This is a genomic window from Rhodococcoides fascians NBRC 12155 = LMG 3623 (assembly GCF_001894785.1).
Lineage (GTDB): Bacteria > Actinomycetota > Actinomycetes > Mycobacteriales > Mycobacteriaceae > Rhodococcoides > Rhodococcoides fascians.
The window spans coordinates 1-44,553 of sequence record NZ_BCWW01000015.1; the positions used below are offsets into that span (position 1 = coordinate 1).

The 44,553-nt window shown below is 65.5% G+C and carries 34 protein-coding genes, 2 tRNA genes and 1 rRNA gene; 15 read left to right on the top strand and 22 right to left on the bottom strand.

The genetic code is table 11. The annotated features are described in order from the left end of the window. Positions 1-961: 961 nt before the first annotated feature. Positions 962-1,035: transfer RNA gene (locus RFA01S_RS23850), tRNA-Lys, on the bottom strand. Positions 1,036-1,127: 92 nt separating this feature from the next. Further along, positions 1,128-1,349, bottom strand: a complete 222-nt coding sequence (locus RFA01S_RS23855) for a DUF3618 domain-containing protein (RefSeq protein ID WP_032408333.1) — start codon at positions 1,347-1,349, stop codon at positions 1,128-1,130. Between the two features lie 77 nt (positions 1,350-1,426). On the opposite strand from RFA01S_RS23855, the gene bcp reads away from it, so the two are divergent. Continuing rightward, a complete protein-coding gene (gene bcp, locus RFA01S_RS23860; RefSeq protein WP_032408334.1) occupies positions 1,427-1,900 on the top strand; it encodes a thioredoxin-dependent thiol peroxidase in 474 nt (157 codons plus the stop codon). On the opposite strand, the gene RFA01S_RS23865 is transcribed toward bcp, so the two are convergent. Both RFA01S_RS23865 and RFA01S_RS23870 read right to left on the bottom strand, forming a co-directional pair. Next, positions 1,889-3,253 (bottom strand): dipeptidase, encoded by a 1,365-nt coding sequence (locus RFA01S_RS23865; protein ID WP_032408335.1) that lies wholly within the window; start codon positions 3,251-3,253, stop codon positions 1,889-1,891. The genes bcp and RFA01S_RS23865 overlap by 12 nt on opposite strands. A gap of 73 nt (positions 3,254-3,326) precedes the next feature. Further along, a complete protein-coding gene (locus RFA01S_RS23870; RefSeq protein ID WP_139278535.1) occupies positions 3,327-4,700 on the bottom strand; it encodes a hypothetical protein in 1,374 nt (457 codons plus the stop codon). A 349-nt stretch (positions 4,701-5,049) separates the two neighbouring features. On the opposite strand from RFA01S_RS23870, the gene RFA01S_RS23875 reads away from it, so the two are divergent. Beyond that, positions 5,050-5,688, top strand: a complete 639-nt coding sequence (locus RFA01S_RS23875; RefSeq protein ID WP_080729227.1) for a TetR/AcrR family transcriptional regulator — start codon at positions 5,050-5,052, stop codon at positions 5,686-5,688. Between the two features lie 77 nt (positions 5,689-5,765). On the opposite strand, the gene acpS is transcribed toward RFA01S_RS23875, so the two are convergent. Further along, positions 5,766-6,158: a holo-ACP synthase AcpS gene (acpS, locus tag RFA01S_RS23880; RefSeq protein ID WP_008715184.1), complete on the bottom strand. Its 393-nt coding sequence runs from the start codon at positions 6,156-6,158 to the stop codon at positions 5,766-5,768. After that, complete coding sequence (locus RFA01S_RS23885) at positions 6,158-15,457, bottom strand: type I polyketide synthase (RefSeq protein WP_032408337.1); 9,300 nt, start codon at positions 15,455-15,457, stop codon at positions 6,158-6,160. Before RFA01S_RS23885 ends, acpS begins: the two co-directional genes overlap by 1 nt. Before the next feature lie 433 nt (positions 15,458-15,890). On the opposite strand from RFA01S_RS23885, the gene RFA01S_RS23890 reads away from it, so the two are divergent. Next, a complete protein-coding gene (locus RFA01S_RS23890; RefSeq protein WP_072692232.1) occupies positions 15,891-16,622 on the top strand; it encodes a DUF8548 family protein in 732 nt (243 codons plus the stop codon). A gap of 13 nt (positions 16,623-16,635) precedes the next feature. Here RFA01S_RS23890 and RFA01S_RS23895 read toward each other — a convergent pair whose 3' ends face one another. Further along, on the bottom strand, positions 16,636-17,394 hold the full coding sequence (locus RFA01S_RS23895; RefSeq protein ID WP_032408338.1) for a TetR/AcrR family transcriptional regulator: 759 nt from the start codon (positions 17,392-17,394) through the stop codon (positions 16,636-16,638). Between the two features lie 83 nt (positions 17,395-17,477). On the opposite strand from RFA01S_RS23895, the gene RFA01S_RS23900 reads away from it, so the two are divergent. From RFA01S_RS23900 to RFA01S_RS23915, 4 genes are all read left to right on the top strand, one after another. Further along, positions 17,478-17,559: transfer RNA gene (locus RFA01S_RS23900), tRNA-Leu, on the top strand. 71 nt (positions 17,560-17,630) lie between these two features. After that, positions 17,631-18,290, top strand: coding sequence for a maleylpyruvate isomerase family mycothiol-dependent enzyme (locus RFA01S_RS23905; protein ID WP_032408339.1), 660 nt, complete (start codon positions 17,631-17,633; stop codon positions 18,288-18,290). A gap of 89 nt (positions 18,291-18,379) precedes the next feature. Then, positions 18,380-18,781: a glucitol operon activator gene (locus RFA01S_RS23910; RefSeq protein ID WP_032374595.1), complete on the top strand. Its 402-nt coding sequence runs from the start codon at positions 18,380-18,382 to the stop codon at positions 18,779-18,781. Next, positions 18,778-19,131: a DUF3817 domain-containing protein gene (locus tag RFA01S_RS23915; protein ID WP_027497662.1), complete on the top strand. Its 354-nt coding sequence runs from the start codon at positions 18,778-18,780 to the stop codon at positions 19,129-19,131. Before RFA01S_RS23910 ends, RFA01S_RS23915 begins: the two co-directional genes overlap by 4 nt. Positions 19,132-19,133: 2 nt before the next feature. Here the strand turns inward: RFA01S_RS23915 and RFA01S_RS23920 are convergent, their stop codons facing one another. From RFA01S_RS23920 to clpS, 8 genes are all read right to left on the bottom strand, one after another. Beyond that, positions 19,134-19,928: an esterase/lipase family protein gene (locus tag RFA01S_RS23920; protein ID WP_032408511.1), complete on the bottom strand. Its 795-nt coding sequence runs from the start codon at positions 19,926-19,928 to the stop codon at positions 19,134-19,136. A gap of 17 nt (positions 19,929-19,945) precedes the next feature. Further along, positions 19,946-20,560 (bottom strand): RdgB/HAM1 family non-canonical purine NTP pyrophosphatase, encoded by a 615-nt coding sequence (rdgB, locus tag RFA01S_RS23925; protein ID WP_032408340.1) that lies wholly within the window; start codon positions 20,558-20,560, stop codon positions 19,946-19,948. Next, complete coding sequence (gene rph, locus RFA01S_RS23930) at positions 20,553-21,338, bottom strand: ribonuclease PH (protein ID WP_032408341.1); 786 nt, start codon at positions 21,336-21,338, stop codon at positions 20,553-20,555. The genes rdgB and rph overlap by 8 nt, the downstream gene beginning before the upstream one ends. A 21-nt stretch (positions 21,339-21,359) precedes the next feature. After that, a complete protein-coding gene (locus tag RFA01S_RS23935) occupies positions 21,360-22,118 on the bottom strand; it encodes a cyclic nucleotide-degrading phosphodiesterase (protein WP_027497666.1) in 759 nt (252 codons plus the stop codon). Positions 22,119-22,230: 112 nt separating this feature from the next. After that, on the bottom strand, positions 22,231-22,812 hold the full coding sequence (locus RFA01S_RS23940) for a rhomboid family intramembrane serine protease (RefSeq protein WP_371828161.1): 582 nt from the start codon (positions 22,810-22,812) through the stop codon (positions 22,231-22,233). Between the two features lie 100 nt (positions 22,813-22,912). Continuing rightward, complete coding sequence (locus tag RFA01S_RS23945) at positions 22,913-23,998, bottom strand: P1 family peptidase (RefSeq protein ID WP_032408342.1); 1,086 nt, start codon at positions 23,996-23,998, stop codon at positions 22,913-22,915. 9 nt (positions 23,999-24,007) lie between these two features. Then, positions 24,008-24,577, bottom strand: a complete 570-nt coding sequence (gene aosR, locus RFA01S_RS23950) for an oxidative stress transcriptional regulator AosR (RefSeq protein ID WP_032408343.1) — start codon at positions 24,575-24,577, stop codon at positions 24,008-24,010. Positions 24,578-24,621: 44 nt separating this feature from the next. Then, a complete protein-coding gene (gene clpS / locus RFA01S_RS23955; protein WP_228139244.1) occupies positions 24,622-24,981 on the bottom strand; it encodes an ATP-dependent Clp protease adapter ClpS in 360 nt (119 codons plus the stop codon). Between the two features lie 150 nt (positions 24,982-25,131). On the opposite strand from clpS, the gene RFA01S_RS23960 reads away from it, so the two are divergent. After that, complete coding sequence (locus RFA01S_RS23960) at positions 25,132-26,388, top strand: nicotinate phosphoribosyltransferase (protein ID WP_238325199.1); 1,257 nt, start codon at positions 25,132-25,134, stop codon at positions 26,386-26,388. A gap of 50 nt (positions 26,389-26,438) precedes the next feature. Next, the gene (locus RFA01S_RS23965) at positions 26,439-28,487 is read left to right on the top strand and encodes an ATP-dependent DNA helicase (protein ID WP_032408344.1); all 2,049 of its coding nucleotides are present in this window, start codon (positions 26,439-26,441) and stop codon (positions 28,485-28,487) included. Between the two features lie 7 nt (positions 28,488-28,494). Here the strand turns inward: RFA01S_RS23965 and glgP are convergent, their stop codons facing one another. Continuing rightward, positions 28,495-31,032: an alpha-glucan family phosphorylase gene (gene glgP, locus RFA01S_RS23970; RefSeq protein ID WP_032408345.1), complete on the bottom strand. Its 2,538-nt coding sequence runs from the start codon at positions 31,030-31,032 to the stop codon at positions 28,495-28,497. A gap of 203 nt (positions 31,033-31,235) precedes the next feature. Here glgP and RFA01S_RS23975 point away from each other — a divergent pair, with 203 nt between their 5' ends. The 3 genes from RFA01S_RS23975 to RFA01S_RS23985 are packed head-to-tail and all read left to right on the top strand — an operon-like array spanning position 31,236 to position 36,904. Beyond that, positions 31,236-33,242 (top strand): maltotransferase domain-containing protein, encoded by a 2,007-nt coding sequence (locus RFA01S_RS23975; protein WP_027497674.1) that lies wholly within the window; start codon positions 31,236-31,238, stop codon positions 33,240-33,242. 11 nt (positions 33,243-33,253) lie between these two features. Continuing rightward, positions 33,254-35,455: a 1,4-alpha-glucan branching protein GlgB gene (gene glgB / locus RFA01S_RS23980; protein ID WP_032408513.1), complete on the top strand. Its 2,202-nt coding sequence runs from the start codon at positions 33,254-33,256 to the stop codon at positions 35,453-35,455. After that, the gene (locus RFA01S_RS23985) at positions 35,456-36,904 is read left to right on the top strand and encodes a neutral zinc metallopeptidase (protein WP_032408346.1); all 1,449 of its coding nucleotides are present in this window, start codon (positions 35,456-35,458) and stop codon (positions 36,902-36,904) included. A gap of 5 nt (positions 36,905-36,909) precedes the next feature. On the opposite strand, the gene RFA01S_RS23990 is transcribed toward RFA01S_RS23985, so the two are convergent. The 3 genes from RFA01S_RS23990 to RFA01S_RS24000 form a co-directional block, all read right to left on the bottom strand. Then, on the bottom strand, positions 36,910-37,857 hold the full coding sequence (locus RFA01S_RS23990) for a tetratricopeptide repeat protein (protein WP_238325185.1): 948 nt from the start codon (positions 37,855-37,857) through the stop codon (positions 36,910-36,912). A 47-nt stretch (positions 37,858-37,904) separates the two neighbouring features. After that, a complete protein-coding gene (locus RFA01S_RS23995) occupies positions 37,905-38,267 on the bottom strand; it encodes a DUF3817 domain-containing protein (protein WP_032399482.1) in 363 nt (120 codons plus the stop codon). 74 nt (positions 38,268-38,341) lie between these two features. Further along, positions 38,342-39,532: an acetyl-CoA C-acetyltransferase gene (locus tag RFA01S_RS24000; protein WP_032408515.1), complete on the bottom strand. Its 1,191-nt coding sequence runs from the start codon at positions 39,530-39,532 to the stop codon at positions 38,342-38,344. A gap of 111 nt (positions 39,533-39,643) precedes the next feature. On the opposite strand from RFA01S_RS24000, the gene mce reads away from it, so the two are divergent. Continuing rightward, the gene (gene mce / locus RFA01S_RS24005; protein ID WP_027497680.1) at positions 39,644-40,120 is read left to right on the top strand and encodes a methylmalonyl-CoA epimerase; all 477 of its coding nucleotides are present in this window, start codon (positions 39,644-39,646) and stop codon (positions 40,118-40,120) included. A gap of 59 nt (positions 40,121-40,179) precedes the next feature. Further along, the gene (locus RFA01S_RS24010; protein ID WP_027497681.1) at positions 40,180-41,142 is read left to right on the top strand and encodes a coiled-coil domain-containing protein; all 963 of its coding nucleotides are present in this window, start codon (positions 40,180-40,182) and stop codon (positions 41,140-41,142) included. Between the two features lie 28 nt (positions 41,143-41,170). Here the strand turns inward: RFA01S_RS24010 and RFA01S_RS24015 are convergent, their stop codons facing one another. Further along, positions 41,171-41,488, bottom strand: coding sequence for an Rv1322 family protein (locus tag RFA01S_RS24015; RefSeq protein WP_072692233.1), 318 nt, complete (start codon positions 41,486-41,488; stop codon positions 41,171-41,173). A gap of 41 nt (positions 41,489-41,529) precedes the next feature. Further along, complete coding sequence (gene nucS / locus RFA01S_RS24020) at positions 41,530-42,201, bottom strand: endonuclease NucS (RefSeq protein WP_027497682.1); 672 nt, start codon at positions 42,199-42,201, stop codon at positions 41,530-41,532. Positions 42,202-42,243: 42 nt separating this feature from the next. Between nucS and RFA01S_RS24025 the strand changes: the two genes are divergently transcribed. Next, positions 42,244-43,833 (top strand): adenylate/guanylate cyclase domain-containing protein, encoded by a 1,590-nt coding sequence (locus RFA01S_RS24025; RefSeq protein WP_032388576.1) that lies wholly within the window; start codon positions 42,244-42,246, stop codon positions 43,831-43,833. A gap of 513 nt (positions 43,834-44,346) precedes the next feature. On the opposite strand, the gene rrf is transcribed toward RFA01S_RS24025, so the two are convergent. Beyond that, positions 44,347-44,463, bottom strand: a 5S ribosomal RNA gene (gene rrf, locus RFA01S_RS24030). Between the last annotated feature and the right edge of the window lie 90 nt (positions 44,464-44,553).

Genomic DNA, 44,553 nt, shown 5'->3' on the forward strand with positions numbered 1-44,553 from the left:
GTTGCCCAAATGTTGTAGCTCACAGTCAAAATGTTAGCGGCCCCACCAAGCCGAGAAGACCAGTCCGACGTATCGGTGTCGGCTGCTCGGTAGGGGCGCTCTGCCGGGACATTGTTCCTCACGGAGCCCTTCGGTGATCGCGCTATTCATTTGTGTTTCCGTCCTGTGATCTCACAGGTACATCGCCGCGGGCAAATGCGCCGGCGACGGAGGCCCGTCCGGCATGGACAACGTGGTCATGGCCTTTTAGGAGGTGACGGGTGAGCGCTTCCTGCTATGAGGTCGTCAGGAATCGGTATTACTCCCGTTGAGGGGAGGTCCGAAGGACCACGGTCATGGCGGCCAGGTGCTGGTCTCATGAGCTGCTTGTGGGCATTGATCAACGCCCTAGCAGGGACTCGGAACTCCCGAGTACGAGTCACAACGAGTGAAGCGGCGCGTGTTGCAGACGGGGAATTGGCGGGTCGGCGCTAGCGGCTCGGTGCACTTCGTTATCCGTCTCGAAAGTGCTTCCCATATTCGCAGTCACAGCGCTCCGGCACGGGCGCGCGATGCCGACGTTTCAGAACCCGCAGAATGCCCGGCTCGTGACGGGGACCGGCAATTGGCTGCCGCCGGCGGACGTTCGGAGATCGTGGCGAGCTGCACGCGGCAGCGACTTCGATTAGGTAACTCGTGGGACTGGCCCCATCATCGGCATTTCCGGCCGGATCTCGCCGCGCGGGAGCGATCACACTCGCCGCAACCTGCTGCCGATCTGTCCATGCACTTTTCGGGACCGTAAACGGACCGCAGACACGAAGACGACCTCCATGGGTCGCGCGGAGCTCCTAGCAGGAACGGAGCGAGCAACTCATCACTTTGCCCTCAAAGTGATGAGTAAGTGATGAGTTGGGGCAAAACCCCGCAAAAGCAAAACACCCCGCCTCCAGCTTTACGCTGGTGACGGGGTGTTTCGGTGTGCGCCATCAGGGATTCGAACCCCGGACCCGCTGATTAAGAGTCAGCTGCTCTAACCAACTGAGCTAATGGCGCCGATCCGCACCGCGTGTTCTCTGCGGTGCGGGAGAAACATTAACAGCAGATGCGGCCAGATGTGAAATCGGCTGGTCGGAGCACCTGTTGCGTCAGTTGAAGATCCTGCGCACCACGAGAACTGCCACCACTGCGCCGATTCCGAGCAGCGTGAACTTCACCGGCGGTTCGTTCAGCTTGGCCACGACGGACTGCTTGGTGTTGGCGACGATGTTCTTGGGGCTGGCACGGACGCTCAGCTCGTCCAGGGTGCTGGCGAGCTGATTGCGAGCGGCCTCGATCTCGCGCTCGATTCGGTCGGTGTCCTTGGCCACGTGTCCTCCAACTTGTTGCAAATAGTCTCGGTCGCAGTCGAGCCTAGAGCACGACGATCTTTCGATACTCTCGTGCGGTGACCGAATACAGCAAGCTCGAACCGGGCGACACCGCTCCGGCGTTCACCCTCCCCGATGCGGACGGCAACGACGTCTCCCTCGCCGACTACGCCGGCAAGAAGGTGATCGTGTACTTCTACCCCGCCGCGAGCACCCCGGGCTGCACCAAGCAGGCCTGCGACTTCCGTGACAGCCTCGCCGAGTTGAACGGCGAAGGCCTCGAGGTCATCGGCATCTCCCCCGACAAGCCCGCCAAACTCGCCAAGTTCCGCGACAAGGAAGAACTGAGGTTCCCGCTCCTCTCCGACGAGGAGAAGACGACCCTGCAGGCGTGGGGCGCATTCGGGGAGAAGAAGAACTACGGCAAGGTCTACGAGGGCGTCATCCGCTCGACGTTCCTCGTCGACGAATCCGGCAAGATCGAGGTGGCGCAGTACAACGTCCGCGCCACCGGCCACGTCGCCAAGCTTCGCCGCGATCTAGCTGTCTGACCCCGCGAGCCGCTGCAGGAACAACGCCTCGGCGACGGCCATCTTCGCGATCTCCGCCGGATCCACGCTCTCGTTGGGGGCGTGGATCCGGCACCGAGGTTCCTCGACACCCATGAGCACGATCTCGGCGTCCGGCAGAATCTGGGCCAACGCGTTGCACAGCGGGATGGAACCGCCTTGCCCAGCCGTCCCCATCGGGTGCCCGAAGGCTTCCTCCAGCGCGTCGGACAGCGCCGAGTAACCCGGTCCGTCCGTTCGTGCCCGGAACGGCGATCCAAGAGCCTCACGCTCGACGGTGAGGCGGGCATTCCACGGCGTCCGCGCCTCGAGGTGAGCCACCAGAGCATCCTGGGCCGTCTGCGGGTCCATTCCCGGCGGCACGCGCAAATTGAGTCGCGCGCTCGCACGCGGCGAGATCGCTGCAGCAGACCCCACCACGGGCGGGCAATCGATACCCACGATCGTCAGAGCGGGCCGCGCCCACACCGCGTCCGCCACAGTGCCCGAGCCCGCCAGTTCGACGCCATCGAGCACCCCGGCATCGGAGCGAAACTGCTCGGTGTCGTACGCGACGCCGTCCCATGTCTGCGCGGCATCGAGGCCGTCGACCACGGTGTCGCCCTGCTCGTTGCGCAGCGTCGACAGCAGCTGCACCAATGCGGCGAGCGCATCGGGCGCGGGACCACCGTACATTCCCGAATGCACTTCGCCCGCAAGCGTTTCCACGTGTACAACCACGTTGGCGATACCACGCAGCGTGGTCGTCACCGTCGGCAGACCCACTCGCGCATTGCCGGTGTCGCCGATGACGACGACGTCGGCTGCGAACAATTCCGGTCGCTGCTCCACCAGTGCTTCGAGCCCGCCCGTACCGGTCTCTTCCGAACCCTCACAGACGATCCGGACGCCGATCCCGATGGACTCCCCCAGCGCCCGCAGCGCCAGCAGATGCATCATCACGTTGCCCTTGCAGTCGGCCGATCCTCGCCCGTACCACCGACCGTCGCGCTCGGTCAGCTCGAAAGGTGCACTGTCCCAGAGCTTCAGCTCTCCTGGAGGCTGAACATCGTAATGCGAGTAGAGCAGCACGGTGGGCGCTCCCGCGGGTGCCGGACGTGAGCCGACCACCGCCAGTGAACCGTCGACCGTCTCGATCAATTGGACGTCGGGAATGCCGGCGTCGACAAAAGCGCGCTGCACCCAGCGCGCCGCACCGATACATTCCTCGACCGGAAACTGCCGAGAATCGTGCACCGACGTGAACCGAACCAGCTCTGACAACTCCGCTTTCGCTCGGGGCATTGCCGCTTCGATGTCGGATCGAATGTCCACGGGCGACAACTTGGCAGGCATGAATCCTCCACACGAGTAGTGACAGACAGGCTCGTGCCAGTCTGCCACTGCTCGTTACACAGAGCGCCTGCTGTCAGCCCCCGGACAACTGCTGATGGATCCACTCATCGGTCTGCTGCCAGTGCCGATCCCATGCTTCCTGCTCGAGCTGTTCCGGCGATTTCCCAGGCTCGGGCACAACTGCGGGAACGGTGAACTGCGGAGGGGCGACCTTCGTCGGAGCAGGCTGAGGAGCGACCACGGTCGGGCGCGGCGCGGCCTGCGTAGCCGCCCACGGCTCCGTCGTCGGTTCGGGCGCAGCGGCCGTCGTCGGATCCACAGTCGGAGGAACCGACTCCGGAGGCGGTGCGATCGCAGGTGCCTGAGCCCCCACGACCGACGGGTCCGTCGCCGTCGTAGGGTCCACGAGACGGGTTGCCCCGACCAGATCGGTACCGGCATCACGCTGTTCGACGCCTTGCTCGGCGGTCGACTCGGAGTCGCCGGGCGACGTCGCGGCAACTGCCACACCTGCCGACAGCACACCGGCCAGCAGCACAGCAGCGAACACGAGCTTGCGGCCGGAACGTCGCGGCCCTGACGGCTTCGCGTCCACGGACTGCGGCGTGGCGGGTGGAGAAGCAACGGTCATCGGACGAAGCGCGACCACTCCCCCTGGATGGGCAGTCTCCTCGAGTTCATTGGTCGCGTCGGACGGCGCTTCGACTACCTCGGACGTGGAGGCTTCGTGTGGTTCGGACTCACCCGATGGCTTCTCGGCAGGCACGACGGACGGTGTCACGGCCGCGTCCCCCGCCGGGGCGGACGCGTTCTCGAGCGCCTGAAGCGCAGCTCCGCGTGCGGCGATCTGGTCTGCATCTCCCACACGCACCACGGGCACGCCGAGTCCGAGAGCCAGAATGTCGATGACATCCCGATTGCTCGAGGAATCGCCGAACAGGGCAACGAACTCGGGCTTCTTGCCCGAGTGATCCACTACGTCCCATGCCAGCGGAATGGTGCTGCCGATGCGTTCGGGTGACATCGAATCCAACTCGGCAGACTTCGTCGGGGTGAACGATGCCTCCGTCGCGTCCGCGAGAGAGATGGAGACGCCTGTCTCGCCCATGTAGTACAGAAGAACTGTCTTCGCGTCGGCGAGCTCCTCCGACTGCGCCAGCCAGGCCAGGAAGGACGCGGACGCCGAACACAACGTCACGGATTCGTCGCCGAGAGCACCGAGAAAGTCGGTGCGTTCGGCCTCGGATCGGTACACCACGCCCACTGCGTCGACGTCAGTGTGGAGACTGGCGGCCTCGGCGCGCATGATGTCGATCGCTTCGGTCAATACGGTGGCTGCGTCGGGGTCGAGCGGCGTCGTCCGATCGGCGATCACCTCGCCCGAGGTCGGCTCGACGAGAACCGTCTGCATCGAGCCAGACTCGATAGCTATGCCAATGGTTGCCATGGCAGTCTCCCTGTGCTCAGGGTGGAGGCACCCGACCATGAACGACGTACGGCGAATCCGAACGACGATCACCCTGCACGGAAATTGATTCTGTTCCTTGAACCATACCTTTTGACGGTTTAATTGGTCCAGAGAAGTCTTAGAGTTCGTCACAGCACGCGCAACTGTTCCTTGTCGTCGGCCCCACGCTTCGTCGAGACTCTGAGCTGTAGACACCGACGGAACCGACCAGGTGTGGCTACCGGGCACGTCCGCCGGATAGCCTGACCGGGTGGAATCCTCTGCTCGTGCTCAGTCCTCGCGCCGACTCGACGCCGCGCTCGAGTCGACGGCACAGACGCAGGAACTGATGCCGCGCCGTCGACCCACCCAGGAACGCAGCCAACGCAAATTCGACGCGCTGCTCCAAGCGTCGCGTGAGCTGCTCAGCGACGTGGGTTTCGAGTCGTTCACCTGCGAGGAAGTCGCGTCGCGCGCCGAACTGCCGATCGGCACGCTCTATCAGTTCTTCGCCAACAAGTACGTCATCGTCTGCGAGCTCAATCGCCAGGATCTCGTCGGAGTTCAACAGGAGCTCGCCGAATTCGACGGCGAAGTGCCGTCACTGGACTGGGTACGCTTCCTCAACAATTTCGTCGACCACATGGCGGGCATGTGGATGACCGACCCGTCGCGCCGCGAGGTGTGGCTCGCGATGCAGTCGACGCCCTCGACGCGGGCAACCGGGGTCATCCACGAGCGAGAGTTCGCCGATCAGGTCTCGCGCATGCTGGGCCCGCTGACTCCGCGGACACCGCGGCACCGCCGGAACCTCATGGCTCAGGTGCTGGTGCACATCGTGTACTCGATGCTGAACTTCTCGGTGCAGGACGGCCAGAGCCACGAGGACGCCGTCGCCGAACTCAAGCGAATCATGATGGCCTACCTGCTCGTCGCCGAGAAGGAGAGCCGGCGTTCCGGCGGGTCGGTCAACACCGACGACGCCTGACCCACTCCGCTGAACGAACACGAAAAGGCCCGCCCGATCTCGCGGATCGGACGGGCCCTGCTTCGTTCAGCCTGAAGTCACTCCTCCAGGATCGCCACCGCGGCGGCTATATCGCCGTCGTGCGTCAGCGACAGATGAATCTTCACCGTCGGCAGGAACTCCTGCGCCATCCCGTGCAGCTTGATGGACGGACGGCCCCACGCATCGTTGACGACCTCGATCAACGGATACGGATTGTCGCCGATCTGCGGAGGACGCGCGAATCGCGATGTGGCCCAGGCCTTCAGCACTGCTTCTTTGGCAGCCCACCGTGCCGCGTAGTGGCGAGTCGGATCGGAACTCTTGGTCGCGGCATGCCGACGCTCACCCGCGGTGAAGCTGTCGCGAATCATCGTCGTGCCGACCTTCTCCATCTGCTCGGCGAAGTCGGACACCGTCACCAGGTCGAAACCCACTCCCAGGATTGCCATCAGATGGCACCCGGCAGACCGGAGGAGTAGACGTCGTCCTCGCCGAGGCGAGCGGACTCGTTGAGCAACACGTTGGCCTCCAGTTCGCGTGACGCCTTGGCCGGCGTCCCGTCATGTCCCAGTCGTCGATCGTCGGGCCGTTCGTAGAGGGAGTCGCCACCCACCATCGCGGAGATCAGCCTGCGCTGACCGGCGATACGACGTTCGTTCGCCTTCGCGATGTACTCCGCACGCCGCTCGGCCGGAACGGCCTCGAGGAATGCCTGAGGGTGCACCAGCGCGATGAGTCCGGACACGTGCCCGAAGCCGAGCGAGGTGAGCAGACCCGCCTTCAGCGGAACCGAGTCACCGAAGCGCAGCGGCTCACGAGCCCACACCAGGTGCTCGAAGCCGGTCATCTTGTCGTCGACGCAGTCGAGGCTGCGGTTCGGCGGGATGACACCGTTGGCCAGCACCTGGCACAGGCCGATGAGCTGCCAGGCAGCCGCTCCGCCCTTCGAGTGCCCGGTGAGGGACTTCTGCGAGACGACGAACAGCGGAGCGCCGTCCGAACGGCCGATGGCCTTGGCCAGGCGGGTGTGCAACTCGGCCTCGTTGGGGTCGTTGGCTGCAGTCGAGGTGTCGTGCTTGGAGATCACGGCCACGTCGTCTGCACTGACGCCGAGTGCGTTGAGCGAGAGCGCCAGTGCCGAATCCCTGCCGCCGCGACCGGCGCTGAGTGCGCCGAGTCCCGGAGCCGGGATCGACGTGTGCACTCCGTCGCCGTACGACTGTGCGTAGGCCACCACTCCGAGGACGGGCAGGCCCATCTCGAGTGCCAGATCGCCGCGAGCGAGCAGAATCGTTCCGCCGCCGTGCGATTCGACGAATCCTCCGCGCCTGCGGTCGTTGGCCCGGGAGAAGCGTCGATCGCTGATTCCCTTGGCGGACATCGCTGCCGAGTCCGCGGTGGCCGACATGTCACCGAAGCCGATGATGCCTTCGGTGCTCAGGTCGTCGAATCCGCCGGCGACCACGAGCTGCGCCTTGCCCAGCTTGATCTTGTCGACGCCCTCCTCGACCGAGACGGCCGCGGTTGCGCAGGCGGCGACGGGGTGAACCATCGCGCCGTAGCTACCGATGTACGACTGAACCACGTGTGCAGCAACGACGTTCGGCAGAGCCTCCTGCAGGATGTCGTTCGCACGAGCATCGCCGAGCAGGGTGTCGATGTACAGCGAGCGCATGGACTCCATGCCGCCCATGCCGGTGCCCTGAGTGTTGGCGACCAGCGTCGGGTGCACCCAGCGCATCAGTTCCGACGGGTTGAAGCCCGAGGAGATGAAGGCGTCGACCGTTGTGACGATGTTCCACAGGGCAACACGATCCACCGAACTCGCCATGTCGGGCGAGATGCCCCACTTGGTGGGATCGAATCCGGTCGGAATCTGACCACCCACGGTACGGGTGAGCTTCATCTTGCGCGGAACGCGAATCTCGGTGCCCGCCTTGCGAGTGACCTGCCAGTCGCTCGAATCGGGAACCGGTGTGATCAGCGTGTGCTCGGGATCGGCAGCCGCGAACGACCGTGCGTCGATCTCGGTTCCGACGACGAACGTGAGGTCGTTGTCGAGGAAGATCGAGGTCATCAGCGGAGCGGTGTTACCGACCATTGCGCCGTCGTCGCCGTACGTGCGGATACCGCACTTCTCGACCACGATGTCGTGGTACTTGTCGGCGATGTCCTCCTCGGGAACGAGGTCACCGGACTCGATGTCGTACCAGCCCGGCTTGGGATCGTTCTCCCAGGCAATCAGGCCGGTGTTCCATGCGAGTTCGAGAACGCCTGCGGCAGAGAGCTGCTCGTCGACCTCCATCTCGAAGCGAGTACGCGCCGAACCGTAAGGTCCGAGCTCACCTGCACCGACGATGACGATCAGGTCCTTCGGATCGACATCGAGGGCGGGCCACGCCGGAGCAGTGGTCGGGGCGAGCCGCGGAGGTGCAGGCAGCGCGGCGATAACCGAACTGTCCACGGCCTCTTCGGTCTTCTCGCCCGCAGCAGCGGCCGCGTCGCGAGCAAGCTCGACGAGGTTGAGCTTGGTCTTGGCCAAGCCACCCGTCAGATCCGCGACGATGGGCTCCTGCGCGGCCCGACGACGTGCGTCGAGGGTGCACAGCCGCAGCAGCTCGGTTGCCATTTCCTCGGTCGACCAGGTACGGACACCTTCGGCTTCGACGGCCTCGACGATGGGATCGTTGCCGCCCATCAAGCCGGTTCCGCGAACCCACCCGATGTGAGCGTGCGCGATGGAGACCCGCTCGGCCCAGTTCTTCTCCGAGCCCCACTTCGCGACGACTGCATCGAGGGCGGCCTTCGACTCACCGTAGGCACCGTCGCCACCGAACATTCCGCGGTTCGGCGATCCGGGGAGCACCACGTGCAGATGAGTGTCGATGTCGTTGTCGTAGCCGACCTTCGACAGTCCGGTGATCAGACGCTCGACCGACCAGAGCAGCACGCGCATTTCCATCTCGGCGCGAGCTCCGGCGTCGGACATCTCGCCCATGACCCGAGGTGCTGCAAACGGGAACAGCATCGTCGGAGTGGCAGCTGCCTTGACCAATGTCTTTGCGCCACCGGCAGTGTCGATGTAGTCACTGCCGATCCACTCGATGAGGGCATCGACGTCGGTGTACGACGCGATGTTGGCCGGAACCACCCACAGCGACGCTCCGTTGCGAGCGTTGTCGCGGTAGAGCGAGCGGTAGAAGCCCAGGCGCTCGTCGTCGAGCCTGGAGGTGGTGACGAAGACCGTCGCTCCCCCGGCCAACAACTGAGCGGTCACGGCCGCGGCGATGGATCCCTTGCTGCCACCGGTGACGACTGCGACGTCGTCGGCCCACTGCCCCTTGTCCTCGGATGCGACCGCGATGTCTGCGATGCGTCCGAAGGTATCGGCGAGTACGGCCTTGTTCTCGTAGTCGGCCTTGGCCTTCCACCACTGAGCCTGTGCTGCAACGGCATTGCCTGCACCGGCGAAGGACTCGACAGCGACATCACCTGCGGTACCGAGCCACAACCGAGCCAGATCCTCACGGGCGGTGGCCCACCGGTCGTCGATCAGCACGGCGCGCTTGGCGTCGAACGCGGGAGCGACCAGGCGAGGCCAGTCGGAGCCGAGCTCGGCCGAAACCAGCTCCACCAGAGCAGCATCGGGGTTCTCGGCCAGCAGCGCGTTGGGTGCGTCCGCCAGGCCGAGCTGTTCGAGCACCAACCGGGCTGCGGAGGCGAGAACGCCGTCGCGACCGGTGATGTGCTCGGTGAACTCACCGAGCGCAGCGGCGTCGACGGTTCCGCCGGCTCCACCGCCTGCCTGCGGCATGGACACTGCGATTCCGCGTCGAGCGGCAACCGAAGCAACCGCGGCGTCGATGACGTTGTCGACGGCAGTGCCGTCGGCGAGAGCGCCGTCGGCCAGGCCACCGAGTGCGCCACCACGAACCGAGGCACCGTCACGGGTACCGAGAGCGACCTCGGCGGTGACGTGGTGCGCCCAGCCGTCGCCCAGTTCCCAGGTCTTCTTGACGCGGTCGGCGATGGACGCCGGGCGTCGTCCCGAGGGGCCGAAGACCTTGCGGAGATGGTCGTTGATCGAGTCGCTGAGCACCGGGCCGAACGGCTTGTAGGTACGAGCCAGCTTGTTCACCGTGCCCGAGAGCGCGCCCATGTCGGCATCGGCTGCGCCGTCGATGGCACCGAGCGAGAGCTCGGAACCGAGGTCGACGAGCAGCTGGTTACGACGCGAGGAGACGCCGTCGCACAGCGCCTCGATGGTGTCGGCGGGCCCGATCTGATCGAGCTGCAGTTTGGTCCACAGTCCGATAAGGATTTTCGTCGCGTCGGCGGCGACGAACGCGATGTCGTCGGGGCGCGGTCCGCCCGACGGAGCCGCTGCCGGAGCGGGTGCTGCAGCCGGAGCAGCCGCGGCTGCAGGAGCAGCGGCCTCGGGAGCGGGAGTCGCCTCGTCCTCGTCGGCCGGAGCCGGGTCGGTATCGGTGCCGTAGACGATCGCGGCTTCGCGCTCGAGGTTCAGCACCTCGACCGGGTGGCCGAAGCGGCCGGGCAGCTTGAGAGTCTGCGACGCGAGGTTGGCCACGGTCGGTGTTGCACCGAGCCCGATCTCGACGAAACGCTCGACGCCCATACCGCCGTCGGACTCGTCTGCGAAGAGCAGATCCTGAGTCTCGATCCACCGGACCGGGCTGGCGAACTGCCATGCGAGCAATTCGGTCAGAATCACGCGGCACAGATCGCTCGGCCGTGCGGCCCACGAATCGAACTCTGCGAGAACGGTGTTCAGCGGCTCGGACGGTACGAGGTCGGCGATCTCCTGAACGAAGGCCCGGTCGAGCGAGAACGGCTTGGGCACCAGGTTCGGAATGTAGCGACCGACCAGGATCGCGGGATCGAGCTGCTCGGGCAGCAGGGTCTCGAGGCGGCTACGGAAATCGTCGACTCCACCGCGCAGAACCGTCGAGTGGAACGGCACGTCGATGCCCGGAACCATGATGTAGGCGGCCTTGCCGCCGAACTCTGCCCGGCGAATGGCGATCTTCTTCTCGAGCTCCCCGAGGCCGGCAACGGTGCCTGCGATGGCGTACTGCGAGCCACGCAAGTTGAGGTTGACGATCTCGAGGAACTCACCGGACTCTTCTGCGACACCGGCGACGAAGCCCTGCACGTCCTCGTCGGCCAGGCCGATCTGGGACGGGCGGATGGCAGCCATACGGAAGTCACTGCGGCCGTTCTCGTCACGGGGAACGAGTGCGTGCATGGCCGAGCCACGCTGGAAGACGACCTCGAGAACGGCCTCGAGCGGGAGCACACCGGCAACGGCGGCCAGAGCGTTGTACTCACCCACCGAGTGGCCGGCGAGAATCGAATTCTCCACGAACGCTCCGGATTCGCGCAGTTCGGCAACCTGTGCGACACCGAGAACGGCCATCGCAACCTGGGTGAACTGCGTCAGGTGCAGCACACCGTCGGGATGCTTGTGCGTGACCCCGCGGGCCTTGAGCGACGTCGGATTGTCGCGCACGACAGCGAGAATGGAGAAGCCGAGCGCGCTGCGGGTGTGCTTGTCGGCTCGCTCCCAGATCTCACGCGCGGCCTTGGAGCGAGCGCGTGCGTCCAGTCCCATACCCGGGCGCTGGATGCCCTGGCCGGGGAACGCGTAGACGGTCTTCGGCGCGGCGGTGCGTGCGGTGGCGACCATGACCAGTTCGCCGCCGACTCGGCAGGACACCTCGACCAGTTCGGCACCCTGGTCGAATCCGGTGCGGTCGACGCGAACGTCGATCTCCGCTCCGGGACGGACCATCCCGAGGAAACGAGCAGTCCAGGCAGTCAGACGACGCGGAGGAGTCTTGGTGTCCTCGTGGTCGACTGCAGTGACGGTTTGCTGCGCCGCAGCCGAAAGCCACATGCCGTGCACGATCGGGCTACCGAGGCCGGCGAGCAACGCCGCGGCATCCGAGGTGTGAATCGGGTTGTGATCGCCCGAGACCTGCGCGAATGCGGCCATGTTGCGCGGGGCCACGATGGTGGCCTGGCGACGGCGACGGCGCGGGGTGTCCTTGGCATCGGCGCTCAGCGAACCGCCGGCGCGAGCCGGATCCACCAACTCGCCCTTGCCGGTGCGTCCACGAATGGCGAAGCGCTCCACCAGAGTTGCAACGGCCGGGGCGTCGAGCCCCTCACCGAGCATGGCACCGATTTCGACGGTGACCTCGACGACGCGACCGAGATCGGTGTCGAGCACCTCTCCTGCAGCGGCCTTGACCACGAGAATCGAAGTGTCGGTGGGCAATTCACCGACGAGGTTGACGCTGTGATCGAGGTGCACCAGGTCGAGCATGCCCTCGATGACGTCGATGCCCTCGGCGTTACGGGTCGCACCGAGGACCGCGAAGACGGCGGGCCAGCAGGCACCGACGAGAACGTCGGGAACGGCCTTGCCGCTGACGGTCAGTGTGTCGGGCAGTCCGGATCCGGTGACGCCGGCGTGGTCGGCGATCAGATCGGGGATCCACGCGATGTTCAGCCGCGCGACACCGTTCTTGACCGTCGGAAGCTCCTGTCCGGCAGCAACTCCGAGCAGCGCCGACATGGCCTGCTGAGCATCCTGTGCGGTGACGACGGGAGCGCCGCCGTCGATGGTGGAGGCGGGCACCGTCAGACGGATGCGTACTTCCTTGCCCGGGGCGAGCGGGACCAGCAGTTCGACGTGCTCGGAGTCGAGCACGGTCAGCGACGAGCCGGTCTGTGGGTGCGTCGCCACGGTGTCGGAGTCGACGGTCCAGTCGGCCGGATCACCCAGGCGTGCAACGGGGTTCTGCGTCATACGCGAGGCCCAGGTGACGTCGGGAGCAGCCAGCACGATGCCCAGCAGTCCCGGTGCAATCTCGGCGTGGCGTCGGCTGGCGATGGCCGCCGGCTCGACACCCTCGGCGAGAAGCTGGTCCGCGGTGGCCTTCTCGAAGCGGTTCAGCAGTTCGCCCACCGGCTCGTCGACGCGAGTGATACCTGCGACGGCAACGGTCCCGGGGATGATGCAGACCTGATCGGCGGAGTAGCGAGCGTCGTGTGCCTGCCACAGCGAGTCACTGCGCCACCAGCGGCGCACGTCACCGTCGACGACGGGGACGAAGTTGACCGGCTTACCCGGCATGCGGCACAGCGAGGTGAAAAAGGTGATGTCGGCCGGGTGCAGAATCACGTCACCGGCGTCGGGGAACTGAGCGAGCAGCGACTTCAGTGCTGCGCGGGGACGCTCGAGTACCTCGGCGTCGGCGAACAGGGTGGGGATGGGGCCACGATCGACCGGGTGCAGACGTGCCTCGGCGCGCTGCAGCATTTCGAGGAAGCGGGTGCGCCAGGTGACATCGAGCCACACCGACTCACGGGCCTCGGACACCGCATCGGTGAACTCGCCACCGCAGTCGAATTCGCTGCGTGAGTCCGTTCCGATGGCCAGATCCAGGTAGCGGCTCAGCCACTGCTGGTAGGTCATCTCGGCGACGTCGCCGAAGAACGGCTTGGCGGTGCCGTCGAGTGCGGCGATGATCTCGTCGCGGCGCTCGGCAACGGCGTCGGCGTTGCCGGCGACCTCGTCGAGCAGCCGACCGCAACGTGATGCCGCATTGTCGATCTCGTGAATGTCGGCACCGAGCTGGCTGCGGCCCGACGCCATTCCGCCGTTGGCGGTTCCGGCACCGACCCAGTCGGGAGTTCCCGGAGTGTCGACGAGAAGCTGCTTGACCTCGGGAGCCGTTGTGGCTTCCAGAGTGGCCATCGCAGCGGTACCGACGAGGATGCCGTCCAGAGGCATCTTCGGGTATCCGTGCACGGCAGACCAGGTTCCGGTGAGGTAGTCAGCGGCCCGCTCGGGTGTTCCGATACCGCCGCCGACGCAGATCACCAGGTTGGGGCGCGAGCGGAGCTCGGCGTAGGTGGTCAGCAGCAGGTCGTCGAGGTCTTCCCACGAGTGGTGCCCGCCTGCGCGGCCACCCTCGATATGGACGTTGACCTGGTAGGACGGAACCTCGTTGGCGATGCGGATCACTGCGCGGATCTGCGCGACGGTACCCGGCTTGAACGAGACGTAGCTGATTCCGGCCTCGGAGAGCTCTTCGATGAGAGCCACTGCCTCGTCCAGTTCGGGGATGCCTGCCGTGACGACGACGCCGTCGATGGCCGCACCCGCTGCACGGGCCCGCTGCACGATGCGGCGACCGCCGAGCTGCAGCTTCCACAGGTACGGGTCGAGGAAGAGCGAGTTGAACTGGATGGCACGGCCGGGCTCGAGCAACGTGGAAAGCTCGGCGACGCGGTCGGTGAAGATGTCCTCGGTGACCTGTCCGCCACCGGCGAGCTCGGCCCAGTGGCCTGCGTTGGCTGCGGCCGCGACGATCTTCGCGTCGACCGTCGTCGGCGTCATGCCGGCGAGCAGGATCGGCGAACGTCCGGTCATCTTGGTGAAGGAGGTTTCCACGACGACACGGCCGTCGGGCAGCGTCACAGGCTTGGGCGCGAATGCCGACCATGCCGGCTGCACCTCGGGAGCGGCACCGGGAGTGAGCAGATTGCGGTGGCCGCCGCGTGAGGATGCCGCGATGATGCCGACGCCCTGTCCACGCAGCGCCGGGGTGGTCATGCGGGTGAGGAGGTCACCGGGTCCGAGGTCGAGGATCCAGTCCGCGCCGGCCTCGACGACACCGTCGATGGCGTCGACCCAGTCCACGGAATCGACGAGGATCTTCTGCGCCAGTTCGCGGGCCAGGGCGGCGTCGAGACCGCACCGCTGCGCCCAGGCGTCGACGAGCTCCACGGCGTCGTTCAATGCGGGGTGATGGAAGCCGATCTCGACCGGGAGCTGCTCGAAGACGGGTGCGAACACCGCGCCGCCGCGCTTCTTGGCATCGCGCTCACGTTCTTCCCGAGCCGCGATCTGCTCGCACTTCTCCTGCACGCGAGCCAACTGAGCCGGCGGGCCGGACAGCACGACGCGGCGACGACCGTTGCGGATGGCCAGAGCAGCGGAGCGTTCGGGTGCTCCCGGTATCTCGAGCTCGTCGACGATCGCCTGAAGACGTTCGGGCTCGACGTTGCCGACCGAGACCATCGGCGCACGGTCACCGGCACCGATGATGCCGCGGCGACGTCCGACGAGTCCGGCAGCGGCGCCGACCAACTGAGCGATGGCCAGGAAATTGGCGTCCTGTGCGCCGTCCGCGGCGACGGACTCGGCGGCAATGAGGCCCTGCGAGTGTCCGACCACCTTGACCGGCGGGGTCTGGGCGGGGTCGAGGCCCTGCAGCTTCAGCGCACGCAACGCGGCGACCTGAGTGAGAAAGACGCCCGGCAGAGACACCGCAGCCGAGGTCAGTGCCGCTTCGGAAGGCCCGTAGGAGCCGGCGGTGTCGTCGTCGGCGAGGTCCTGCTCGAGCATCCAACCGATCGGGTCGAAGCCGACCGAGCGGACGACCAGCAGCTCGTCGGACACGGGCGCCAGCACTGCTGCGGCCTCGTTGACGAGATCGGTCAGTTCGGGCTCGAGTGCGGAATCGCGCGCGAGCTCTTCGAGCGAACTCAGCCAGGGCGCACCCTGACCACCGAACGCCAGGGCGTACGGCTCGCCCGCGGCGAATCGATCTGCCAGAGTCCGAGAGCCGCCACTGCTTCTAGGGGCTTTGCCTGCGTTGCCTGTGCTTCGCGAGCCGCGTCCGTGTGATGGTGTGCTCTCGTTGATCGTCAAGGCTGAAGATTCCTCTCGTGGACGTCTCGGGGGGTCGAGGCGTTCGCTGTGATGACTGCCGTGGTGCGTCGTGGGCAACAGGGCAAAGCGTGAGCCTGTCTTCGTCGACAGGTCTCCTTCGCGCTGCTCCAGGTTGACACAAAATCATGAGGAAATCCTCAGGTTTGCTCGGACGTCCGAGTGCTACCAGCGAGTACGTCCGCGCAAGCGCCTTTACTTTTTGTTTACCCAACTGGCGAGTAACCCGCATCGACCCTGGCGGGAGACTCGACGGCGACGGCAAAACATGAGGGAACCCTCGCATTTTTCGTTATCTTTTTGTGATGTGATCTCGAGCACTCCGTCAGCGTCCGGTGACCTGTCGGTGGGGTCGTCTAGCTTTCTCCTACGAACCGCATCCGATAGGGCGGTCGACGAACTCCGGGGGGAATTCATGTATTCATCGGTTACGGACACTTGCACGACGGGCGAGCTCGAAGCAATGCTGTCGCACATCGAATCGTTTGCCTCGCAATCGAATTCGCCGCACTGGACACCGGGGTGGCGCGGCGAATCCGAGGCGGCGCTACTCGACGCGATCTTCTCCGCGCGCGCCCCTTACGGAGGACCGACCAGTGGGGTGCGAGCGGTCATCGGACGGTGGCGGTCACACCGCGGCGATAACCGACTCGACGACTTGACAACCCTTGCAGAACTGACTTCGGATCCGGATCAGCTCGTGCAGATCCTGTCCAACCGTCAGCTCGTTCCAGGAAACAGCCGAACCAAGGCGGCGGCAGCCGCTGTGGCAGCGCAGACGCTGATCGCGTCGGGGTTGAGCCGTTCGACCGATTTCGAGCAGCACACGAAGGAACATTTCGATGCGTTCCGCGCGATCCCTGGCCTCGGCGAGACCACCTGGGAGTGCATGCTCATGCATCTGGGCGTACGCACCGACAAGGCGACCGCACATCTGACCGCGTTCGTTGCCGACGCTCTCGAACCACTCCATCGAGACCTCGCCGCCGACATCGCCGAGGAGCGCTCCCCCGTGATTCTCGACGCCGTAGCGGACGCACTCCACGTCGATCTCGCCTCGCTCGAGCACGCGCTCTGGCGTTACCAGCACAAGCTGCGCAGACCGCCGCAGCGTCATTCCGAGGCTGAGCTCCGATCGGCGGGCTGACTCTGCAGAATTATCACCTCTGCGAGATCATCACCTCGACGCCATCGAGGATGCACTCCACACCGAAACGATAGGCATGCACGGGGTCGCTGGCGGCGTCGTACGACGTCGCCGCGGCCGTCCCGATGCGGGACGACACCGGAAACCGCTCGCGCGTCATCACCCGCTCGATGACGGGTGCAGTAGCCGCCCACCACTGAGCGTCGGACATCCCCGACTGCTTCTTCACCCGATCGACCGCGGCCGAGGCCCTCGCGGTCCCCGAGACGTGAGTGAGAACCAGTGTCAACACCGAATCGATCTCGACGTCACCGAGCCCGGTACCGACGAGGGTGCGCAGCTCTGCCTCGTACTTGTCGTTGGTGTGTGGACCGAGCACCGGACGCGCACCGACGGCGTCGAGCAGCCACGAATGTCGTTGATAGAGTTCCCAATTGCGCTCGGCAACGAATCGCAACGCGGGCCGCCACCCACCGGGAACCGATGCCGGCTCGTCGACGTGTGCATACAGATCTGCCAGGGACCGATCGATCATCAGGTCCGTCAACTCTTGACGCCCCGGCACGTGGGTGTACAGCGACATCGCACCGACCCCGAGATGCTCGGCCACATTGCGCATCGACACCGACTCCAACCCGTTCGCATCGGCCATCTCGATGGCCGCGTCGACGATCGCGTCGACGCTCAGGCCGGTTCGGCTCGGTTTCGCGTCGACCCGCCACAGCAGTTCGAGGATGCGCGCCGGATCGAACGAGTTCTCCTTCTTCACCACCCGGCGAGCCTAATCGGACGTCGACGTGGCTCGAAGAACCGCGTCGCACGCACAGCAGCATCGGTTGTAGACTTCACCGGCACGCGCGAGTGGCGGAATTGGCAGACGCGCTGGATTTAGGTTCCAGTGTCTCAGGACGTGGGGGTTCAAGTCCCCCCTCGCGCACAACGGTCGTTCGACCCGGCTTTTCTCGAGACTCCCAGCTCTACCGGTTTCAACGTGTAAAGGTGGCTCGTATGTCCAGCGATCTCGATGACGACGCGATCTTCGCCGAAACTTCCGACGAACGACGCTCCCTCGCATGCACTTTCGACACCTTGACACCCGAACAGTGGGACACCCCATCGCTGTGCGACGCCTGGACGGTCCGCGACGTCGCCGCCCATCTCGTGGTGCCCTTGATCGTCCCGCTCTGGCAGTTCGGACTCGCCATGGTGCGCACTCGAGGGAACTTCGACCGGGCCAATCAGATGATGACCCAGCGAATCAAGCGCAAGCACGGCGACGAATTGCCCGCGCTCCTGACAGCTCACGCAGACAAGAAGTTCACCCCGCCGGGCCACGGTCCGCTGGCCCCGTTGTCCGACGTCATCGTGCACGGGCTCGATGTGTGCAGGCCGCTGGGAATCGAGCACCACGTTCCCGAGCACCGCATGGTTACGATGCTCGACTTCCTGGTGCCGGAAAGCGGTGCGGCACCGTTCAAAGGACCCGATCTTCGACTGCAGTGGCGCGCAACCGATCTGGACTGGAGTCGGGGCGAGGGCCCCGTCGTCGAAGGATCGGCGGGCACCCTGGCGTTGGTGCTGACGGGGCGCAGCAGCGCTCTCGCCGACATCACCGGCCCCGGTGCCGAGCAACTTGCCGAAGCACGGGCGAACCGTCGTCGGCCGTGAGTCGCACCCGGCTCGTCCATGGTGAGAATCACCGGCCGACCACCCGATGTGACTACCTTCGGTAGTAGTCGCTCCGGTACCGTCGAGTGGTGACCTCATCCCGCCCGAAGCGTCGACCCGCGCTCATTGCGCTGGTGATCGTGTCCGCGGCGGTGTGTCTCGGTCTCGGCTGGTGGCAGTGGGAACGCTTCGAGGCGGTCGGCGGTAACGGCCAGAACCTCGGCTACGCGTTCCAGTGGCCCTTGTTCGCGGCGTTCGTCGTCTACGCCTACCGCAAGTTCGTCCGCCTCGAAGACGAGGACCAGGACGAGCCCGACGCCGGGCAGCCCGACGGACCGACCGAGGTCCCTCTCGATCTGCTCCCCCAGCGCCGCGTGGCAGACCCCGACGTCGGCGATCTGGACGACCCCGAGGCCAGGCAACTTCTGGAGTACAACAGCTACCTCGCGGAGCTGAACGAATCCCGCGGGACCGACAGGAGCACCACGTGAGTTCGGCACCGGACAAGACCAAGGCGTCCACCAACAAGACTCGGAAGATTGCATCGGCGCTGCTGCGCTATCGCGTGCTCGCCTACGTCACCGGTATCTGGTTGCTCGTGCTTGTGACCGAAATGGTCGCGAAGTACATTTTCAAGGTCGAGAATGTGCCCAACTGGATTGCGGTAGTGCACGGTTGGGTCTACCTCGTATACCTGATCCTGACGATCGACCTTGCGATCAAGGTGCGGTGGCCGGCCGGTCGGACCATCGGCACCCTGCTCGCCGGAACTGTTCCGTTCCTGTCATTCTACGTCGAACACAAGCGCACCAAGCAGGTCAAGGCCGACTTCGGCGTCTGACGTCAGCAGGTGATCGGCTGTGCGTTCTCCGGATCCAGCGCGTTCTCCACCAGCCGCTGCGCCAGCGGATCGTACGAGATTCCTGTGTGCTCGACGACATTGCCGGGGCACACGTCCTGCAGCACCACGTTCGTATTTCCCGCTCCGGTAAGGAGCGACGCCGTGTACGGAACGACAACCTGGTCGTATCGAGTCACGATCGTCGTGTAATCGATCCCCGCGACCGTGTCGCTGCCCTCGTTCAACCGCTCGAGCACGTCGTCCTGCACCGGCGGACCGGCGGTCGGATAGTTCGGCGGAGACAGCGCCACTATGCGCGAGACGGTGCGATCACCGCCGAGAAAGCGGGCGTAGTAGCGCGGCACCGTGCCGCCCTTCGAGTGGCCCACGATCGACACCTTCTGCGCACCCGTCGCCGCGAGCACGGAATCGACGAACGTGGACAATTCCGCGGCACTCTCGGTAATCGTTCCCAGCGCTCCCAACGCAGGCACCGGCCCGGTGTTGCCGTAGTCGAGTGCGAACACGCAGTATCCGGCGTCGACCAGGGCCGGTGACAGCGACGACCAGTTCGCGTAGGAGTTCTCCAAAAAACCGTGCACCAAGATGACCGGTTCGGGATGTCGAGCGCTGGGAACGCACGAGAAATCGTTCGCGCCCGCCGGCGTCGCACCGGGATGAGCCACCGAGTAGACCAAGGCCTCGGCGAACGATCCCGCGACCGGCGCTGCCGAAGCAGGGGTGCCGAGCAGGCACAGGGCAGCGGCAGCGAGCACGACCGTGGTTCTCGTCAACATTGCCCGCGCCGCCACGACTATCGCCCCGTCAACGCTTCGAGAGCAGGAACCAGCTTGCGCAGCGCGCGGCCGCGATGAGAGGCCGCGTCCTTTTCGTCCGGAGCCAACTGCGCGGCACTGCGGCCGTCCCCCTCCGGCACGAAGATCGGATCGTATCCGAAACCGTTGTCGCCCAACGGCTCTCGCGCAACAACGCCGCGCCACTCACCTCGAACGACGGTCTCGGCTCCGCCCGGGACCGCCAACGCACACGCCGATACGAAAGCAGCCCCGCGCCGTTCGTCGGGGGTATCGCTCAGCTGCGCCAGAACCAGCGCCGTGTTGGCCTCGTCCTGCCCGTGAGTTCCGGACCAGCGCGCAGAGAGCACCCCGGGCATTCCGTTCAATGCGTCGATTTCGATTCCGGAATCATCGGCGACGCAAGGCAACCCGGTTGCCGCCGCGCCGTCGCGCGCTTTGGCCGCCGCGTTGTCCTCGAACGTCGCTCCGGTTTCGGGTGCCTCGGGAAACGGCGGCACCTCGTCGAGACCGACCAACTCGATACCCATGAGGCCGGCGGCATCGAGCACCCGGCGCAGCTCGCGCAGCTTCTTCGCGTTACGACTGGCTACCAGCAGCTTGGTGTCAGGCACCGAACTTCTTCTTCGTTTCTGCGGTGGCAGGCTCGGGCAGATCCCCCGGGTACGGCAACGCCAGCGCCTCCCTCTGCACCTCGAACAGCTTGTCGATACCGACGAACGCCGAGTCGAGGAGCTTGTCGAGGGTCGTGCGCGGGAAGGTCGCGCCCTCGCCGGTTCCCTGGATCTCCACCAGAGTTCCGGTGTCGGTCGCAACGACGTTCATGTCGACCTCGGCTCGCGAATCCTCTTCGTACGGAAGGTCGAGTCGCACCCGGCCGTCGACGACGCCGACACTGACCGCGGCGATCATGCACGAGATCGGCTGCGGGTCGGCCAGGCGTCCAGCTGCTCGTAGGTAGGTGACGGCGTCGCTGAGAGCCACGAACGCCCCGGTCACGGCAGCAGTACGGGTGCCGCCGTCGGCCTGCAACACGTCGCAGTCGAGGGCGATCGTGTTCTCGCCGATCGCTGCCAGATCGATGCACGCGCGCAGTGAGCGTCCGACCAGTCGGGAGATCTCCTGAGTGCGTCCGCCGACCTTGCCCTTGACGGACTCGCGTCCGTTGCGCGTGTGGGTAGCAGCGGGAAGCATTGCGTACTCGGCGGTGAGCCAGCCCAGGCCGGATCCCTTCCGCCAGCGCGGTACGCCCTCCTCGACGCTGGCCGTGCACATCACCCTGGTGTTGCCGAATTCGACCAGCACCGACCCTGCCGGGTGAGTGGTGAATCCGCGGGTGATCTTGATGGTGCGGAGCTCGTCGTCCGCTCTGCCGTCTTCTCGTCTGCACACGACTCGAAGCCTAGCGCGTCGTCATACGGTGAAGGCGTCCCCTGGCTCGACGGCATGCACCGGTCCGCTGAACTCTGCCTTCGCCTCGGCTATGACATCCTCGCGAGACGTCCAGGGCGGAATGTGGGTGAGCAGCAGCTCCCCCACTCCGGCTTCCCGAGCGATGCGACCGGCCTCGATACCGGACAGGTGGACGCCCTCGGGCCGATCCGGGCTGTCGGTCCACGACGCCTCGCAGAGAAAGACATCGGCACCCTGAGCCAGATCCTGCACCGCCTGGCACATACCGGTGTCGCCGCTGTACGCGAATGTCTTTCCGCCGCCGGTGGTGACCCGCATGCCGTACGACTCCGGGGGATGGAACACCTGCCGGGTCAGAATCGACAGCTGTCCGAATTCGATGGTCCGGCCGTCCACCCAGCGGCGTAGATCGATGGTGTCGGACATGTCGTCGATCTGACCGCCGCACTCGGCCGACGCCACTCCGAGCCGAAACGCAGTGTCCTTCGGTCCGTAGACGATCGCGCGCCCTTCCGGCGGGTTCGGATGGTAGCGACGCCACACGAGCAGACCGGGAACATCGAGGCAGTGATCGGCGTGCAGATGCGAAAGCAGAACGCTCACGTCACCCGGATCGACATAACGCTGCAACGCCCCGAGGACGCCGGGCCCGAAATCGAGAACGACCGGCGCGGTCTCCTCTTCTTCCAGGAGGTAGCCCGACGCGGGTGAATCGGGTCCGGACACACTGCCCGAACATCCCAGGACGGTAATTCGCATGTAAGCCATGCTGCCACGCCGAGCGCGTCACTCGAAACGTTCGGGCAGTATTGACCGCGCGAGTCGGCGAATTTCACGCCCGAACACAGCTGTGCTCGCGGTTACCTACCGCCTACGGAGTGGGACGATCGAGTGCTCTGGCGCGCGCTCTGTCGGCCCGAGCGTCGGCGGACAGCAGTCGAGCCGCGACGACCCCACCCACCGCGCCGAACAGATGACCCTGCCAGGAGATGCTCGGATCGCTCGGCAGCACGCCCCACAGCGCGCTGCCGTACAGCACGAACACCACGACCCCGATCGCGAGCTGGCCGAGGTGGCGGGTGAAGAATCCACGAACGAGCAGGTACGTGATGAAGCCGAAGATCAGAATCGACGCGCCGATCGTGTTGCTGTAGGTGCCGGCCGTGAGCCAGGTACCTACGCCGCCGATCACCCAGACGATCCCGGTGGCAGCCAGACCACGCGCGATGCCCGAGAGCAACACCAGGAATCCGAGCACGATCAGGGGAACCGTGTTGGCGATCAGGTGCTGCCAGTCGTCGTGCAGCACGGGCGCGAACAGGATGCCCCACAAGCCGTCGGCGGAACGAGGCTCGATACCGTTCTGCTCGAGCCGTGAACCGCTCGCGACGTCGATGATCTCGATGATCCACAGCAGCGCCACGAATCCTCCGACGAAGACGGCTGCCTGCATCCACGCGGGCCGCTCTCGCTCACCGGGAAGCTTGCCGGTCTCACTCATGATCGCCTCCAACCTCGGTCTCTCCACGGTACCGGTAGCGGCTACCTGCCGGTCAGAGACGCGATGCCGTGAATGCGGAGGGGAAGATCTGGCGATAGGTGGGGATGCCGGCCACCGAGGTGGCGTCGATCAGGGCCCGGACGATGGCTCGCTCGACGACGATCGCCGCGGCTTCGGTGACCGCGGCCAGTACCGGTAGTTCCGGGGAGAATGCTGCGGGCACAGAGGACTCGGCGGTGACGGCCCTGGTACCCGTGGACACGGCGAAGACGGTGTCACCGTCGAGTGGCGAGTGCGCAGGTCTGATGGCCCGCGCGAGTCCGTCGTGACCCGCGACGGCTATTCGCTTGCACGACGCCGACGACAGCGGCGCATCCGTCGCAACCACGCCGATCGTGGTGTTCAGAGCTGTGGCCTTGGGTTCGAGCGCCGCCGCGGTCCGCACCTCGTCGACGTCGGGACTGCGCATGCCGAATTCCGCGGGCCCCAGTGTGCCGGTGCCCCACAACAACCCGGTGCGCGGATCGAACACCGCGCCCACAGGGTTGACGACCATCAGCGCCGAGACCGTCACTCCGTCGGCCGGACCGCCCTCGATCACCGTGCTCGCGGTGCCCACCCCACCTTTGAGCACGCCGGCGCGAGCACCGACTCCTGCCCCGACCGATCCCGTCGCGAACTCGGTCGCCGCCGTGGCCGCAGCACGGTAGCCGAACTCCGCGGTGGGGCGCGCGGCCCAGTCGCCGACCGGAAGGTCGAAGATCACCGCAGCCGGCACGATCGGCACGACGTGAGCCGGACTGCCCATCAGGATGCCTTGTTCGTGCTCTTCGAGCCACCGCATGACGCCGTCGGCGGCCGCAAGCCCGTACGCACTGCCCGCGGTCAACAGGATCGCGTCGACCTGCTGAACGGAATGGCTCGGATCGAGCAGATCGGTCTCGCGTGTTCCCGGTCCGCCGCCTCGCACGTCGACGGCCGCCGTCGCCCCACCGAGAACGCGCACCACAGTGCAGCCGGTGGCCGAACCGAACCCCATCGCGGCGTCGTCGTCGAGTTCGTGATGATGGCCGACCAACAGACCTGCCACATCGGTCAAGCAGTCCCGGGGGCCGGGTTTCGAGAAGGTTGCGGTCACGTCGGCACCCTAGGGAACGAGGACCTGGACGAGGGAATCCTGCATCCAGGTCAACCAGTGGTACACGTCCAGATGGGGAGCACGAGGATCGCCCTCGTCGAGTACGTCAGGAGTGTCCGCACTGATGCCCAGTGTGGTCCCGAGCGCCAGCCTCACGTCGTTGAGACCCGTCAACCACGCGTCGGCCTGTTCCTGGGTGAGCAGGATCTTTCCGCCGGAATCGGGCAGGGTCGCGAGGATCACTGCCCCGGCAGCCAACTTCTCGTCGATGATCTCGGGCTCGTGCAACCCGCGGAGGGCACCGTTCAGATCGGCCGGATCCTGATCGTCGTGTTCGGGATCGGCGCGGTGGAAGTCCGGCAGCAGCCGAGCCAGCGCTGCATCGTCCGGCGGGCTGTTGTGGCCGGTACGCAGCCCGGTCAGCGCAGCGAGCTCGTCGGTGGGTGCCGCGGCGGAACGATCGCGTAGCAGGCCGAGAACGGATGCGACCAGGGACTTGAGCACCGCCGCCTCACGAGCGTCGATCTCGGACTTGATCTTGACCCCGGACAACGAATTCCGTCTCGTCCACGTGCGCACTGTCGGTGATGTCCTTCTCTGACGTAGAGGTGGCGAACTGCTGACTACTTGTCCTGCTGCATGGTGGCCCACAGGCCCGCCGCGTGCAGCCTTTTGACGTCGTTCTCCATCGCATCGCGCTCGCCGCTCGACACGACCGCCTTGCCCTCGGAGTGCACCTGCATCATCAACTCGGTGGCCTTGGCCTTGCTGTAGCCGAAGAGCTTCTGGAACACGTAGGTGACGTAGTGCATCAAGTTGACCGGGTCGTCCCACACGATGGTGACCCACGGAGTGTCGTGCGCTTCGTCGGCAGCAACGGCCTCGGTTTCGGCCGGCACCGCCTGCGGCGACGCCGCCGCGACTTCGAGTGCCGAGAAGCCGTCCACGGGCAGAAGCGATCCATCCACCGTCAACCAAGGCATGGCAACAGGGTACGGCGTGTCGGGCCGACCCCACACGTTCGCCCCTGCGCTCGTAGTGTGATCGAGGTGAGCAATGACGCGACCACCGATCACACGCTTTCCAGCGACGGAGCCAGCACTGCACTGCTGACCGACCAGTACGAGTACACGATGCTGTCCGCGGCCCTGGCCAGCGGCTACGCAGACAGACCGTGCAGTTTCGAGGTCTTCGCCCGCAGGCTACCCGGCGGCCGCCGATACGGCGTCGTGGCCGGCACCGAGCGCATTCTCGACGCCGTCGATCGCTTCCGATTCGGCCCGGACGAGCTGCGTGTCGTGTCCAAATTTCTCGACGCCGACACCGTCGAGTGGCTGCGCAACTACCGCTTCACGGGCGACATCGACGGCTACCGCGAGGGCGATCTGTACTTTCCCGGCTCCCCCGTCCTGACGGTCCGCGGCACGTTCGCCGAGTGCGTGGTCCTGGAAACCGTGGTGCTGTCGATTCTCAATCACGACAGCGCAATCGCCTCTGCGGCAGCGCGCATGGTCGCCTCCGCCGAGGCCAGGCCGATCATCGAAATGGGATCGCGGCGCACCCACGAGGAGGCGGCGGTCGCGGCATCGCGCGCGGCCTACTTGGCCGGCTTCACCGCGACCTCCAACCTCGAAGCAGTCCGACGCCACGGCGTCCCCGGAGCAGGCACGTCGGCCCACTCGTTCACGCTGCTGCACACCACCGCCGACGGCCCCGACGAGAAGGCCGCTTTTGCCGCTCAGGTCCGAGCGCTCGGGGTGGGAACGACACTGCTGGTCGATACCTACGACATCAAGCAGGGCGTGGCCAACGCGATCGAGGTGGCCGGTCCGGAGCTCGGTGGTGTCCGCATCGACTCCGGCGACCTCGGTGTCCTCGCCCGTCAGGTCCGCGCCCAATTGAACGCTCTCGGTGCGCCGAACACGCGGATCGTCGTCTCCGGAGACCTCGACGAGTACGCGATCGCCGCGCTGCGCGCCGAACCCGTCGATTCGTACGGCGTCGGCACGTCGCTGGTCACCGGTTCGGGCGCGCCGACGGCAGGAATGGTCTACAAGCTGGTCACCGTGGACGGCATACCCGTCGCCAAGCGCAGCAGTCACAAGGAATCGCGCGGGGGTACCAAGGCAGCGCTGCGGACCGCGCGTGGGACCGGTACGGCTGTCGAGGAAATAGTGCACCCGTTCGACGCCGCCCCGACGGTCGAAGACGGTCTGACGGTGGAGACGTTGACCACGCCGCTGATGCGTGGCGGCCGGCGCGTCGCCGATCTACCGACTCTCGCCGAGGGCCGGGACCTCCTCGCGCGACGCCTGGTCAGCCTGCCGTGGGAGGGGCTCGCCCTGTCCCAGGGCGAACCGGCGATACCGACCCGGTTCGCCCTGGGCTAGGGGCGGTGTCGGTGCCGAACCCGGTGGGCGATCGGCAGTAGTCTGCTTCGGTGCCGTCGAAGACCGAGTTGCCCACCGTTCCCGCTCTCCTGCAGGTTGCGGTGCACTCGCTCGGTGGCAAGGAACGCAGCAATCAGCTGACGATGGCCTCTGCCGTGGCGCATTCGATCGACACCGGTGAGCATCTCGCGGTGCAGGCGGGCACGGGCACCGGCAAGTCCCTCGCGTACCTCGTGCCCAGCATCAGGCATGCGGTCGAATCGGGAAAGACCGTCATCGTCTCGACGGCCACGATCGCGCTGCAGCGACAGTTGGTCGACCGCGACCTTCCACGTCTGTCCGACGCACTGACCGAGGCTGTGGGTCGGCGTCCGAAGTTCGCGATCCTCAAGGGCCGCAACAATTACTTGTGCATGAACAAGATTCACACCGGTGCCGCACAGGAAGCACCGGACGCGGAGTTGTTCGACCCGTTCGCCGTCTCGCGGATGGGCCGCGAGGTGGTGCGGCTGACGAAGTGGTCCTCGGAGACCGAAACGGGTGATCGCGACGACGTGGTGCCCGGCGTGAGCGACCAGGCCTGGCGTCAGGTCAGCGTCACCGCTCGCGAGTGCCTCGGGAAATCACGGTGCCCCGTCGGCGAGGACTGCTTCGCCGAGCGCGCCCGCACCGAGGCCGCACAGGTCGACGTGGTCGTGACCAACCACGCGCTGCTCGCCATCGACGCGATCACCGGAATTCAGATCCTGCCCGAGCACGACGTCGTGGTCGTCGACGAGGCCCACGAATTGGTCGACCGAGTGACCGGCGTTGCCACAGAGGAGCTTTCGGCCGCCACCGTCACCGCGGCCGCACGCCGTAGCGCCAAGCTCATCGAGGAAGAGACCGTCGATCAACTCGAAGGAGCTGCCGAGAACTGGGCCGCGATTCTGGACGAACTACCGCCCGGTCGATGGCAGTCCCTTCCCGACGGCGTCGGACCGGCCCTGGCGTCCGTCCGCGACGCCGCCTGGGCCGTGCGCACCGCGATCGGCCCGAACAAACAGGGCATGGCGGGCAGCGATCCCGAGGCCGCCGCGGCCCGCAGCGCAGCACTCGTGGCAGTCGACGAGGTGCACGACAGCGCCGTACGAGTGCTCACTGCCTTCGACGAGCCCGACCCGGCCAAGCGCAAGGACGTCGTCTGGCACGCCGTCGACGATTTCCGAGGAAACGTCAAACGCACCGTTCGCATTGCTCCGCTCTCGGTGGGCGGGCTGCTGCGGGCACGGTTGTTCGCCGAATCCACCGTGGTGCTGACCTCCGCGACGCTCACCGTCGGCGGATCCTTCGACGGCCTGGCCGTCAATTGGGGCCTGCCCGCAGAGAAACCCTCTCGCAGTGACACCGCCATGGCGTCGGGAGTGGAACCACCCTCGGACAACGGATCCATTCGCTGGAATTCGTTGGACGTGGGCTCGCCGTTCGACCACGCTCGCGCCGGCATCATGTACATCGCCAAACATCTGTCTCCGCCCGGACGCGACGGCCTGTCCAAGTCCTCGCTCGACGAGATCGAATCGCTCGTCGAGGCAGCCGGTGGTCGGACGCTCGGGCTGTTCTCGTCGATGCGCGCCGCCAAGGCCGCGGCAGAGGAGATGCGCGAACGACTCGACACCCCGATCCTGTGTCAGGGTGACGATTCCACCGGCGCACTGGTGCAGAAGTTCGCCGACGACGAGGCCACCTCACTGTTCGGGACGCTGTCGCTGTGGCAGGGCGTCGACGTGCCCGGTCCGTCGCTGAGCCTGGTGATCCTGGACCGCATTCCGTTCCCCCGGCCCGACGATCCACTGCTGGTGGCTCGGCAGCAAGCCGTCGAATCCCGCGGCGGCAACGGCTTTCTCGCCGTCGCCGCCAACCATGCGGCCCTGCTGCTCGCCCAGGGCGTCGGTCGACTGCTCCGTAGCGTCGACGACAAAGGTGTTGTCGCCGTGCTCGATTCGCGCCTGGCGACCGCCCGGTACGGCGGTTACCTGCGCGCGTCCTTGCCGCCGTTCTGGGAGACCTCCGACCCGGAGGTGGTCCGCAAGGCCCTCACCCGCCTGGCCGCAAAGTAGCTGCTCCCTACGGCGTCGACACCAAACCGAGCTCGGCATCGGAGGCAAGCCCGTGGTGCCGCGGCAACACCCGCACCGTGTAGCCCACCGCTCCACTGTGCGGCAGTCGCGTCTCGCCCGCGTACACGTGCTCGCCGCCCTCGCTGCCCACGTGCGACATCTCGGTGGTGTGGATATCGCTGAGGTCCTCGCCCTCGTCGACGCGTCCCACCACGGCCTGCACCACGACGGCGCCCGGTTCCATACCGCCGAGGTCGACGATGGCGCGCAGCGACAGTTCGGCACCGATGACGGGGGTGTCCGGCAACCCCTCGCTGTCGACTCGGGTGACCTTCACGTTGCGCCACGCCTGCTCGACGCGGCCGCGATACGACGCGACGTCCTTCGCGCCGTGGTAGCCGTCGGCCGACACAGCGCGGGCGGAGTGCGCAGCGGGCGCGTAGTAGCCGAGCGTGTAGTCCTGAACCATGCGCGATGCCAACACTTTCGGTCCCAGCTGTTCCAGTGTGTGCCGCACCATCTCGATCCAGCGAGCCGGCACTCCGTCTTCCCCGCGATCGTAGAATTTCGGCAGCACCGCCTGCTCGAGCAATTCGTAGAGGGCAGCGGCTTCCAGATCGTCGCGGCGATTGTCGTCGGTGATGCCGTCGGCCGTCGGGATCGCCCACCCGTTTTCGCCGTCGTACATCTCGTCCCACCATCCGTCGCGAATCGACAGGTTGAGGCCGCCGTTGAGCGCCGACTTCATTCCGGACGTACCGCAGGCCTCGAGGGGTCGCAGCGGATTGTTCAGCCACACATCGCATCCCCAGTACAGAAAGCGCGCCATGGACATGTCGTAGTCGGGTAGGAACACGATGCGGTGTCGCACATCGGCCTCGTCGGCGAACTTGACGATCTGCTGAATGAGCGCCTTTCCTCCGTCGTCGGCCGGGTGCGATTTTCCGGCTACCACCAGCTGAACCGGGCGGACGGGATCGAGCAACATCGCCCGCAATCGCTCGGGTTCGCGCAGCATGAGCGTCAGACGCTTGTACGTCGGTACGCGTCGAGCAAAGCCGACGGTCAACACGTCGGGGTCGAAAACATTTGCAGTCCAGCTTATCTCGGCCTCGGTCGACCCTCGCTCGAGTGCCGAGCGGCGCACCCTTCGGCGCACCTCGTCCACCAACTGCGCGCGCAACGCGTTTCGCGTGGACCACACCTGTTCCGAGGACAACGGCTCACCTGTCTCGGTCTCCCCCTCGGCCCATTCCCGCGCCGCCCACGTCGGCGCATGGACACCGTTGGTCACCGATCCGATCGGCACCTCCGACGCGTCGAATCCTTGCCACAGGCCGTTGAACATCTCGCGGCTGACGATTCCGTGCAGCTTCGACACTCCGTTGGCGCGCTGCCCCAAGCGAAGGCCCATGTGCGCCATGTTGAACACCGACGGATCACTCTCGCCACCCAGCGCCAGAATTCGGCTCATCGGCAATCCCGGCAACAGGGCCGAGTCCGGTGCACCGTCGCTACCGCCGAAGTAGTGCCGCACCAGATCGGCGGGGAACCTGTCGATGCCGGCAGGCACCGGGGTGTGGGTGGTGAACACCGTTCCCGCCCGGACGGCGGCCAACGCCGAATCGAAGTCCAACCCGCTACCGGTGACGAGTTCACGGATGCGTTCGACCCCGAGGAAGCCGGCGTGGCCCTCGTTCATGTGGAACACCTCGGGATCGGGCAGTCCGTGCGCGCGCGTGTAGGCCCTGATCGCGCGTACTCCGCCGATTCCGGCGAGGATCTCCTGCTTGATGCGGTGGTCCTGATCGCCGCCGTACAGGCGGTCGGTGACTCCTCTGAGCTCGGGATCGTTGTCGGCGATGTCGGAGTCGAGCAGCAGCAGCGGAACGCGTCCCACCTGAGCGATCCACACGCGGGCCCGCAGCACGCGCGACCCCGGCATCGACACGTGTATCAACACCGGTGAGTCGTTGTCGTCGGTGAGCAGTCGTAGCGGCAGACCGTGCGGGTCCAGGGACGGGTAACGCTCGGCCTGCCAGCCGTCGGCCGTCAGCGATTGCCGGAAGTACCCCGAGCGGTAGAGCAGTCCGACGCCGATCAGCGGTAGACCGAGATCCGACGCCGCCTTGAGGTGGTCGCCGGCCAGAATGCCGAGCCCACCCGAGTAGTTCGGCAGCACCTCGGTGACCCCGAACTCCATCGAGAAATAACCGATGCCCGACGGCAGAGCTCGCCCCTCGGCGAGCTCGTTCTGGTACCAGAGGGGTCGGGCGAGGTAGTCGTGTAGATCCGCCTCGGCGGCGTCCAGTTCGGCCAGGAACGATGCGTCTTCGGCGAGTTCTTCGAGCCGGCCGGGTGCGACGGCACCGAGCACGGCCACCGGATCGCGTTCGAGTTCGGTCCACAGCAGAGGATCGATGTGCTCGAAGAGATCCTGCGTGGCCGAATGCCACGACCACCTGAGGTTTGTCGACAGCTCGGCGAGGGCATTCAGACGGGCGGGAAGGTGGGCTCGGACGGTGAATCGACGCAAGGCTTTCACAGAGCCGAACCCTACCCACGGATACCTGTGTCGATGGGGCGCTCGGCGAAATTTCCTCGTGCGCCCGTCGCGGTCAGTATGCGTCGGCGCACGCGCCATCTGCGCTGCTGCACTACGGTTGACGAGTAGAAGCACACCAAATATCGGTTCGATCAGAGGTTGCGCCCGCGCAGCCATACCTCTAACGAAGAATGGAGTGTGAAGTGACAGGTCGACTTGGTATCGACAATGTCCTTCCAGATACGACGACCGGGAAATACCCCGCGAAAGCGGTGGTGGGCGAGACGTTTCCAGTTTCCGCCGACGTCTGGCGCGAGGGTCACGACGCAGTGGCCGCGACGCTGTCGGTGCGTGGACCGGGAGGCAAGCTCGAACGCATCCCGATGACGCCCGGCCACGAGCCGGACACGTTCGACGCGGTGTTCGTCCCATCCCGGCCCGGCTACTGGATCTGCCGTATCGAGGCGTGGAGCGACCCGATCAGCACCTGGCGTCACGCCGTCGAAGCGAAGCTCGGAGTGGGCCAGAGCGCCCACGAACTCGCCAACGACCTCGAGATCGGGGCGCGCCTGTTCCTCCGCGCTGCCACCGGCGTTCCTGCGGAGAGCAGGCAGCTGCTCGCCGACGTCGCCGCCGGCCTGCGCGACACCGACCGCCCGCTGCCCGCGCGCGTGTCCTCGGCGTTCGCATCGTCGGTCACCGAACTGCTGTTCCAGCACCCGCTGCGCGAGCTGGTGACCAGATCACGGGCCGTGAACGTGTGGGTCGACCGAAACCTGGCCCTCAACGGTGCCTGGTACGAGTTCTTCCCGCGCTCCACGGGCGGGTGGAACGAGGACGGATCACCGCGGCACGGCACGTTCGCGACATCCATCGAGCAGTTGCCGCGCATCGCGCGCATGGGCTTCGACATCGTCTACCTGCCTCCGATCCACCCGATCGGCACGATCAACCGCAAGGGCCCGAACAACACGTTGACTCCGGGCCCCGAGGACGTCGGTTCGCCGTGGGCGATCGGATCCAAGGACGGCGGGCACGACGCCATCCATCCCGAGCTGGGGACCGAGGACGACTTCCGTGCGTTCGTCGACGCCTCGCGAGAGCACGGGCTCGAAGTGGCGCTCGACCTCGCCCTGCAGGCCGCTCCGGATCATCCATGGGCCGCAACACATTCCGAGTGGTTCACGGTGTTGCCGGACGGCACGATCGCCTACGCCGAGAATCCGCCGAAAAAGTACCAGGACATCTACCCGATCAACTTCGACAACGACCGTCGTGGCATTTACGAGGAAGTCCTACGCGTGGTTCGATACTGGATCTCGTTGGGTGTCAAGATCTTCCGAGTCGACAATCCACACACCAAGCCACCGGACTTCTGGGAGTGGCTCATCGCCGAGGTCAAGAAGACCGATCCGGACGTGCTGTTCCTGGCCGAGGCGTTCACCCGGCCGGTGCGCATGTACGGTCTCGCGCAACGTGGGTTCACTCAGTCGTACACGTACTTCACGTGGCGTACCGCGAAGTGGGAGCTGACCGAGTTCGCCGAGGAGCATGCCCGACGCGCCGACGACGCGCGGCCGAACCTGTTCGTCAACACCCCGGACATCCTGCACGAGAGCCTGCAACACGGTGGACCCGGAATGTTCGCTCTGCGAGCAGCTCTGGCCGCCACTCTGGCTCCGACGTGGGGCGTGTACTCCGGGTACGAGCTGTACGAACATCAGGCCGTGCGCGAGGGCAGCGAAGAGTATCTGGACTCCGAGAAGTACCAGTTGCGACCGCGCGACTTCGAGGGTGCGCTCGCCCGCGGTGAATCGTTGGAGCCGTGGATCACCACCCTCAATTCCATCCGCCGTGCGCATCCGGCCCTGCAGCAACTGCGCAACATTCATTTCCACACGATCGACAACGAAGCGCTGATCGGATATTCCAAGTTCGATCCGCAGACCGGCGACTCGGTGTTGGTGGTCATCAACCTCAACCCGTTCGGAGCCGAGGAGGGCACCGTCCATCTGGACATGCCCGCGCTCGGTCACGACTGGCAGGACACCCTGACGATCAAGGACGAGGTGAGCGGCATCCATTACGACTGGGGCCACACCAACTTCGTCCGACTCGAGCCCTGGACCTCGGTGGCGCACATATTCACGCTCCCCCACATTCCCTATCCGGCACGAATCGAACTGGCCTACCGCGGCAACCGAAAGTGAGTGGATTCAACGTGACCAAGAATCCGACGACGCCCGAAGACACCGTCGCAGCTCCGTCCGACAACGACCTCGATCTCCTCGCCGCTGGTCGGCACTACAACCCGCATTCCGTGCTCGGCGCGCACCCCGTGCCCGGCGGAACAGCGATTCGTGCGCTGAAGCCCGACGCGGAAAAAGTGATCGCGCGCGTCGGGGGCGTCGATCACGAGTTGACCCACGTCGCCCACGGCCTCTTCTCTGCGCTGGTCCCGGTCGAGGACCTGATCGATTACCGGCTCGTGGTCACCTGGCCAGGTAGGCACGTGTCCGAATCCGCCGACGGGTACCGGTTCCTACCGACCCTCGGTGAACTCGACCTGCACCTGTTCGGCGAAGGTCGCCACGAGCGGCTGTGGGACATCCTCGGAGCGCACCAGCAGTCGTACGCCACTCCCGATGGTCCCGTCACCGGCACCTCGTTCGCTGTGTGGGCCCCTGCCGCCCAGGGCGTCACGCTGGTGGGCGACTTCGACGGGTGGACCGGCCGTAGTTGGCCGATGCGCGTCCTCGGCTCCACCGGAGTCTGGGAGCTGTTCGTCCCGAACATCGAACCCGGTGCCCTGTACAAGTTCCGCGTCCACGGCTCCGACGGTTCGGTGAAGGACAAGGCCGACCCGATGGCCTTTGCCACCGAGGTTCCGCCCTCCACCGCGTCGGTCGTGACCGCGTCGACGTACACCTGGAACGACGAGAAGTGGCTCGACACCCGAGCCGGCATCGAACCCACGCAGGCTCCGATGAGCGTCTACGAGATCCATCTGGCGTCGTGGCGACCGGGCCTGGGTTACCGGGAGCTGGCCGAGCAACTGGCCGAGTACATCATCGAGACCGGCTTCACGCACGTGGAGTTGCTCCCCGTCGCCGAGCACCCCTTCGGCGGATCCTGGGGCTATCAGGTGACGTCCTACTACGCACCGACGTCCAGGTTCGGCAGTCCGGACGACTTCCGGTTCTTCGTCGATCACCTGCACAGCGCCGGCATCGGCGTCATCGTCGACTGGGTCCCCGCCCACTTCCCCAAGGACGAATGGGCCCTCGCCCGCTTCGACGGTGGGCCGCTCTACGAGCACGGAGACCCGCAGCGAGGCGAGCAACTCGACTGGGGCACACTGGTTTTCGACTTCGGCCGACGCGAGGTCCGCAACTTCCTGGTCGCGAACGCGCTCTACTGGATCGACGAATTCCACATCGACGGACTGCGCGTCGACGCCGTCGCCTCGATGCTGTACCTGGACTACTCGCGTCCCGAGGGTGGCTGGTCGCCCAACATCTACGGTGGCCGAGAAAACCTCGAAGCGGTGTCCTTCCTGCAGGAGATGAACGCCACGGTGCACAAGAAGCACCGCGGAGTCGTCACCGTCGCCGAGGAGTCGACCGCGTGGCCCGGCGTCACTCGCCCGACGAACGTCGGCGGGCTCGGCTTCAACATGAAGTGGAACATGGGGTGGATGCACGACACCCTCGGCTTCGTCGGGCGCGATCCCATCCACCGCAGCTACCACCACCACGAGATCACGTTCTCGCTCGTCTACGCGTGGAGCGAGAACTACCTGCTGCCCATCAGCCACGACGAGGTGGTGCACGGCAAGGGCACGCTGTGGACCCGCATGCCCGGGGACGACTACGCCAAGGCCGCAGGGCTGCGCGGAATGCTTGCCTACATGTGGGCACATCCGGGCAAGCAGTTGCTGTTCATGGGCCAGGAGTTCGGTCAGACTCGCGAATGGTCCGAGGAGCGAGGCCTGGACTGGTACCAGATCGACGAGGAGCCGTTGCACCGAGGTGTGAAATCGCTTGTCGCAGATCTGAACTCGACGTACCGGTCGCATCCGGCACTGTGGACGCTGGACACCTCGCCCAGTGGCTACTCGTGGATCGACGCCAACGACACCGAGAACAACGTGCTCAGCTTTCTGAGGTACGGCTCCGACGGTTCGGTTGTCGCGTGTATTTTCAACTTCTCCGGTTCCGAGCACGGCAGCTATCGTGTGGGACTACCGGAACCAGGCCGTTGGATCGAGATCCTCAACACCGATGCAACGGAGTACGGCGGCTCCGGAATGGGCAACCTGGGTGAAGTGACGGCAACATCGCACTCGTGGCACGGTCGACCGGCATCAGGCCAGGTTGCACTTCCCGCCAACGGGGCGATCTGGATCAAATTGGAGCAGTAGATGACCGGCGGCCGCAGACCACGACTTCTGGCTGCGGCCGCCACTGCAGGGTTACTACTGTTGACATCGTGCGCCGCCACCGTCGGCGGTAATGCAGTGTCGATCTACGAGAATCCGTTCACGGTCGCCGGCCTTCCGGTCACCAGCGGACCGAGCGGACCGCGTCCGGGAGTACCGGATTCGACCATCGCCGTCGAGAACGCCGAAGGCACCGACTCGGACATCCTGGCAACCAACGCGATCGACGACATCCAGCAGTTCTGGGCCGAGCAGTATCCGGCCCTGTTCAAGGGCTCGTTCACGCCAGTCACGACATTGACCTCGTGGGATGCGTCGGAGGACGAGGGATCCGGCATCCGGTTCTGTGGAGACAGAACCGGTGGAGTCCCCAATGCCGCGTACTGCACCCGCGACGACTCGATCGGGTGGGACCGCACCATTCTGCTTCCGGCGTTGATCGACGCGTTCGGGCCGATGTCGGTGGTCATGGTGATCGCGCACGAATACGGCCACGCGATCCAGCATCAGTCGGGACTCGTCGGCGACGACACCCCGACCATCGTGGCCGAGCAGCAAGCCGACTGTTTCGCCGGCGCATTCATCCGCCATGTCGCAGAAGGCGATTCGCCGCACTTCACCATCAACACCTCGGATGGGCTCAACGGTGTTCTCGCTGCGACTGTCGCGGTGCGCGACGTGGACCCCAACGATCCCGAATCGGTACACGGGTCCGCATTCGAGCGCGTCACGGCAGTGCAGATCGGATTCAGGGACGGCGCGGCAACCTGCACACGCATCGACGAGGCCGAAATCGATTCACGCCGAGCGTCGTTGCCGCAGAAGTTCGACAGCGCCGACGAATCCGGTGAGCTACCGGTCACCGAGGACTCCCTGGGCGCATTCACGCGATCGTTCGAGACGGCGCTTCCCGTCGCCGATCCGCCGACCGTGGACTACTCGGGATCGGACACCGGGTGCACCGACGCCGAGGACACCTCTCCGGTGTCGTACTGCCCGTCGACCAACACCATCGGTGTCGATGTGGAGGACCTGGCCGAAATAGGGCAACCCGAGACACCTCAGCGCGGAGACATCCTGCCACTCAACGTATCCGGTGACTACAGCGCGTACGTACTGTTCGCGTCTCGCTACACCCTCGCAGTACAGAAGGAAGCGGGCCAGACGCTCGACGACCCGCAGACCGCACTTCGATCCGCATGCCTGTCCGGAGTCATCACCGCAGCGTTGAGCGCCGAATCCAACGAGGCCGCTCTCGAAATCCGGCTCTCTCCCGGCGATCTCGACGAGGCCGTCTCCGGTCTACTCAGCGACGGATTGGCCGCCAGCGACGTCAACGGAACGACGCTGCCGTCCGGCTTCTCCCGAGTCGACGCTTTCCGCTCGGGAGTTCTTGGCGGCAAACCCCTGTGCGATTCGCGCTACAGCTGAGGGATTCAGTACAGAGCGGACGCGAGTTTACGACGCGCCGAGACCACCAGAGGATCGGCGGCGTCGAACAACTCGAACAGCTCCAGTAGGCGGGTACGCAGGGCCGTGCGGTCGTCCCCTGCACTGATCTTGATTCCGTCGATGAGCCGTGCGAAAGCCTGTTCCGGCTGCTGCCCGGCCATCTCCGCGTCGGCCGCATCGATGCGGGCCTGGACATTATTGGGATCGGCGTCGGCCACCTCGACGGCATCGGGTGCAACGTTCTGCACCCGAGCCAAGAACTTGACCTGACGCAGCGCGGCGACGGCGTCGGTGTTCTTCGGCTCGGCGTCGATGATGGCCTGATACGCCGCCGCTGCCTTGTCGAAGTCCCCCTCGTCGATCGCCTCTTCCGCAGCGACGATGCGCGGGTCCTCGACCTCCGGTTCCGGTTCGGCGGCGGGAGCCGACCCGGGTGGACCGGACAGCTTTCCGGCGGTTGCCTGCTCGACGGCCTGCAGCCACTGACGCAACTGCTCGTCGGATTGCGTGCCCTGGAAATCGGCAAGCGGTTGCCCACCCGCGACGGCAACCACCGTGGGAATGGCCTGCACGCCGAATGCCTGCGCGATCTGCGGATTCGAGTCGACATCGACGCGGGCATGTATCCACGTGCCGCCGGCCTCGACGGCAAGTTGCCCGAGCTGACGCGTCAACGCCTGGGACTGCGGCGACCGAGCCGATCCCACGTCGACGATGACCGGTACCTGCATCGATCGCTGCAGAACCTCGGCTTCGAAATTGGCCGTGGTCACGTCGACGATCGGAGCCAACCCTCCCGCATCGCCACTGGCTTCGGCAGCGGGAGAAGGTGCCGGACGGTCCTTGAGAACGGACAGGTCGACGGCTCCGGCAATGGATGCGGGGACGGCGGCCGACGGGCGGACAGGAGGACGGGAACCGGGTCGAGTCACGTCCTACAGTTTGTCACTAACGCGATGCGTCATCCACTGGCGGGCGGTCAGGACGGAACCTTCGCGTCGGCTGTGGGTCGGCCGGTGCTCAGCTCGGCAAGGCGTCCGGTACGCACGGCCCAGATTTCGAAGACCACGGTGCCGAACGGCGGGAATGCCGCGACCAGCGCCAGCAGCGTGGCCTTGATGTCCCACTTGAGCTTCACCGCCGTCAGGACGGCAACGGCAAGGTACACGATGAACACCGCACCGTGGATGGGCCCGAAGATCTTCACGCCGATTTCGTTGCCGTCGGCCGGCAGGTACTTGAACGCCATGCCGACCAGTAGTCCGAGCCAGGTGAACGCTTCGAGCACGGCAATGAAACGGAAGCGTTTGGCCGTGCTGCTCAGGTCGAAGAAATTCGTCATGCCCGCTATTGTGCCCGGTTTGCTACGACAGAACGTAGTGGCTCTGGTCTCATCGGACCAGAGCCACTACCGACTCAGTTCTTCGGGACTCGAACGATGAGCGCGTCGCCCTGTCCGCCGCCGCCGCACAATGCTGCGGCGCCCACTCCGCCACCTCGCCGCTGCAGCTCGAGAGCCAGGTGCAGTGCGATGCGAGCGCCCGACATTCCGAGGGGATGGCCGATCGAAATCGCCCCGCCGTTGACGTTGACGATCTCCGGGTCGATGCCGAGCTCACGGGTCGACGCGATTCCGACCGCCGCGAACGCCTCGTTGATCTCGACGACGTCGAGGTCCTTCGGGTCGATGCCTTCCTTCGCGCAGGCCTTGGCGATGGCGCGAGCGGGCTGCGACTGCAGGGTGGAGTCGGGGCCGGCCACCACACCGTGCGCGCCGATCTCGGCGAGCCAAGTCAATCCGAGCGACTCGGCCTTGTCCTTGCTCATCACGACGACGGCAGCGGCACCGTCGGAAATCTGCGACGCGGATCCGGCTGTGACCGTGCCCGCCTTGTCGAACGCGGGGCGAAGCTTGCCGAGGGAATCGACCGTGGTGTCGGCCCGGATTCCTTCGTCGGCAGTGAACTGGACGGGTTCGCCCTTGCGCTGCGGGATCGACACGGGCACTACCTCGTCGTCGAAGACACCGTTCTTCCACGCCGCGGCAGCCTTCTGATGCGATCCGGCCGCGAAGGTGTCCTGCTCCTCACGGCTGATCGCCTCCGAGCTCTGATTGCGCTGCTCGGTCAGCGCACCCATGGCCTGATCGGTGAAGATGTCGTACAAGCCGTCGTATGCGAGGTGGTCGCGCATGGTGACATCGCCGTACTTGAATCCCGCCCGCGACTTCTCCAGCATGTGCGGTGCCTGGGTCATCGATTCCTGGCCGCCGGCGACGACGATCTCGAACTCCCCCGCGCGAATGAGCTGGTCAGCGAGCGCGATGGCATCGACGCCGGAGAGACACACCTTGTTGATGGTCAGGGCCGGAACGGTCATCGGGATACCCGCAGCGACGGCGGCCTGTCGGGCCGGGATCTGCCCGGCACCCGCAGTGAGGACCTGGCCCATGATGACGTAGTCGACCTGATCCGGAGCGACGCCGGCCTTTTCGAGTGCGCCCTTGATGGCAATTCCGCCGAGGTCGGAACCCGAGAAGTCCTTGAGCGCACCCGAGAAGCGCCCGACGGGCGTACGAGCACCGGCGACGATGACTGTTGTGGTCACGATTTCCTCCGAAAGTGTGAAGACGGCCTTGTCGAGATCAACGCTCGCCAGGCTCCTACCGATACCAGCCTGGCGGAACACCGGGACGCAGCTGACGCTAACGTCTTGTCCATGACCTCCAGCACGCAGTCTTACACGGGTGCCCCACTCCGCTCCGACCTGGTGACGGCTATCGACCACGTCGGTGTCGCGGTACCCGATCTCGATGCCGCAATCGCCTGGTACACCGACCACCTGGGGATGGTTGCGGTGCACGAGGAAGTCAACGAGGAACAGGGCGTGCGCGAGGCGATGCTCTCGTTCCCCGGGGCAGGCGAAAAGTCGGCAGCACTGCAGTTGCTCGCGCCCATCGACGAATCCTCGACCATCGCGAAGTTCATCGACCGAAACGGCCCCGGACTCCAACAGTTGGCGTATCGGGTCACCGACATCGAGGAGATCTCCTCCGAGTTGCGCGCCCGCGGCGTTCGGTTGCTCTACGACGCCCCCCGCCGCGGTACGGCCGATTCGCGTATCAACTTCGTCCACCCCAAGGACGCAGGCGGAGTACTGATCGAACTGGTCGAACCGAACCACAACGCGCACTGACCGAACTCGGTGATTACGCCGTATGGCTCTCCACTTGACTCACCGGTAAATTGACGGCCATGGCCATCGATCATGAACGCACTTCCACGGTGCAACTTCCCTTTTCCATCGTTCGGAAGGGGTTCGATCGCGACGAAGTCACCAACTACTTCGAGCGATTCGACGCCGAATTACGGCTGACGACGGCCGACCGTGATGCCGCCGCGGCACAGGCGCGTGATCTGGCCAAGCAACTCGACGACGCTCGCGACGAGATCGACGAACTGCGCAAGGACATCGACCGTCTCTCGGTGCCGCCGACCACCGCGGAAGGCATGAGCGATCGCATCTCCCGCATGTTGCGACTGGCGTCCGACGAGGCCTCCGAGGTTCGCGCGAAGGCGCACGCGGAGTCCGAGGAGATGATCTCGGTTGCGCAGCAGGAGAGCACTCGCCTGCGAAGCCGTCACGAATCGTTGGTCGCAGAACTCGAGGAGCGCCGCACGGCACTCGAAACCGAGCACGAGCAGACCATGGCGCAGGCACGCACCGAGGCTGCGCGCGTCGTCGAGGCCGCACAGGCAGAGCGCGACAAGCTGGCTGCCGAGTCCGAGGCCAAGCGCGCCGAGGTTCAGGAAGACTTCGAGATCACGATGGCCGAGCGCCGCACCAAGGTGCTCACCGCGCTCGAAGAACTGGAAGCGTCGAGCAAGGCCGATGCTGCTCGCCGTATCGAAGAGGCGACGACCGAGGCCGCACGCCGGCTGCAGTCCGCCAGCGAACAAGCCGAGCGGCGCATCGCGCACTCGAAGGAATTGGCCGAGGAGCTGCGCGTGCTGCGAAGTCGCGTCCTCGCTCAGCTACTGGGTATCCGGGGCCAGCTCGATTCGGTACCGGCCATGCTGGCCTCGGTCAACCGCGAAAGCGAGTTACTGGACAACCCCGACCCGACGGCCATCCTCAAGAAAGAAGAAGAGAAGGCTGCGGCGAAGGCCGAGAAGGACAACGACGAAGAGAAGGAATCCGCCGACTCGGCGTCCTGACTCGCAGCACACGCTCGGCCTCCCCCCGCTAGGACCATCTACGGGTGAGGCCTCGCGTGTTTCTGCCGCTCCAACACCCGGTGTGCCAATGTCTGCGGTTGTCGGCTCCCCCGAAGTCGTCCGACGGCCACGCCACGATGTGGGCGACCCCTGGCCGTACCTCGTGATCGCAGCCCGGGCAACGGTAGGTCTTGACGGCCTTGGCTCCGGGAATCATCCGCGTCGTGTACGTGTCCCCGTCAGGACCCACCTCGACGCGATTGCCGCCCAGGACGGAATCGGTAGCCGGGCCGAGACTGCTCGGACCACTCCGACTCGCTTTGCGGGGCTGATTGCGACGAGGCACGCATCCAGTGTAGAGAATCGCGCCGCTTCGACAGAACGACGTCAGAAGAGCCGGAACTCGGTGCTGTCGGTGCCGCGGAGAACGTCGTAGTCGAGTGTCAGACAACGTATACCGCGATCGGTGGCCAGAGTCTTCGCCTGCGGCTTGATGACCTGTGCGGCGAACACACCGCTGACCGGTGCCAGCAACGGGTCACGATTGAGCAGTTCGAGGTACCGAGTCAACTGCTCCACACCGTCGATTTCACCGCGACGCTTGATCTCGACGGCGACAGTGCCACCATCTGCGTTGCGGCACAACAGATCCACCGGTCCGATTGCCGTCATGTATTCACGCCGCACCAGGGTGTACCCCTCACCGAGGGTGTTGACGTGTTCTGCGAGCAACTCCTGCAGATGAGCCTCGACACCGTCTTTGACCAACCCTGGATCGATCCCCAATTCATGACTGGAATCGAGTTCGACGTCGTCGATCGTGATGCGGAGTTCTTCGCCCGCCTTGTTGGTGACGACCCATTTGATGGTTTCGTCCTCGGTGGTCTCGACCATCCAACAGGGCGGAGACATCCAGTTGAGGGGCTTGTACGCCCTGTCGTCCGCGTGCACACTGACCGATCCGTCGGACTTGACGAGCAGCAGGCGTCGAGCGGAAGGGAGATGTGCGGTGAGGCGGCCGATGTAGTCCACTTGGCAACGAGCAATAACTAAACGCACTCGACCACCATAAGGCAGCACGGCCGTTACTCTGTGACCACCATGCCCCAATTCAGACGATCTGCCGCTCCGCTGGGTTCCCGGCTCCTCGGAGACACCACCGAATCGCCACGCCGACGCCGGATCCGAATCCAGCTGTTGCTGACGGTGTTCCTGGTCCTGTCCAATCTGATCGGTGCGGTGATCGTCGGCGTTCTGATCAGTGTGGTCGTTCCAGGCCCGGACGTTCTGGACATGAAGTACTACTGGTGGGTCAACTTCATCGTCGTCCCGGTGTACGTCTTTCTGGCATTCCTGGTCGGTGTCGTCTGGGGCACCACACGCGCGCTCAGCAGTCTGCGGTGGGGCATAGAGGATCGCGAACCCACCCGATCCGAGCAGGTCGCGACGCTGGCCATGCCCTGGCGCCTGACGCGCATGCAGGTTGCGCTGTGGACCGGTGGACTGATTCTGCTCACGACGATCGACGGCATCATCGACCCGCAGGCAATCCCGAAGGTGGCGTTCACCATCGCCGCGGGCGGCACGGTCGTGTGCGCCTTCAGCTACCTGCTCAGTGAGTTCGCTCTGCGGCCCATCGCGGCTCGTGCCCTGCAAGCGGGCGACCCACGGCGCATCCGGATCGCCGGTGTCATGGGGCGTTCCATCCTGTCGTGGTTGCTGGGAACCGGCGTTCCGGTCTCCGGCCTGATGATGATCGCGGTGTTCCGCTTCCTTCGACCCGAGACCAGTGCAAACCAGCTCGCTGTGTCCATCCTCGCGCTCGGCGGCATCACCATCGTCTTCGGCTTCGCCCTGACCGTCCTGGGCGGATTCGCGACCACCTCCCCCATCAACAACGTGCGGGCGGGCATGGCCGAAGTCGAGAAGGGCAACATGGATGTCCGACTCGCGGTGTACGACGGCACCGAGCTCGGCGAACTGCAGAGCGGTTTCAACCGGATGGCCGACGGTGTGCGCGATCGAGAGAAGATCCGCGACCTGTTCGGACGACACGTCGGACACGAGGTAGCCGAGAAGGCCCTGCAGTCCGAGAGTGAACTCGGGGGCCAGGAGCGCGATATCGCAGTGTTCTTCATCGACCTGGTGGGCTCCACCGAGTTGGCCGCATCACGACCGCCGACCGAGGTGGTGGATCTACTCAACCGCTTCTTCGCCGTCGTCGTCGACGAGGTGGACGAACACGGCGGCTTCATCAACAAATTCGAGGGCGACGCGGCGCTCGCCATCTTCGGAGCACCGAACGACATTCCGGATCACTGCGGATCGGCACTCTCGGCCGCACGTGCCATTGCCCGCCGATTGCTGGTCGAAGTACCCGAGTGCAGCGCAGCCGTCGGCGTTGCAGCCGGCCGAGCCGTTGCCGGCAATGTGGGAGCAAAGTCGAGATTCGAGTACACCGTCATCGGCGATCCGGTCAACGAGGCTGCGCGATTATCGGAACTGGCCAAGAGTGCTCCCGGTGCGATACTCGCTTCCAAAACAGCGGTAGACGGTGCTGCCGAGAACGAAGCGGACCGCTGGGAATTCGGTGATCGAGTAACCCTTCGAGGGCGATCCGCAGAGACAGTTCTGGCGAACCCCAAGGACGTGAAGGTTTCCGCAGACGAGGCCGAATCCGTTCACGTCTGATCCACCCGATCCGTGGGCTCAGTACGTGTAGTGCACTGTGCCCCTGCCGTTTTCATCACTGACGACTCGGCCGTCCTGTGCCCCGTCCCCCTCGCGAATGCGCGCGCGTTTGTCGAACGCTCACGACATCGCTGAAAATTCTGCGCGCGCCTCGCGAATGCGAGCGCGTCTGCAGAATCGAAGTTTGCCCACGATCGATCGCCAAGCTTCGATGGGCAGTAGTTGGCTTGTTGGGGTTGGGTTCGGTTCGACGGCTCGCGAACGCGCACGCGTTTGTCGGGTGCGCGCAGTCTGGTGTCGCTGTTCTGCTCGCGTGTGGCGAGTGCGCGCGCGTTCGCGGCCCTGAGGTGAGGGGGCGGGCGGTCCGTATGGCGAGTGATGGGACTGGGGGTGCAGGTGTCGATGCCTGCGCGTTCAGTTCAACGAAAGGGGTGAATACTGTTGTGTGGGTGTTGCTTTCGAATGCAAACAACCCCCGACCGTGATGGTCGGGGGTTGTTTGGTTCACGTTGTGTTCGGCGGTGTCCTACTCTCCCACACCCTGTCGAGTGCAGTACCATCGGCGCTGGAGGGCTTAGCTTCCGGGTTCGGAATGGGACCGGGCGTTTCCCCTCCGCTATGGCCGCCGTAACTCTGCGAAACAGTGTCACGAGCGAACCTGTCACCCACACATGTGTGGGGTGGCGGATTCGTGTATTCGGTTGTGTTACTGAACAACTA

Bases quoted from the DNA above. Each gene is read 5' to 3' on its own strand.
- RFA01S_RS24010 (WP_027497681.1), top strand. From the start codon at position 40,180: ATGGCCATCGATCATGAACGCACTTCCACGGTGCAACTTCCCTTTTCC.
- RFA01S_RS24025 (WP_032388576.1), top strand. From the start codon at position 42,244: ATGCCCCAATTCAGACGATCTGCCGCTCCGCTGGGTTCCCGGCTCCTC.
- clpS (WP_228139244.1), bottom strand. From the start codon at position 24,981: ATGCCTTGGTTGACGGTGGATGGATCGCTTCTGCCCGTGGACGGCTTC.
- mce (WP_027497680.1), top strand. From the start codon at position 39,644: ATGACCTCCAGCACGCAGTCTTACACGGGTGCCCCACTCCGCTCCGAC.
- RFA01S_RS23960 (WP_238325199.1), top strand. From the start codon at position 25,132: ATGCTGTCCGCGGCCCTGGCCAGCGGCTACGCAGACAGACCGTGCAGT.
- RFA01S_RS23905 (WP_032408339.1), top strand. From the start codon at position 17,631: ATGTCCAGCGATCTCGATGACGACGCGATCTTCGCCGAAACTTCCGAC.
- acpS (WP_008715184.1), bottom strand. From the start codon at position 6,158: ATGGCAATCCTGGGAGTGGGTTTCGACCTGGTGACGGTGTCCGACTTC.
- RFA01S_RS23875 (WP_080729227.1), top strand. From the start codon at position 5,050: ATGCCGCGCCGTCGACCCACCCAGGAACGCAGCCAACGCAAATTCGAC.
- RFA01S_RS23935 (WP_027497666.1), bottom strand. From the start codon at position 22,118: ATGCGAATTACCGTCCTGGGATGTTCGGGCAGTGTGTCCGGACCCGAT.
- RFA01S_RS23985 (WP_032408346.1), top strand. From the start codon at position 35,456: ATGACCGGCGGCCGCAGACCACGACTTCTGGCTGCGGCCGCCACTGCA.
- RFA01S_RS23870 (WP_139278535.1), bottom strand. From the start codon at position 4,700: ATGGCAACCATTGGCATAGCTATCGAGTCTGGCTCGATGCAGACGGTT.
- RFA01S_RS23890 (WP_072692232.1), top strand. From the start codon at position 15,891: ATGTATTCATCGGTTACGGACACTTGCACGACGGGCGAGCTCGAAGCA.
- RFA01S_RS23920 (WP_032408511.1), bottom strand. From the start codon at position 19,928: ATGTTGACGAGAACCACGGTCGTGCTCGCTGCCGCTGCCCTGTGCCTG.
- RFA01S_RS23865 (WP_032408335.1), bottom strand. From the start codon at position 3,253: ATGCCTGCCAAGTTGTCGCCCGTGGACATTCGATCCGACATCGAAGCG.
- RFA01S_RS23995 (WP_032399482.1), bottom strand. From the start codon at position 38,267: ATGACGAATTTCTTCGACCTGAGCAGCACGGCCAAACGCTTCCGTTTC.
- RFA01S_RS23940 (WP_371828161.1), bottom strand. From the start codon at position 22,812: ATGCAGGCAGCCGTCTTCGTCGGAGGATTCGTGGCGCTGCTGTGGATC.